This window comes from Actinomycetota bacterium, assembly GCA_041658625.1.
In the GTDB taxonomy this organism is placed as follows: domain Bacteria; phylum Actinomycetota; class JAHEXW01; order JAHEXW01; family JAHEXW01; genus JBAZZW01.
Window position 1 is genome coordinate 1 of the sequence record JBAZZW010000002.1, and the last position, 57,276, is coordinate 57,276.

The window sequence follows — 57,276 nt, forward strand, 5'->3', positions numbered from 1 at the left end:
TTCAATTCGCTCCATGCCAGCCTTTGGCCGGGATGATCTTTTTGGTCCTCTCGTCTAATACCCCGAGCAGGTGAAAGCTGTAGTAGAGCTCCCACTTGTATGTACCAACGGGTCTCAGGCCCACCGGCTCTTTGGCCAGGACCTCCGAGACATATATATGTTCTCCCCGCCACCTGATCTCGCCGTTGTGGCGCACTTGTCTGACTACGATTTCTGAATCATACTCGACCTCCGGGAGACGAGCCGGGTAGGTCCTTGGCGAAGAACAGTAAATACTACCCGGGGTCTTTCTTCCCAGCGCCTCATGGGAGCGCTCCCAGTTGTATTCCTCCCGGAACGGATCGAACCGGCGCTGTTGGGCCAAAAGGCTTGCTTGCGGCGGTACCGCTTCCTTAAGCGTCCTGTGCATGCGCTCGTGGCGGCCGTTCTGCTCCGGTCTGCCCGGACGGATGCGCTCGGGCTTGATTCCGAGTTTGATCCACCACTTAGACAACTGGCTGACGCCTCCTGCCGCAAGAGACGCGAAGGGCGCCCCGTTGTCCGTACGTATGGCCTCGGGTAGCCCGTATTCCCTGAACAACCACTCGAACCATGGTCTTGTCGCCTGGTGGCTCGGCCGCTCTAGTCCCTGACACAGAAGCAGATATCTGGAGAAGTTGTCGCTCACGGTCAAGGGATAGCAGCGACGTCCGTCGCCCAAGTGGAAGTCTCCTTTGAAGTCCGCGCTCCAGATCTTGTTCGAGCCGTCACAGGCTCCGAAGGGTTCTGTGTAGGGAGCCACTCTGTGCTTGCGCACTCTCGGGCGAGTAAGCCCGGCGCGCTTGAGTATCTCGCCTGCTGTGCTGTCGGCAGGCCAGGCGGATCGATCATGCTCGCGGCGCAAGAGATCCATCACTTTCTTAGGTCCCCATCTCTGATGACGGAGCTTGGTCTCGACGATCAGACCCCTGACTTCCTCAGGGGTCTGATTGGGATGGATGTGCGGCGCACGGGAAAGTTCCTCAAGCCCTTGTGGGCCTTGTTCCGCGTAGCGCCCGAGCCATTTGTCAGCCGTCGGTCTACTGATCCCGTAGGCCAGACACAGCTCGCTCTTCGTGTAGTCTCCGCTCAACCAATCTGCGATCAATCTTATCCTTTGGTCCATGGCACTGGTTTCCTTCCACGGCATAGGCTTCTCTCCTCCTTGCCGTAAACTGTAAACCATGTGCCCGGTTTGTTTTGTAAACTATGTTACCGGTTTGTACCATACTACTGCCTCTCCCCTCCGGGGAGAGGATTGAGGTGAGGGGGCCAGGTCAGAGGTCAATGCACCTGCGGACTAGTCCGCGGGACTAAAAACAAAAGCCCACGGGACTGGAGTCCCACCCCACCCTAAAAATAAACTCGCGGAAAAGGCGCTCGACCATATTAGACACTCACAGTCATGAGGACACATTCCCGGGAATGTGTCCATGAAATACACATATAAAGATGTTCGAGTCCTACCCGGGGAGCCACACTATTACTACAGTTCAAGCACTATGACCCATAGCTTCGTATACAAACATCCCTCTCCAACACGGGGAGCCAAAGTCAGCCTAACCCCTGGCTGGAAGCATAATACTGCCTTTCAGAATCACTTTTCTATAGAAATATCCCCGCAGCATTTTGCGACAGCATTTTGGTTGGATGATTATTCGTGGTGATCGGGTTGAATATGGAGATGCCCATGCGCGTGTTCTTGGCCGCTGTGACGGTGGACGTGAAAATGGGCGAGATTCGCTTTCAGCATTAGCTGGCCGTCTTGTAGAACGGTGGACGGAGCGCCTTCGGCGACAATAGAATGATTGTCGCCTAACACATAAACCCGGTCGGCGATTTCCGGTACGATGGCCAGATCATGCGTCGCCGTGATTATGGTCTTACCTTCTTTGTTTAAATCAACAATAGTATCGACGATCCAAGCCTGTGTTTTTGGATCCAAGCCAGCCGTTGGTTCATCTAGAAGCAGAATCTCAGGTCGGCAAGAAAGCACAGACGCTACCGCGACCTTTTTCTTTTCTCCGCCGCTTAGGTTATAGGGATGTCTCTTGATTAATTTGCCTAGATCAAGTGCCTCGACGATCTGATCAACGTACTCCTTGACTTGCTCAGGGGACAAACCCAACTGGGCGGGACCGAAAGCGATTTCATCCCGTACCGTCGAGGAAAAAAGCTGAACGTCAGGGTTTTGAAATACCAAGCCGACGCGGGAACGGAATTCCGCCGTCTCGCCCGGATCCTTTAACCGATCTTCTGTTAGGGGCCGGCCAAATGCCGTTACCAGACCGGAAGCGGGATAAAATAGACCGTCGATAATCTGCAATAGGGTCGATTTGCCGCTGCCGTTCGCCCCCATAATAGCAATCTTTTCGCCTGCGCCGATACGCAAACTGATGCGCACTAGCGCAGGCGTTTTATCCTGATATTCGTAAGATACGTCTGCCAGCTCAAATACCATAGAGTTCACTTGTATAACGGTTAACGCAACAAAAGGTTGGCGCAGATGACCAATCCGACCACGGCTGCTGTGACGATCAGCCACGCCACCTCGATCGAGCCGAATCTAGGCCGGTACACCGTTCGGATCTCTCCGGTAAAGCCGCGGGACTGCATGGCAAGGTAGACGTCTTCGCTTAGACGCTGCGATTTCTGGAACAGATTACCCAGACGCGAGGCGACCCAGCGGCGTTCTTCAGCGCCCGACAAACGTCTGATCATGCGGCTTTTGCGCGCTAGATGCATCCCGTCGGCGGTCTTAAGAAAAAGAAAGATATACCGGTAAGTCATTTCCAGGACCAGAATAGCCGTTTTTGGGATCCGCAGAACCGTCAAGGCGCGCATTAGTTGTTCCCACCGGGTCGTTAACACCAGCAGTGCGGCTAAGGATACCGATACCGCCACGCGCAATAACACCGTTACGGCTGTTTGGACTCCTGGTTGAGTGATCGAGATTCCGCCGATTGTCACCAAAGCCTTGCCCGGGACGACAAACGAAAAAATCGCCGGCAAGACAACAATTCCGGCAAAGATGGGGATGAAGAGCCAGACGCGTTTAATAAAAACACCTAGCGGGATGCCGGAGGCCAGCGCCATCAGCAGAGTCAAAGCATACAACCCGAGAAGAACCTCGATGTTTCTCGTCAGGGCTGCAGCCAACAAAAGTAACAAAGTGGAAATAAGTTTCGCTCCCGGATCGATCTGCTGTAACAGGCCGACCCGGGAGACGAATTCCTCGAGGAAGAGCGATTTCTCAAGGATGTTGGAGGTGCTACGGAGAGTTTTTTCGGCGAAACCTCCGTAAACAGGGCGCAAGCGTTTGATGTTTAATCAACGCCCCCTTCGTTGTGTTTATTGGCTAAGACAAGTTTGGAAATAATAAAAACTAATCCCCCAACCACGGCGATGCCTAAAATTGCCGAGATGATATAGATACCGGCGCTCTTTAGAAACGGCGCATTCTCCCAACCGCTTAGCGAATAATCGGGCAGCGGCGCGCTCCAGAGGCTGGACAGCTTGTCCAAACCGTGTGGTACGTAGCCGACCAGGGTTTTCACCTCTTCGCCGCCCCATTCTCCCCAAGCCGTCCCGGGGGCGAGCAACCCGATCGGAGTCAGGATGGCCATGATGGCGATGCCGATCCACAGCTTAGCGGTCGAACTTATCTTGGCCGCTTTGGTCTTGACGGGTTCCAATGAGCCTGATTTCTCCAAATAGAGTAAGATCCCACCGGTGGTGACGGCTTCAACAATTCCGGCCACAAGAAGATGGGGGATCATCATGGCCGGGATGGCAACGTTCAATGGATAGGGAGCATAAAGAGCGGCGCCGTTGGCGGTATGGAACAAAGCCGGCTGGATACCGAACTCTATTGCCGTACATAAAGCCGCTACATTTAGACCGACGTAACCGGCGATACCCGCGGCCAGCCACTTGAATCGTCCCTCGATGGCTTTGAACCCGATTAACCAGCGATATAAATAGTAGCTGACGAACGGCAGGACGATCGCCATGTTGAAGCAATTTGCGCCGATGGCCAGGATACCGCCGTCACCGAAGAAAATGGCCTGAACAACCAGCGCCACCGAAACTGCGATAACTGCCGCCCAGGGACCGAGGACGATGGCTACCAGCGCGCTGCCGACCGCGTGGCCGGTCGTACCGCCGGGCAGCGGCACGTTGAACATCATGACGATAAACGTAAAGGCGGCCGCAATAGCCAACAAAGGAATGCGCCTCGCCTCAAAGGTCTTTCTGATTTTTCGGAACGCCGTATACCAAAAGGGCGCCGCCGCCGCGAACATAGCCGCGCTTGTCTGGGGGCTGAGATAACCGTCTGGAATGTGCATGATTCTCCTTAATAGGACTTTGACAAAGAACACCGTATTACGAATATCTAAAAAGTAACACGATATCATTTGGGTGTCAATACTTTTTCGTGATATCTTATATTGACGACATATAATGAATAAAGCACTCTGCTTATACGCTGTGCTTGCGCGGAAGACTGGCAAGGAGCAATGTATGGGAAAGACAGTAAGATTCGGGTTGGCGATGGACGAGGATCTATTAACCCGGTTTGATGAACAAATCAAAGAAAAGAGCTACGCCAATCGCAGCGAGGCAGTCCGCGACTTGATGCGGAACCAGTTGGTTGAAGAGGAATGGGCAGTCGGTGATATCGAAACCGTCGGCACCATTACTTTGGTATACGACCACCACGTACACGATTTGCAGGACAACCTAACCGACCTGCAGCATAATCTCCACGAATCAATCGTTTCCACTGTCCACGTTCATCTTGACGCCCATAATTGCCTGGAGGTGCTGATAGTAAAGGGCAAAAGTAGCGAAATCAGAGCGGCGGCTGACCGTTTGATCGGCACAAAGGGTGTTAAACATGGTCGACTGACCATCAGTACACTCGGTCGGGAGATTTTTTGAGAGGGTTTAAATATCTGGCTATAGGCAGGGGGCCAAGTCCTGAGTTTATAGTTTTTTCATGGCGCCGTCGCAAAGCTTTGTCGGAATCTGTCTTTCTATAACTGATAAAAGACATCTTCAAGAGGTTTTATGCAAAACCCTGAATGTTTGAAAAACGTGCAATACGGGGAGCCACACTATTACTGCAGTTCAGACCATTGTTACCACCCTAGGCAACTACCTAGAACCTGTTTGATTTACCCCAAATTTACGAATTGACGATTCTTCAAATATCATATATCATCATATCAGTAGAGGATGATAGGAGGGTATATGTCACTGCTGGAGAAGAAATCCGTCGAAATCAGAGCAAAGCTTTTCCGGGGATTCTCCGACCCGTCGCGACTTAAGATCCTTGACGCGCTCAAGGAGCGTCCGTTAGTTGTCTCTGAGATTGTTGAAATCACGGGTCTTACCCAATCGAATGTCTCCAATCATCTCGCTTGTTTGCGAGAATGCGGGATTGTCGATAGTGAACAAAAAGGCAAGTACGTTACATATCGACTGAGCGACCCGAAAGTCGAACAGTTCTTAAAACTGAGCGAAGAACTTGTGGCCGAAGTCGCCAAAGGCATCTATATGTGCACGCATTACAGTAGAACCGTGGGCAAATAGTAGCGTGACTGACTTGATGTCCAATTCCACCACAAACATAAAGAAGAAAGCGCTGGGATTATCGTATTTCACCGTTGCATATAACATCATCGAGGGCTTAGTGTCGATAGCCGCCGGCTTGATTGCCGGTAGCACTGCTTTAGTGGGATTCGCGCTTGACAGTTTTGTAGAGTCTTTGTCCGCGACCGTTATGGTGTGGCGTTTCAGAAAGCATGAGACGCGGTCCGAAGAGGAAGAAGAGAGGATCGAGGAGTGGGCGGAGAAGCTTGTGGGTTATACCTTTCTGATTCTTGGCGTCTACGTACTTTATGAAGCAGGCAAGAGCATATATCTACACGAGGCTGCCGAGCCGAGTCTGCTCGGCATTGCGATCGCTGTACTATCGGTCATAATCATGCCTCTTCTTTACGGCAGCAAGATGCGTGTCGGCAAAGCCATAAATAGCCGAAGTCTAATTGCAGACGCCAAGGAGACGCTGGCTTGCGTCTTCTTGTCAATCGCGCTTCTACTCGGCCTCGTCACTAATTACCTGTTTAGCATATGGTGGACAGACCCAGCGGCTGGCGTAATAATCGCAGGATTTCTTCTAAAAGAAGGCTACGAGACTCTTACTGAAGAAGAAGATGATGACTAGGGCATATTAGGCAGTCGTACAGGCCTTATGCAAGACCCAACTCCCACTCCATCTACCCCAAATTGACACGAAGTATTTCTATGAATAGACTGTCAGCAGGATTCTGAAGGATCAGAGAGGAATGCTAAAAGGAAAGAATGGTCGTCGTATGCAGTCCTCCAAAGTTACAGAACGTATAAACGCAAAGGCACTTGAGTTGCTCGAACAGCATCCAGAGGGTCTACGTTGGTCAGAACTGCGCCGAGAAATTGAGGCCTCAGATCACAACTTTCATCCGAAAACGGTCAACGGATGCATCTGGAAACTTGTCCAAAGATTTCCTGACAAGATTTACAAACCATCTAGGGGGCTTTTCCGTTTATTGAAATATAAATCCGCCGAAGTGGACACACCCTAACAAGAAAAGGACCCATGCAAATCAAGTTCGACCGTTGACAATATGTACTCCTAAGCGTACACTATGCTTGAGGTGGCAAACATGGACAAGGTCATTGGGATTGTCGACGCAAGAACGCATATGAAAGAGATCATAGAGGGAGCGGCTAGCGGATTGCGGTATATAATCACGTCCAGATCAAAACCGAAAGCGGTGCTGGTAAGCATAGAAGAGCTTGAGACGTTGGAAGTCATGGCGGACGCTGGACTAATAAAAGACCTGGTTGAGGCCAAGGAAGACATCAAGGCCGGCCGCGTGATATCTGCAGACGATTTCTTTAAGGCATAACAGTTTGGCGCGAGTCCTTCTGACCCGGCGATTCGAGAAGAATTTCAAGAAGCTTGACGATAAAACACAAGCGCGAATCAAAGGCGTCGTGCTAAGTCTCAAGGATGACCCGAATCAAGGTAAATGTCTTACTGGTGATCTTGCAGGCGAATACTCGCTAAGGGTCGGAACATACAGGATTATATACATCATCCAAGGCGATGATGTGATTGTCGAGACCGTCCGTCACCGCAAGGATGTCTATAAACGCCGGTAGCAGAATTCTTATCTCACCACGTTTTATGCCATACACGGAATGTTTGAAAATCGTACAACCCGGGGAGCCACACTATTACTGCACTTCAAGCACTATGACCCATTGCTTCGTATACAAACATCTCCAAATCTCTTTACGCGAGCGGGCCGATGTCAATCTGCTGACAAGAAATCGGCAATCGGAGTACCATCGGCGCCGACGAGGACCTTCTTTGCTTGTGGGTATGTCTCGCCAAACAACGCCAGCCCTGCTAGTGATCTGGATTCTTGCCCGCTTTTTACCTCGATTGCGTCTAATATCTTTCCGGCTCGAAAAACAAAGTCAACCTCTTTGTCCCGTTCGCGCCAGTAGAAGAGGTCACCCAATCCGGTGAAAGCCTTATTTATCAAATAGGCGCCGACGGCTGATTCTACCAATCGACCCCAAAATCCGCCATCAGCTTTGGCTTGTCGAAATGTTAAGCCACTGTTCGCTGACATTAGGGCGGTGTTAAACACCTGCAGCTTCGGGCTTGATCCGCGCTGGCGCACCGCTTGGCCGGAGTACTTCTGCAAGCCGGCGACAAATCCTATTTGTCCGAGAAGATCAAGATAGTGCGCCAAGGTGGTTGTGTTGCCCGCGTCCTGGAGCTGTCCGATCAAATGATTATAGGTAACAATCTGGCCGGAGTATTCGCAAGCAAGCAGAAACAAACGGCGCAATAGAGCGGGCTTATCAATCCTGGTTACCAGTAAAACATCACAAGAGATGGTCGTCTCTATCAAGGAGTCCTGGATGTAGTGCAACCACCTTTCATGATCTTGGATAAGTGGCGCCGCTCCCGGATATCCCCCATAGAAAATAAAGGTATCCGCGTCCCACCCAAAGTATTCGCGGCACTCGCGGAATGTCCAATGACCAACGCGGGTCGTCTCAAACCTTCCGGCCAAGCTTTCCGTCAAACCAGATTGCATGAGGAGCGGAGAAGAGCCGAGGATAACTACCTGCAAAGGAACGGAGTTTCGGGTGTCCTCGTCCCAAAGTCCCTTTACCGTATCTGACCAGCGAGTAATCTTTTGGACTTCATCTAATACCAAGACCGTGTTCTTGTTTTGGCCTGCTAGGCTACGGGCCTTTTCCCACTGCAACTCCAGCCACGTTTCATTTTGCGTCGTCGGTAGATCTGCCGAGACATAATGATTAGGCATTCCTAGAGAATCAAGAACTTGCTTTACTGCCGTTGTCTTGCCGACCTGGCGCGGGCCCGACAACACTTGAATGAGACGACGCGGTTCACGTAACCGGTCGGTAAGTGTCGAATTGATATTCCTGACATATAGTTTTTCCACTTCAAGCCCCCTAAATGAGAATTACTCAAAGAGATGAGTTAAATAACTCACCGTATTGAGTAAATTATCACTTTCTTGATTTGCAGTCAATAAGAATTTCCTGGCATCCATATTTTGTAGCGGCAATATCCAAGTAAATTAGGCAAGAAAGTCTTATAAACAGGGATTATGCAAAACGCGGAATGTTTGAAAAACGTACAACCCGGGGAGCCAAGGATTGAAGTGCCGCGGAAATTAATAGGCTAATCCGCGGCTTTTTCCTTTTTCTCCTCTTTCTTAAAGTTGACGACTGTGTTGTCGGCGGGCATTTCGTTGGTATGGGCGCCGGTGAAGTTCGTGGTCATCTCTAGCGGCGCCCCGGTAAAGAACGCTTCCGGTAACTCCGCCGTCGCGGATTGCTTGGTTACATTGAATTTATTGACCACATAAGGCACGCCCTGGGAGGCGATCGGATCAGTACCTTTTATTATGTGGAAGTGGAGGTGAGGACCGGTTGAATTGCCGGAATTCCCCAGTTTTCCGATTACCCGTCCTCGTTTGACCTTGTCACCTTCTTTCACTGTCGCGGTTCCTTTGATAAGGTGCGCGTAGAAAGCGCTGTAGCCCCCGCCGATGTCGATAACAACGAAGTTACCTCCAGCGTTGCTAAGGTTCAGATCGGCGAGCGTCTCGCCGATCTTAAGGTCGTCGAATTCATCAACGACCTTCAGAACCTTTCCGTCGCTGACAGCCAGTAGATCCTGATTATAACCCGGCCAATTATTCAAGTTGTTGACGTCTCCCTCACAGATACGATTCTCGTTATCCAGCTTGAGGTAATCGACGGCCCAACGTTCCGGAATGAGCCAATCACCGTTCAGTGGGAAGACCGCGTTCCTATGGCCGTAGTTGTTGCTAACGTTACCGGCGAACCAATTATCGCCTTTAAGCGGCGGTCCGATGACTACCGGCGCGGTCGCATCCACTTTTGTTCGGGCGATTCGCTCGGTGGTTTCCGCCGGCAGGATGTTCACCGGGTTTCCAGTTTTTATCCTTAATACGTGATCGATGGCTTTGGGGACGCTGTTCTTATCCAGTATCAAACAAAAGGTGATAAGTCCGGTTTCGCGGGCCTTAAGGATGTTGGTCGGGCTATCTGTTTTTGGCAGCCGGAAGTGGTCTTTTATATCATCGACGCCATATTCGGCAACCACTTTATTCTTGTTCAGGGGATCCTCGAGAGTCAACTTCTCAATTGAGTAGTCGGACGGGGTGGCGTTGGTAACCTTGAGTTCGTACATCAGATAGTATTTCCCGTCCGACAGTTTGACCGGCTGCGGCTCGACTACAGCTTCTCCGATAATAGGGGTAAGATTTTGGCCAGGTAGGGGCGGCGGCGACACTTCCTTTTTTGTCACGCAACCCGAGCCCGCCAGAACTAGTAGTGTTAATGTCAGCAGCCCCAAAACCGTAAACACCTTTTTCATAGCTCCCCCTTATGCGAACAACTTGTTGTTTATTTCCATCATTATCGCCTGTTGTCAATGGTATGTAAACGAGGCTACAGTTCCAAGAGAGCTGATGCAGGTCTCAGGGGCAAAATTTATTACGGTAATGTGTATACTTGTAAAGATGCAGGGCAAGGGAATAGAAGGCTTAGAATGTACGAGTTCTTGACGATTGGCGGGGCGACGCGAGACGCGTTTTTTGAGGTTTCGGACGGTCAGGTTGTCGTCAATCCGAGTGATCCGGCAAGTCCAAAACTTCTGGGATTTGAATACGGCTCAAAAATAATCACCGAAAAAGCGTTCTTCGCTTACGGCGGCGGAGCCATCAACACATCGGTTTGCCTATCCAAAATGGATTTCTCGGTCGCCGCCTGTTTAAGAATCGGATTAGAGGGAACCGGCGATATCCTTTTGAGAGACGTAAAAGAGCACGGGATCGATTGGAGATTTGTTGAAAGGGACCCTGACCTGCATACGGCCTTGTCCGTCATTATCGACGTACCCGACGCCGACCGCGTCGTTTTTCAATATCCGGGCGCAAACTCCAACCTGGAGGCCCGTTGTCTGGAGGACATCAATACCGGATGGATCTATCTGACATCGTTAACCGGAAGATCAGTCGACATAATTCCACGGATTGTCAGCAAGACGGCGGCTGAGAATATCAACCTGGTTTTCAATCCAGGGCGGACGCAGATAAAGGCAGGCTATCAATCGATAAAAACAATCGTTGACGCTTCATTCGCCTTAATGTTGAACAGGAAAGAAGCCAGAGATCTTGTTCTGTCTGAAAACAGTCAAGCGCAGGTATCGGACATTAGAGACCTTGTCGCGGCAGCCGTGAAGTGGGGTTCCCGCTATATCGTTATCACAGACGGTATAGACGGCTCTTTCGTTTGCGACGGCTGCCTGGTATATTATCTGCCAAGGTATCCATTTGAAACCAAGGATATGACAGGCGCGGGCGACGCGTATGGCGCTGGTTTCATTGCCGGCCTGATAAAATATAATGGAGATGTCGGCAGGTCGATGAAGCTCGCGACCGCGAACGCCGGCTCTGTAGTCAGCCAAGCCGGCGCCCACAAAGGATCGCTGGACACTAAAGCCGCGGAGGCCATTATCGAGAAGAACGCGGGTATAGAGATCAAAACAATGGAGATGTGAACATGCTAGTTACCTCAAAAGAACTGTACGCCAAAGCTAAGGCCGGCAAATACGCGATCGGCGCTTTCAACACCTCAATGCTGGAGGTTACCTGGGCAATAATAATGGCCGCTCAAGAACTGAAAGCGCCCGTTATCATCGAGACCTCTGAAGGCGAGATCGATTTCCTAACGCCGGAAATATCTTTCGCTGAAGTAAAGATGCTGGCCGACCAGGTAGACATCCCCATCGTATTGCACGTCGATCACGGTAAACGCTTCGAGGTGGTTGAAAAAGCGGTCAAAGCCGGCTACACATCGGTTCACGTTGACGGTTCCTCTCTCCCGTATGAAGAAAACGCCGAGCTCACGAAGAGAGTCGTTAAGCTGGCCCACGAGCATGGTGAAATACTTGTAGAAGGAGAAATCGGACACATAACCGGCGCGTCCGAAGCGCATGACCAGGAAATTAGAATATCGAGAGATACGCTGACCGTGCCTGAAGAGGCAAAAAGATTCGTCGACGAAACCGGCATCGACGTCCTGGCGGTGGCCATAGGAAACATTCACGGGGTTTATAAGAATCCGCCAACTCTTGATTTCGCCAGGCTGGAGGAGTTGGGCAAGGTAGTAGATACATATTTCTCACTTCACGGCGGATCGGGTATCCCCAAAGACCAGATTAAAAGAGCGATATCGCTCGGCGTGACCAAAGTAAACGTAAGCACGGAGCTTCGCCTTGCCTTTCACAACGGACTAGCCAAAGAATTCGCCGAACACCCGGACAACGTGGTCCCATACAAGTACCTGCCGTTGGCCAGAGAAGCGGTTAAGAAAGTCGTCGAAAGTAAGATAAAGATGTTCGGCTGCGCCGGTCAAGCATAACGCAAGGATTCAAAAGCAACCCAAAGGAGACATCTTGAAAAAGGGACTTGTTATCGGAGGCCTTTTAGTTCTGGTACTAATTGCCGGAGCCTTTATCGCCTGGCGTTACGTAACCAAGGTTACCGGCATACCGACTGTTCCGGCTAAAGAAAGCAAGATTGCGGTAAACGAAGACGACCGCATATTGATAATCGCGCCGCATCCCGACGACGAGACACTTGGACCCGGCGGATTAGCCCAGCAAGCCACGGCAGCCGGCGCGGCCGTAAAAGCGATAGTCATCACTACCGGCGATGGATATAAACACGCTGTTCAGGTGAATCTAAAGGTAAATGAGCCTAAGCCTGAAGACTACCGTGCCCTGGCCGAAATGAGGCACAAGGAAAGTGTCGCGGCTATGGCCGCTCTCGGTGTCAAAGACGTGGTCTTTCTGGGTTACGCGGACGGCAGCCTGAATTCACTGTGGCGGGAATCCTGGGATTACGATCAACTTCACACCGGATTGAACGGCGGAAACACCGGCCCTTACGATTTCGCTTATGAGCCCGGCGCACCCTACTGCGGGGAAAACCTGGTCAAGAATCTATCCTCTTTGATGATGGAATATAAACCGACGATTATTGTTTACCCGACCCCCGAAGACCTTCACCATGACCATTGGGCGGCCAACGCTTTTACACAATATGTGATCGCTCGCGACAACGTGACTACGCGTGAATACACGTATCTTGTGCATCGCGGAAAACTCTGGCCGAGCCCGCCGGTTTACGAGCCCGAAAAGGTTATGGACCCGCCTTATCAAATGGGCGAGGAGGATGCGAATTGGCTGAGGCATACGGTAACGGGCGAAGAACGTGTGGCAAAACTTGAAGCGATTGAACAGTACAAAACACAGTTGCCTTTGGCGGACCAGTTTCTAAAGGCGTTTGTCAGACGCAACGAATTGTACGCGATCTACCCCGAGCTTACCTTAAGTGAGGTAGCGTCCCTGTCCGACGGCTCGGAAGGCAGCGCCATTCCCGGCACGATCATTAACGATTATGAGGCTTCGGAATTGTCCAAAAGCCTTGGAGGCGTCGGCGATATTCGCCGGATCGCCGCCGTCACCGACGATAAGAACGTCGACATGATCGTGGAGCTGGAAAAGCCTCTTCAGGCCGGCACCGTTTTGATGATAAACCTAAGGGTCTTTACGCCCGGCGGAGTCGTTCGCCGTTTGGATATTAGAGTCAACCGCGGGCAGGCTGTGGCGATAAAAGCCGCCAAGAACTCCGTTCAGCCGCAGGTAGACCTGACGCTTTCCCAAAAAGACAAGAGAATCCGCGTCCGCGTAAGCGCGTCGATTTTTGACGGAGCCTCCCAAGTAATGTTTAACACGGATACGTTCAGGGATACCGCTACAGAGGACGAGTGGCTTGACCGCACGGCCTGGCGCCGGTTGTCATTGCAATAGCACCGTCATTCCCGGCCCGGTTGAGGTAAGATAGTAGACCGGGAGGACACATGCGCGTTGTAACCGGTACCGAAATGAAAGAGATTGACCGTCAGGCGATTGAGAGCGGAAAGATCGCCGGATTGACGCTTATGGAAAACGCCGGTAAAGCCGTCGCCCAACGGGCGAACGCTGTTCTTGCCGGACTTGGCACCGGATCTGCCCTGGTTGTTGCGGGTTCCGGGAAAAACGGCGGCGACGGATTCGTAGCCGCGCGACATCTATCGGAAATCGGGCACCCCGTTCAGGTTCTGGTTTTCGCCGAAGAGGATGACTTCCAGGATGAGGCCGCCGAAAATCTTACTAAGCTGAAGGGCGTCGTTACGCCCATATTCAATCCGGACGAAGCTGTCCTAAGAGACGCCACGGAACATGCCGAGGTGATTATCGACGCTTTGTTCGGCACCGGGTTCAAAGGCAAGATCCCCGAACCGATGAAGAAAGTCATTGGCGCTATTAATATGTCTGAGGCGTACGTTGTAGCCGTCGACATCCCTTCGGGCGTCGAGGCTGACACCGGCCGGATCGGAGGAGTCGCCATCGAGGCGGAGGAAACCGTTACTTTCGGCTTGCCGAAATTGGGCTGTGTCCTCTATCCGGGAGCCGCGTTTGCGGGGGAATTGACGACCATCGATATCGGATTCCCGCAAGAATTAACCGTGGCTGTAGGGCATATCTCAATACCGTCGCCCAATGAAATGGCGTTGTTGTTACCTCCTCGAGGCCCCGAAGTATTTAAGCAGTCGGTCGGCCGGGTACTCGTGGTCGCCGGCTCGGCTGGGATGTCAGGGGCGGCCGCCATGTGCGCGATGGCCGCTTTGCGCGCCGGCGCGGGTATCGTAACCTTGGCGGCGCCGGGCAGCCTGACCGATATCCTGGCGATCAAACTTACCGAAGTCATGACTGAATCCCTACCTGAGACGCTGGACAGGACGCTGGCCTTTGAGTCGGCGGACACTGTTCTCGAGATGGCCAAGGATTTTGATCTTTTAGTACTAGGGCCTGGGATATCGGGGAACGTCGAAACGTTCGAGGCTGTCAGGCGGATAGCCGGAGATGTTCCGATTCCGCTGGTTGTTGACGCGGACGGCCTGAACGCGCTGGCGGGGATACCCGAGGTACTGGCCGGCCGTAACGCCGAGACCGTTGTTACCCCGCACCCGGGAGAGCTGGCCCGCTTGATAGGCAGCGACGCAAAAACGATTCAGAAGGATCGTTTAAAGGCGGCGGGGCAGGCGGCGGACGTCATGGATGCCGTGGTCGTGCTGAAGGGCGCTCGTACGGTGGTGGCCGCCCATGACAAGATGATTTCCGTTAACACGACCGGAAATCCAGGTATGGCGACAGCAGGTTCGGGCGACGTTCTGGCCGGGATGATCGGCGGCCTGTGGGCCCAGCACATGGACGCGTTCAACGCGGCGGTTCTGGGTGTATACATGCACGGATTGGCGGGGGATCTGGCGGCCGGCGACCTTACGGAATACAATTTGACGGCTACTGATTTGATAGAATATATGCCCGACGCGTTCCGAACGGTAAAGGAAGCGTCGCTTAAGTTTCCGGAGGTATGATGATTGCGAAAGACGTGATGACGAAAAATGTGATAACCGTCAACCCTGAGATGGCGGTAAAAGACTTGGCCGGTTTGTTGTCAGAGAAGAACATCGGCGGCGCGCCCGTGGTAGACGGCAACGGGAAACTCCTTGGCATCGTTACGGAGAGCGACTTAGTAATTAAAGACGCCCGCCTTCATTACCCGACTTACATACATCTACTTGATGGCTTTATATACTGGCCGTCCAGCGTGGCTAAGTTTAACGAGGAATTCAAGAAGGCTTTGGGGGCGACCGTCGGCGAGATTATGACCGTTGACGCCGCAACGGCCCGCGAGGACGCGACGATTGAGGATTTGGCCACCCTGATGATCGAGAAGGACATCGGATTGATTCCGATAATCGACAACACCGGCAAGGTCATGGGCATCGTTACAAAGCACGATGTGGTAACGGCCATCGGCAAGTCATCATAGCCACGAGGCACGAGCCATGAGGCGATTAAGAGAAAGACATAAATGCGCTCGCAGCTCGCAGCTCAAGGCTCACGGCTAACAAGGAATCCTATGCGACCGGTCTGGGCCGAAATCGATTTAACCGCGATAATCCATAACACAAAGATCCTAAAAGGGCTAGTTTCTCCAGACACCCTGTTCATGGCTGTTGTCAAAGCCAATGGCTACGGGCACGGAGCCTACCGGGTGGCGGAAGCCGCCTTGGCGGCGGGGGCGGATCGTTTGGGGGTGGCGACCATAGAGGAAGCCGGGCAACTGATGTCGGCGGGCATCGACACCCCAATCCACATTTTAAGTGAGGCGCCGCCCAATCCGGAGGATAGCGGGGCTATTGCTGAGAACAAGTTTATCGCCACAGTTTGTCGACCGGAAACCGCTGACTCGCTTTCCCGGGCTGCGGAGGACATCGGTCAGGAAGTCGTTGTGCACGTCAAAATCGATACCGGCATGAATCGCCTCGGTTTAAAGGACGACCCGGCGGCTGTCGTCGCCTTTCTCGAACACCTCAATCGCCTTCCGGCTATCATGCCGGAAGGCATCTTTACGCATTTCGCGACCGCCGATGATCCGGCCAGTGATTTTCCTGCCAGGCAACTGGACAGGTTTATGACTGTGGTCGGGGAATTGGACAAACGGGGTTTGTGTCCCCCGATCAAACACGCGGCCAATAGCGCCGCCATAATCGGTTTTCCGGAGTCGCATATGGATATGGTGCGGGCGGGCATCGCCATGTACGGTTTGGATCCAAGCCCCGCGTTCGCAGGACGCGCCGAAATCAAGCCGGCGCTGGCTTTGAAAGCCCGGATTTCCTTTGTTAAAGAAGTGCCGGCTGGCGAGGGCATCAGCTACGGTCTCACCTTTAAGACATCACGGGACAGTCGGATCGCTACGTTGCCGCTTGGTTATGCCGACGGGTATAGCCGTTTACTGTCGAACAAAACGGACGTCCTCGTAAAAGGGCAGCGGGCGGTCAATACCGGGACGATTTGCATGGACCAGTTTATGGTTGACGTGACAGAGATTGCCGGCGTCGAACCCGGAACGGAGGCGGCTTTAATCGGACGCGACGGCGGCGCGTCGATAACGGCCGACGAGATCGCCTCGCGATTGGGGACGATCAACTACGAGGTGGTCTGCATGATAAGCGCCCGCGTCCCTCGGGTGTATTTAACATGAGAAAAATCGCGCCCCTGCTTTTTCTAGGCCTACTGAGTCTTAGCTTGGCCGGTTGCGGGATATTCAATTCCGATAACAATACCGGGAGCAATCGTCAAATCGCACCGACTAATCCGAACTACAGCAAGAGTGTTTTTATCGATGAACTCAGACTGGAAATCGCTACTTTGAAGAGAAGCTTCCCGACCACAGAGATCGTCCCGCTTCGCGTCAGCGTGACGAATACCGGTGATAAGCAGACCAACCTTACTTATCCGAGCGGACAGAAATATGATTTTACGGTCACAGACGCGTCGGGTGCTGAGGTTTGGCGCTGGTCGGCTGGCCGCTCATTCACTCAGGAAGTTATTGTTGTTAAAATCAAACCGGCCGAAAACTATAATTTCTTCGGCCGCGTCGACGCGGGGTTTTTAAAGCCCGGCGAGTATACGGCGACCGCGTGGATAACGGCTGAGGAGCTTGCAGGGGAGAAGATGTCGTTAAAATTCAAAGTTTTTGGCGCATCCTAATATGCGAATATTTGCAACTCGTACAAGATTTCACAAAATTCCCTTGCAATAACGCCAAGAGGAAATTAGGATAGACTAAGAAATTGTCTAAGAAAGCCACGTAACACTAGTTACAAGAGGCGGGAGCAGTGGAAATGGCGAAAACAGAACAGCAAGAACCAGTCGTCGTAGGAACAAGGCCGCCCGAAACATCACCCCTACTTATTATCCAGCAAAAGGAAGTGGAGATTAATTCGGGCGTTCTTCAAGCCAAACGCCACGCCGAGGAAACAGTTGCCAAAGCAAGAATGAAAGCTGTGGAAATCAGGGATCAGGCGGAGAAGAAAGGCGCTGAGGAAGCGTTGGCCCTTAATAAGAAAGAGGCGGCCAAAGCTAAGAAAGAGGCGGAAAGAAAGAAAGCCTCGGCCTCCGCCGAGAGCGATAAAGTCCGGGAAACAGGACGCAAGAACGGCGATAAAGCGGTGTCGTTAATTGTGAACGTCGTTACCGGGCGATCAAGCTAGCAAGACCAACCAGGCGGTGAGAACATGATATTGCCAATGATGAAGGTTCGTATTGTCGGACCGAAACGATATTTTTACCAAACGCTCAACATAATCCATTACATCGGCGTACTGCAGATGGAAGACTTCTCGAAGAGAATAGAACCCACCGAAACCCTTCTCAGGAACATGGATATCGACGAACCGTCGAAGCTAAACCGGATTAGGCTGGAAAAACTCCTGGGGCGTGCGACAGCCATCGTTACCGCCATCGAACCTGATGTGATGAGCCAAAAGGAAGCGCAACGCGAGGTTGAGAACGCGTATAACCGGGTCTGGAAGAACACCAGTGAAGATCTGGCCGCCGACGGGATGCAGATCGTCAAGCGCCTGGAGCTGGTTACCAAGGATCTGGCAACGCGAAAGAGCGATCTGGAAAATGAGCTTGGCACGCTCTCTAAATACGAGAATATCGTGGAGAAGCTTCATCCCTTATCCAGCCAGCTATATAGGCTCCAAGGCTTTGAGGCGGTCGCGCTCCTTATTAACAAGAAATACGGCTCTGTGCTGCCGCTGATCAGAGAACAGATCGGCAAGATCACCAAACAGCAATTCGAGCTGGTGGCGGCGGAAGTGGACCCGGAAACCATTGCGGCGATCGTGGTCTTCAACAAGAATTATTCCGAACAGGTGCACGGATTCTTATGGTCGGAAAAGGTCAACCAACTGCGGCTGCCGGAAAGCCTGGCCGACAAGCCTTTCGACCAGATTCTAGAACATATCGACGCCCGCAAACAGGAGATTCCTGTTGAAATCGGCAAGATTAACGAGAAACTGGCGGCCTTAGGCGATAAATGGTACATAAAGCTCATGGCTTTAAAGTTGGCTATCCAGGACCGTATTGAGGAGTTGACCGTCCCGAATACGCTGGCGCAAACCGATCTCACCTTTGTTATCAGCGGCTGGTTGCCAAAGAAGTATTATGACGACCTAGCCAAGAGCATCGGTAAAGAATTCCGCGACGCGGTTTTCATTGAGGAGCTGGTGCTTTCACCGGAAGAGATGGAGGAAGCGCCTGTCGTCTATGAAAATCCCAGGTGGGCCAAACCGTACGAGCTGGTTATGGGGATCTTCCAGAAGCCGATGTACGGGACCATCGATCCGACGCCGTACATGGCGATCGCCTTTCCGATATTCTTCGGACTGATTGTCGGCGACATGGGAATCGGCGCGTTCTTTCTCGTCCTGTCATTGTTCTTCCGCTGGCGTTATAAGAACGTCATCTGGGTAAAGCCGGTCACGACTATCGCCATCATGGCCTCTCTGTCAACGATTCTGTTCGGAATCGTCTACGGTGAGTTTTTCGGCAACATTCTGGAACTGAATCACCTTGTCAAAGAGATACACATTATGGGGATAAAGTTCCCCATCAACAGGATTGAAGCGATGATGCCGATGCTGTATCTGTCGATCGGTATCGGAGCGGTCCAAGTCACGTTGGGTTTGGTTTTGGGCGTCATTAATTCCGTCAAACGGAAGGCTAAGAAGCATTTGGCCGAAAAGGTGGGCATGCTGATAGTTCTCTTTGCCATATTCACTATAACCGGAGCCGTCGTTCTCGAGGTCCAAGCGCTTATGACGCCCTCATATGTGGCGATTCTGATCGGCGTCGTCTTGTTGATCTACGGCGCTGGTCTGATGGGCGTCATCGAAATCTTCGGCACGCTAGGGAATATCTTCTCCTACACTCGTATCCTGGCTATCGGGCTGGCCGGCATGATCCTGGCTATGGTCGCCAACGAGATGGTCGGCGCGATGGGCAGCATATCTATCGGAATCATCGTAGCCCTTCTGCTCCACGCCCTAAACATCGTCATCGCGGCCTTCTCGCCGACAATACACGCTTTCCGACTTAATGTCGTTGAATTCCATAAGCAATTCGTTGAATACGGGGGACAACCTTACAAGCCATTTAAGCGAACAGGAGGGGGATAAGTATGCTAGTTATCGGGAAAGCAATAGGGGCGGCACTGGCCATTGGCATTTCAGCCATCGCCGTCGGTTGGGCCCAGGGTAAGATCGGTGCGGCGGGCGCCGGCGCAATCGCGGAGAAACCTGAAACAGCCGGCCAGATCATCGTTCTTGAGGCTTTGCCTGAGGTCGTGGCCGTTTTGGGCTTCGTTACGGCAGCTATGATCATCACGCAAATCAAGTAATCACGGAGGCATTCAGTGGCACTTGACGATATGCTGAAAGCTCTGGAGGAAGACGGGAAGCAGCAGCAGTCGGACATCATGGAAACAGCTAGGATTCAGGCGCGAGATATTATTAAAGCCGCCGAATCCCAAGCGGGAGACATCAAGTCGGCGCACGTCGACAAGATGAATAAAGTCATCCGGGAAGAAACCACTAAACTTTTGGCTGAGGCCAAGACCTCGGTTGATCGTGAAGTAAACCGGACGAAAGATGACGTAATCGAGGATTTGTTCGATAAAGCGCACGAACGGCTTCGCGCCGTGCGCGCGTCCAAGGACTATCCAGAGATCTTCCGCGAACTGGCCGAAGAGGCGCTGTCCCAAGCGGACGGAACCTTAGTTATCCACGTGGACCCGCGCGACAAGAAGCTTGCCGAAGAGGTCTTAGCCAAATCAAAGGCCGACTACACGCTGGAGACCGATCTGACAAGCCAGGGCGGAGTGGAAATTACCGCGGAGCACGGCCGCATTACCATCTCCAATACACTTGAATCTCGGGCGGATCGGGCGCGGCGGTTTTTGAAATCCGAGGTCGCGGCGTCTGTTTTCGGTTAGAGCCGGATGAGTATGGATTACGGCTACGCGAACGCCCGTATTCGGGCCATGAAAAGCGGGCTCTTCAACGAGTCCTTTTATAACCAGCTCTTACGCTCTAGGTCGCTGCATGAAGTTATTGCGGCCTTAGCGCAAACTCCGTATGGGCATGATCTTGATGAATCCATGATAAAAACGGAAGGTTTGAAGGGGTTTGACGAAGCGCTGCGACGCAATATCATGAAAGCCTTCAGCAAGGTCTCGATGATTGTCGGCGAACAAGACGAGAACCTTGTTAACGTGCTTTTTGGCCGATGGGACGTGATGAACGTCAAGACCATCCTCAGGGGAAAGAACCTGGGCGCAAGTTCCGACGCGATCTTGGAAAGCCTTATTCCGGCAGGCGAGTTGGACGAAGCGACACTGTTGGAAATGGTCAGATCGCGAGATGTGCGCGATTGCATAGACGTTATGGCGACCATGAACGTGTCTTACGCCGTTCCTTTGACCGGCGCTTTTCCGGAATACGCGCACAAGCGCAGTCTAGCCGTCCTGGAGCTGGTTTTGGATAAGGAGTTTTATGAAATGTCGTTCGCGAAGCTGCGCGCCAAGGATATGAACACAAGGCTTGTGGCTGAAATGCTTCACCGGGAAATCGACAATATCAACATCATGACACTGCTGCGTATCGTTAAGGAGGAAGTCGAATACTCGGAGGCGGCCAATCTGTTCATTTCCGGGGGCAAAGAAGTCTCTTACCGGACACTCGTGGAGGCAGTCGGCTTTCACTCCGTTGAGGACGCGGTAGAGGCGCTGAAGAGGACCTCTTACTACACGCTCCTCCAGGAAAAAATGCCGGCGTATTTTGAGACCAATTCACTCGCCAGCGTCGAACGCGGGCTGGAAGAGGCGCTAGTCCGAAAGCGGGTCAAGCTGTTTATGGCGGATCCATTAAGCATCGCCTCAACAATCGCGTTCATTTGGGCCAAGTACAACGAAATTGTAAATTTGCGGATTATTGCCCGCGGAAAAGAAGTCGGGATGCCGGAAGCAAAAATCCGGGAGGCCTTGATCATTGCGTAAACTGGTCATATTTACCGATGTTGAGAGCGCTGACGGCTTCCGTCTGGCGGGCGTGGAGACCGTGGAAGGCACGGAAGAAGCCGCGGAGAATAAACGAACGCTTTTAAAGTTGGTACACGACGACGATATCGGAATCGTCGGTATCAGCGAGGACATAATAAATAACATTGACGAAAACACGAGAGCCAAGGTCGAGCGGATGGATAGGCCGATAATAGTAACGTTGCCGACCACTAAACAACTGGAAGTCAGTGAGGCAAGGCATGCCTACCTTGCGAAGATGATACGAAGGGCCATCGGATTCGACATAAAGATAGGCGGGGAGTAGAGGATATGCTACACGGACAAATCTCAAAGATTTCCGGACCGGTCGTTCTGGCCAGGGGCTTGAGCGGCACCAAGATGTATGACGTTGTTAATGTGGGCGAACTGGGCTTAATCGGTGAGGTTATCCGGCTGGAGGCCGACATTGCGACGATCCAGGTCTACGAAGACACAGAAGGCTTGCGGGTCGGGGAACAAGTCGTCAGCACCTTAGATCCTCTGATGGTTGAGCTGGGACCGGGTCTGCTATCGTCGATCTACGACGGTACGCAGCGGCCGCTGCCAGAGATTCTCGCCAAATACGGCGCTTTCATCTCGAAAGGCGTCGTTGTAAGCCCACTGGACCGCAAGAAGAAATGGAAATTCAAACCGTCTGTAAAAGTCGGACAGGAACTTGCGGCCGGTGATTATGTCGGGACGGTCGACGAGACTAAAAACCTGGTCCACAAGATTATGGTTCCGCCCGGCAAATACGGCAGCGTAATTAAAGTCAGTCCGGCCGGCGAATACACCGTCGACCAGACCGTTGCGGTCATCACCGACGGCATCTCTGAGCTTGAGATAAAACTGATGCAAACCTGGCCGGCGCGTCTCGGGCGTCCTTATGCTAAAAAACTCGACCCGGAAGTACCCTTGCTTACCGGCCAGCGTGTGTTCGACACGTTCTTCCCGATTCCAAAGGGCGGCACGGCGATTATCCCCGGCGGCTTCGGAACAGGCAAGACGGTAACGGAACAAACCTTGGCGCGTTGGGCCGACGCCGACATCATCGTTTACGTCGGCTGCGGCGAGCGCGGCAACGAGATGTGCGAGGTGCTGACGGAATTCCCGACGTTGATCGATCCCAAAACCGGAGCGCCGCTCCTGGATAGGACGGTCCTTATAGCCAACACTTCAAACATGCCGGTCGCGGCGCGGGAAGCCTCTATATACACGGGTATCACGATTGCCGAATACTACCGGGACATGGGATACGACGTCGCGATGATGGCCGACTCGACATCCCGCTGGGGCGAAGCTTTGCGCGAGGTATCCGGCCGGTTGGAAGAGATGCCCGGAGAGGAAGGCTACCCCGCTTATCTGGCCACCAGGCTGGCCGGTTTTTATGAAAGAGCCGGGCGAACGGTTTGCCACGGCAGCGACGCCCGAGTCGGTTCGGTAACGGTTATCGGAGCCGTCTCACCTGCAGGCGGGGACTTTTCCGAGCCGATGACGCAGCACAGCCTCAGAATCTCCGGCGCGTTCTGGGCACTCGATACGGACCTGGCCCACCGCCGCCACTTCCCGGCCATTAACTGGATCAAGAGCTATACGCTGTTCATGGACCAGGTCAAAGGCTGGTTTAACGAGAACACTGCGCCGGATTTCGGAGAGACCAGGGACAGGGCTATGTATCTGCTGCAGCGCGAGACGGAGCTGCAAGAGATTGTGCAATTGGTCGGTCCGGACGCCTTACCGGAATCTGAACGGGTTATTTTGGAAGCGACGCGGATGTTGCGCGAGGATTTTCTTCAGCAATTCGCGTTCGATGAAATCGACGCGTTCTGTCCACCGGAAAAACAGTACTGGATGCTAAAAGCGATAATCGCTTTCTATAGCGAAGCCGCCGAAGCGGTCAACCGGGGCGTAACGCTGGCGCAGATCATGCAGCTCCCGGCCAAGAACCAGATCGCCAGGATGAAAAGCTTGCCGGTTGACAGCGCGGTCGCTTCCATTAAGAAACTGATAGAAACAATAGACCAGGACATTACTAGTATCGAGGCGCTATGATGGCAGACAAAATCGAGAAAGATCAAATATCGCTTCTTAAGAAGACCTACCGGACGCTTAATTACGTTTCGGGTCCGCTGGTGTTCGTCGAGAAGACGAAGGACATCCGCTACGGCGAGATGGTTGACATCGCGATGGCTGACGGCACGCAACGGTCGGGCCAGGTTCTGGAAACATCGGAAGAGATGGCGGTCGTCCAGGTATTCGAGGGTACGCAAGGCATCGACGTGGAGCATACGATGGTCACCTTCCGCGGCGAGGTCGCCAAGATCGATGTTTCCGCCAACCTGCTGGGCCGTGTCCTAAACGGCCGCGGCGATCCCATTGACGAAGGGCCGCCGATCCTTCCTGAGGCCAGGCGGTCGATTACGGGTTCACCGATTAATCCGGCCGCGCGAGAAGAGCCGGGCGATTTCATCCAGACCGGGATATCGGCAATCGACGGGTTAAACACACTGGTACGCGGGCAGAAGCTGCCGGTGTTCTCCGGTTCGGGCTTGCCGGCCAACCAGCTGGTTGCCCAGATTATCCGCCAGGCGACTGTTAAGAGCGGTGAGAGTTTCGCCATTGTTTTCGGCGCGATGGGCATCACCCACCGTGAAATGTCCTTCTTCATTAACGATTTCGAGAAGAGCGGCGCGCTGGAACGCGTGGTCATGTTCGCCAACTTGGCTGACGACCCGACAATCGAGCGGATTATTACCCCGCGCTGCGCGTTGACGGTCGCCGAATACTTGGCTTACGAGAAGGAAATGCACGTGCTGGTTATTCTTAGCGATATGACCAATTACTGCGAAGCTTTGCGCGAGATTTCTACAGCGCGCGAAGAAGTCCCAGGGCGCCGCGGATATCCGGGTTATATGTATACCGACCTGGCAACGATATACGAAAGGGCCGGTCGGATTCATGGCCGGAACGGATCTGTAACCCAGCTGATGATTCTGACTATGCCCGACGACGACATTACCCACCCGATTCCAGACCTAACCGGGTATATAACAGAAGGCCAGATCGTATTATCGAGGAATTTGCACCGCCGCGGAATCTATCCGCCGATCGACACCTTGCCGTGCCTCTCGCGCCTTATGAATCTGGGTATCGGCCCGGGAAAAACGCGTGAAGACCATCGAAACGTTGCCGACCAGCTCTACGCATCTTACGCACAGGGCCGTGACCTGCGACGTTTGGTCGCCATCATCGGTGAAGAAGCTTTCTCTGAAACCGACAGGAAATATCTCAAATTCGCCGACGATTTCGAGGACAAGTTCGTGTCTCAGGGCTCGGAGAACAGGTCTATTGAGGACACTATGGCCGTGGCCTGGGATCTTTTGGGCAATTTGCCGCGCGAGGAGCTCAAACGCATTAAAGACGATTATATCGACAAGTATATGCCGGAGACCAAGGAAGAAGAGGGCGTCGAGCAAGAGGTATCGCTCGAGGAGGCCATGGAGGCCGAACTTAGCGATCTGACGGAGGCGCAGGATGGAGACATCGACGAGGGTGTGCTGGAACCGGTTGAAGCCGACGGCGGATACGGCGAAGACGAGGAATGGGATTTCCGTAAGTCGGAGGAGCTGAAATAGGTGGAGCAAGCCAGTCCCACCAGAACTGAACTTCTCGCCAAGAAAGCGCAGATAGAGCTGGCCGAACAGGGCCGGGACCTACTGAAGGAGAAGAGAGACGCCCTGATCGTCGAGTTCATGTCGGTTATGGACACGGTTGTCAGGTCAAGCTCCAGGCTTGGGAAGGTCGCCAGCGAGGCCTATTATACACTTACGCTCGCTAAAGCCGTCGACGGCACCGTGGCCGTCAGAAGCGCCTCGTTCGCGACGAGCGGCGAGGTCCGCATAGAAGTCACCGGAACGCATATCATGGGCGTCTACGTGCCCGAAATCACCAAGAAAAGCGTACGACGGACGCTCCTGACGCGCGGCTATAGCCCGACCGCGGTTAGCAGCCGTATCGATGAAATGGCGGAGAAATACGAGGAAGAGTTGGATATCATTCTTGATATCGCGGCGATTGAAACCAGGCTTAAGAGATTGGGCGAGGAGATACAAAAGACGCGCCGCAGAGTTAACGCGCTGGACAACAACGTGATCCCTAACCTAAAAGAACAAGTCAAGTATATCCAAACGACCTTGGAAGAGCGGGCCAGGGAAGACCTGTTCCGCTTGAAGAAAGTTAAGAAAGCAATCGAGAAGAAAAAAGCCTTACTTCAGGCTGGCTAATACATTCGAGACTTCCTCGAACCCGAGCTTTCCTTCCTTTTCTCTATGCATTACTTGATCCCCAACCTGGATAATCTTTATGAGGGCCGGCAAAGTCATTCCGGAGAATGAGATATCGTCCCATTGCCGCCTTCCAGAGAACGACCAGGTTTCGCCAAGGATCCAGTTCAGAACCTCAAGATCATGTTCAGAGAGCTGTTTCCAGGTGTCGGGGATTGATCGCCGGGCTTTTTCCATGGCCCGCTCAACGGCCTGCTGTCGTTTGATGTGGTAGGATTCTATGCCGAGTTCTTCGTCGTCGATCTTTTGCTTCACCATACGCATCACCTGCTTGATCGTGAACCCCGGTCAATGTAATAGAATGTGGTTTTATTTTATCCCTGTCGGGCTGCGGAGTAAACGCATTTTGATTGCTTTATTAGGGCGTTTTAGTCTATTATCTATGTGATTTATTCTCTTCCCTGGCGAAACGGAGGATGGCGCATGTGCGCGGATAAAACACCTGAGGAAACACCGGGAGAAATGAACAAGGAAGAGGCTGCGAACGAGCCCGCCGAGGCGGACGCGGCAGCTGAAGCCGTCCCGGCGGCCGAAGAACCTAAGGCGGACAAGAAGGCTAAGAAAGAAAAGCCACCGAAGGAAGACAAACCTAAGAAGAAACACGGTTGGATAAAATGGGTCGCCCTGGTCATATTCGTGTTTATCATCATGTTCATCCCGTTCTGGTATACCCGTAATTCAGCGGCCTGCGGGCAGTGTCACTCCATGGATAAGTACTACTCAAGCTATCTGAAATCCTGGCACGGCAAGAACGAAACGCCTTGCATGGATTGCCACGTCAAGCCTGGTGTTATTGGAGAGAATCTGTATCGATTCTTGTTTTATCGCGAGCTGTTCGCTGAAATCCTGGGCATGGACCTTAAACCTTGGGGCGCGACGGCTCCCGGTGAGGCTTCTTGCGCCAGGGACGGTTGCCATTCGCTGAACAGGCTGAGTTCCAGCGCGGGCGATATCAAAATCAATCACGCGGAACATATTAAAGTGGTGGAGAAGAAATACAATAAGGCCTGCAGTTATTGTCATGCCGGCGCCAGCCATGCGGGCATCAAGGGCCTGGGCTTGCAGGTGCCGCCCCGGCAGCAATGTTTCATGTCCGGTTGCCACAAGGGACAAGGCAAACAGTGCGATAAGTGCCACACCATCAAATATAAAGCCGGCTCCGTTACGAAAATACCGCACGAATAAGACTGAAGGCAATGCCGGACGATCTGGAGAGCCTGAAACAAGCGATAGATGACTGCCTGAAGTGCTCTCTGGGTGAGAGCAGGACGAACCTGGTCTTCGGGTATGGAAATCCGCACGCGGACATTGTCTTCGTCGGCGAAGCCCCCGGTTTTCACGAGGACAAGCAGGGCATTCCTTTTGTCGGCGCGGCCGGTAAACTTCTGACGGAGCTTCTGTCATCTATCGGGATAAGCCGCGACGACGTCTACATTACGAATATCCTGAAGTGCCGGCCCCCGGGCAATCGTGATCCACTGCCGGATGAAATCAACGTCTGCCGGCCGGTACTGTTCAAACAGCTGGATATCATCAAGCCGAAAGTCGTCGTTACCCTGGGCGCTTTCGCGATGCGTACAATACTTGACAGTACAGCCGGGATATCCAAGGTACACGGCCGGATTTTCGAGGTCTCAGGATTTAAGGTTTTCCCGATGTATCATCCGGCGGCGGCACTTTACGCCAGGGCGACACGGGAGCTTCTTGAGGAAGACTTCAGGAACCTCAAGTCCTTCTTGACCAGCCAGGGCCCGGTTGAGTCCGAGGAAAAAACGGAGTCTGCCAGCCAAGACAGCCTTTTCTAGATCGGATGCAAGCGAATGCTTATAAGCGCGGAGACTCACTCGCCGGAAGAAACCGGCAACCTGGGAGCGGCTTTCGCCTCTTTCTTACGTCCGGGCGACATCATTAGCCTGACCGGCGATTTAGGCGCCGGGAAAACAAAGTTCGTTCAAGGCCTAGCGGCCGGGCTCGGTGTAACGGAGCACGTCACCAGCCCCACTTTCGCGATCATCAAGGAATACACATCCGGACGGCTACCCTTTTACCATTTCGACGTGTACCGTTTGGACGATCAACGTGATATGGACGGATTGGGGTATGAGGATTACTTTTTCGGCGAGGGCGTGACCGTTATCGAATGGGGCAATAAAATATCCGGGTTGCTTCCCGCTAACGCCTTGACTATCGACATAAAACGGGTCGAACCGAGGGAGTTCTCTTTTACTTTCAAGGACATTCGCTGGCAAGGGATTGTCGAGGCGGCGATGCGATGAACATCCTGGCCTTTGACACGGCGACCCCGGTAACCTCTGTTGCCGTCGCTTCTGACGGAATCACCCTGTCGGAAATATCGATTACAGGAGATAAAGCCCAGATGGAGAGGCTGATGCCTATGGTCGATGCGGCTTTGGGCGAGGCGGGGATAAAAATTGGAGACATTAGCGGCATCGCCGTCGGGACCGGCCCCGGTCTGTTCACTTCGTTAAGGATCGGTGTAGTTACGGCTAATACGCTATCGCAGGTGCTGCGTGTGCCCGTGGCCGGCGTATCAAGCCTCGACGCTTTGGCGCGGGGCGTCGACGGAAGCGAAGGCGTGATTGCCGCCGTTATTGACGCCAGGCGGGGCGAGGTTTTCGCCGCGATATATGCGTCGCGCGACCATGTGCACGAAATAACCGTCCCGACTCGTGTCATAAAACCGGACAGACTGGCCGCGGAACTGGCCGAGTCCGGTGAGTCCTTAACAATCGTCGGCGACGGATATGCCGCTTATCGCGATCTGTTCCGTGACGTCTTGGCCGGGCGCGCCAGTCCGGCATCTCCGGAGTGCATGTTTCCCAGAGCGTCGAGCATCGCGGCCTTGGCGCGTGATGAGCTGGCAACGGCGGACGCCGGCTCGCCCGGTTTGGTGGCGCCGGTTTATATCAGACAACCCGACGCCGACAAGCTGATCAAGAAGATGAAGAAATGAGCCCGGTAAGAATATACATGATGAGCGAGACTGACCTGGATGCCGTGCATGAGATCGAGTCAAGCATATTTCCCCAACCCTGGAGCGTAAACCTGTTCCGCGGGGAACTGCTTAAACCTGATAAGCGGGTCTATTTGGCGGCTAAGATCGACGACAAACTGGTGGGATACGCGGGACTTATGCTAGTGGACGGGGAAGCGCACATTACGACGATGGCGGTCGACACTCCTTACAGGGGCAAGCGCATCGGCTCGTTGCTAGCTTTGCGAATTATAGAAATCGCGATCCTAAAGCGCGTCCACTGGCTAACGCTTGAGGTTAGAGAGTCTAATAAAGCTGCCCAGGAGCTGTATAAGAAGTTTGGCTTCAAACAAATCGGGATTAGACAGAAATACTACTCGGACAGTGAGAATGCCGTCATTATGTGGACAAATGACATTCAGTCCGATGAATTCAAGTTAAGAATAGCCGCTATCAAAAAGGAACTGTCATGAAGATTCTGGGGATTGAGACAAGCTGCGATGATACCTCGGCTGCCGTTGTTGAAGATGGCCTGAGAGTCTTGTCAAATGTTGTCTCCAGCCAGACGGAATTCCACCGTCCTTACGGCGGGGTCGTGCCCGAAGTCGCCTCGCGTCATCATTTGCTGCTCATCAATCCAGTCATTGACGAGGCTCTAGAGCGCGCCGGCGCAGGGTTCGAAGACATCGACGCGATCGCGGTGACCATAGGCCCCGGCCTAATCGGGGCGCTGCTAATCGGCTTGGCGGCCGCCAAAGCCTTATCTTACGCGCTTAAGGTTCCCTTAATCGGCGTGAACCATCTGGCCGCTCATATCCACGGCAATTTTCTGGAGTCGCCCGATTTGGAGCTGCCGTTAGTTGCTTTGCTGGTTTCGGGTGGGCATACCCTGCTTGCCTACATGGGCGCTGACGGCGTGGCCAAAGTACTTGGACAGACGTTGGATGACGCGGCTGGCGAGGCCTTCGACAAAATCGCCCGTTTTCTGGGGCTTGGCTACCCGGGCGGGCCGGCCATTGATGAGCTGGCGGCTAAAGGCGACGCTTCGCGAGTCGTCCTCCCGAGAGCCATGATGGACCGGAGCGATTACGATTTTAGCTTGTCGGGCCTGAAAACCGCCGTTCTTAACTACGTCTCCAAACTTCAGAAGGAAGGCAAGGAAGTGCCGCTGAATGACCTGGCGGCGGGTTTCCAAGCAGCGATTATTGACGTGCAAGTGGACAAGACGATCCGGGCGGCCAAGGAATACGGAGTAGAGAATATTGTCTTGGCCGGCGGCGTCGCCGCGAACAAGGGATTGCGCGCCGCCTTAAACAAAGCGGCCATAGAAAACGACCTTGTATTGTACACTCCAGCAATGGAACTCTGTACCGACAACGCCGCGATGATCGCGGCCCTAGGGTATGAGTTGCTGAAAAAAGGACAGACGATAGACATGTCCGCCAACGCTTTCGCCAACCTCCCGCTCGCCTAGCGAAAATAGACTCGCATGCCGCCTGCCTGCCGCAGGCAGGCTCGCGGCCTACCATCGTTAGTGCTTTGGGGTCAGGCCCTTTCTTCATATGCGATAGGGCCTGACCCCGTGTTTCAAGTCGCTTAGCCGAGCGAACAATGCTCTCCGCTCGTCAGTGTTTTGTCCGCATGCTCGATCTTATTTCCGTATTTGCGCAAATACGGAACTTGCGCAAAACGGTATCTGTACAGGTACGGAAATAAAAGTTATGTCACTCCCGTTCTTTGGAGAATGGGAGTGTTCGCTGTTTGGTGTCTTGACAGCAAAAGTGTCTATGGTTATATTTATTTAGCACTCACGTGTCGTGAGTGCTAATTCAATTTGACAGCAATACTATCAACTTTTTTGGAAAAGGAGGGGAACATATGAAACTACAGCCTTTGGGAGACCACATCATCGTTAAGACGCTGGAGTCGGAAGAGAAGACAGCCAGCGGTATCGTCATCCCGGAAAGCGCCCAGGAGAAACCGACGCAAGGCAAGGTCATCGCCGTCGGTTCCGGCCGCTACGAGGACGGCAAGCGGATACCGCTGGAAGTCAAAGCCGGCAACAAGGTCATCTACAGCCAGTATGGAGGCACCAACGTCAAGATCGACGGGGAAGAACTGTTGATCCTGAGCGAGCGCGACGTGCTGGCCATAGTTAAATAATTATTGTTCTATAAGGAGGCACCAAGATATGCCGAAAATCATTGAATTTGACGAAGCGGCGCGGCACGCCCTCGCAGCGGGAGCGGACAAGCTGGCCAATACCGTCAAAGTAACGCTCGGCCCGAAGGGCCGCAACGTCGTGCTGGATAAGAAATACGGCACGCCGACCATCACCCACGACGGTGTCACGGTCGCTAAAGAGATCGAGTTGGAAGACGCGTACGAGAACATAGGCGCCCAGCTGATCAAGGAAGTCGCGACCAAAACAAATGACGTCGCGGGCGACGGCACCACCACCGCGACTGTCCTGGCCCAGGAGATGATCCACGAGGGTATGAAGAACGTCGCCGCCGGAGCCAATGCCATGGTTCTCAAGAAAGGAATGGATAAGGGCGCCGAGGTGGCCGTCAACGAAATCAAGAAACTGGCCAAGCCGATTAAAACGCGCGACGAGATCGCCCAGGTCGCGGCCATTTCAGCGGGCGACGAGGAAATCGGCGAGCTGATTGCCGACGCGATGGGGAAAGTCGGGAAAGATGGCGTCATCACCGTCGAAGAATCCCAGACTCTGGGCACTACGCTGGAAGTGGTTGAAGGCATGCAGTTCGACAAGGGCTATCTGTCGGGCTATATGGTAACAGACGCCGAGCGTATGGAAGCCGTGATGGATGACCCGTATATCCTGATCGTTAACAAAAAGCTGGCGGCCGTGGCTGAGATTCTTCCCATTTTGGAGAAGGTCATGCAGGCCGGCAGGCCTATGTTGATTGTCGCCGAGGACGTAGAAGGCGAAGCACTGGCGACACTTATAGTAAACAAGATCCGCGGCACGTTCACCGCTGTCGCGGTCAAAGCGCCCGGATTCGGCGATCGCCGCAAAGCCATGTTGGAAGACATTGCCACCGTTACCGGTGGTCAGGCCATTACCGATGAGCTCGGCCTAAAGTTCGAGAACGTGACCCTGGAGATGCTGGGCAGCGCCCGCCAGGTCAAGGTGACGAAGGACAACACGACCATTGTCGAGGGCAAGGGCAAACCGGCCGGCATTAGTGGCCGTATCAAGCAGATCAAGCGCGAAATCGATGACAGCGACTCCGAGTTCGATAAGGAGAAGCTGCAGGAACGTTTGGCTAAACTGGCCGGCGGCGTTGCCGTAATCAAAGTCGGCGCAGCCTCGGAGACCGAACTCAAAGAGCGCAAGCACCGCATCGAGGACGCCCTATCGGCGACCAAAGCGGCCGTCGAGGAAGGCATCGTCCCGGGCGGTGGCGTCGTTCTAGTAGCCGTTATTCCGAACGTCACCAAAGAGATTTCCGGCTTGACCGGCGACTTCAAGACCGGCGCCGAGATCGTTATCAGCGCGCTGGCCGAGCCGATGAAGCAGCTGGCATTCAATGCGGGCATGGAAGGTTCGGTTATCGTCGAGAAAATCAAGGAACTTCCAAAAGGCCAGGGCATGAATGTTATGACCGGCGAATATGTTGACATGGTCAAGGCTGGTATCGTAGATCCGGTAAAGGTAACCAGATCCGCGCTACAAAACGCGGTGTCGGTTTCCTCGATGCTGTTGACGACCGACGCGATCGTTGCCGACAAGCCGGAAGAAAAACCGGAAATGCCCATGCCTGGCGGCGGAATGCCGGGAGGCATGTACTAGAGCATATAGCTAAGAGCATATAGCACTGGATTAGTAAGACTGGGACCGGCAGCGACATTGTGGCTGCCGGTCCTTTGTTGTCTGCGCTAAAGGCTATTTGCTCTCCGCTATCTGCAGACTTTTGCCTATTTGCCCTTGAATCACATACCGCTCGGTGCTAAAGTCTTAACAAAGCATCTGTTGAACGCGGCTTTGGCTCACCCATCAACCGCGTTTCTTTAGTATTTCTCTATCCTTAAGGGGGACGCACATGGAAGTAGAAATCGGCAAAGGAAAAATGGGCCGACGCGCGTATGGATTCGACGATATTGCCATCGTGCCCAGCAGACGGACCCGGGATCCCGAAGACATCGACATCAGCTGGGAAATCGCCAGCCACCGTTTCCACCTGCCCTGTCTGGCCTCAGCGATGGATAGCGCCGTCGACCCCAACCTGTCTATTTTGATGGGCAAGCTCGGCGGCCTGGGCGTTCTAAATCTGGAAGGCTTGCAGACAAGGTACGAAAACGCCAATGAGATTCTTGAAAAGATCGCTTCTTTGCCCAAAGAAACCGCGACCAGGACCATGCAGGAGCTATATCAAGAGCCGATAAAACCCGAGCTGATTAAGAAACGCATCCAGGAGATCAAGGACGGCGGCGTTGTCTGCGCCGCGTCTTTCACACCTCAGAAAGTCGACCAGTATTACGAGCAAGCGCTTGAGGCCGGCTTGGACATTCTGGTGATCCAAGGAACCGTCGTCAGCGCGGAACACGTTAGCAATACCCGCAAACCCCTTAATCTTAAAGAGTTCATTGCCAGCATGCCGGTACCGGTTATTGTCGGCGCCTGTTCCTCTTACGCTACGGCTTTGCATCTGATGCGTACCGGAGCGGTCGGCGTCCTGGTCGGCGTAGGCCCGGGACAAGCCTGCACGACACGCGGCGTTTTAGGGATCGGCGTCCCTCAAGCCACGGCGATTTCCGACGCGGCGGCGGCGCGCGCGACTCATTTAGACGAAACCGGCCGTTACGTGCATGTCATTGCCGATGGCGGCATGAGCAAAGGTGGCGACGTGGCCAAGGCTATCGCCTGCGGCGGGGACGCGGTTATGATCGGCAGCCCCATCGCGCGAGCGGCTGAGGCGCCCGGACGCGGCTGGCACTGGGGGATGGCAACCTTCCACCCGGAACTGCCTCGAGGAACCAGGGTTCACGTCGGCAACGAGAACACGCTCGAGGATATCCTGGTCGGACCGGCGCACGAGAACGACGGTACGTTAAACCTGTTCGGAGCGCTCCGGACATCCATGGCAACCTGCGGATATCCGGATATCAAAGCCTTTCAGAAGGCGGAGGTCATGGTCGCCCCGTCGCTTCAGACTGAGGGCAAGTCCATGCAGCGGGCGCAAGGCGTCGGCATGGCAGCCGACAATAAATAGCAGTTAGTAGTTAGTAGTTAGTCCACGTTTTTCTAACAACTAACATCCAACTACTAATAACTTACGAAAGGCGGTTTAGTGCAGACCATTCTAGTTCTTGATTTCGGCGGGCAGTATGCGCGATTGATCGCGCGGCGCGTCCGCGAGTGTAAAGTCTATTCGGAGATTGTTCCCTATAACATTACAGCCGCCGATATTAAAGCCAAGAATCCGGCCGGCCTGATTCTCTCGGGCGGCCCGGCCAGCGTCTACGTTGCCAATGCGCCTACCTGTGACCCGGAGATATTTAAGATCGGCGTGCCGGCTTTGGGAATCTGTTACGGCATGCAGCTAATGGCCAAGGTTCTGGGCGGCAGCGTGGCTCAGACCGGCATATCCGAATACGGCGGCGCCGACCTGTGCGTCGAGAAGCCATCGACCCTGTTCAAAGATGTACCCCTAAAACAAACGGTTTGGATGAGCCATCAGGATTCGGTTGACAAGCTCCCGGGCGGCTATGAAGTTTTGGCCTCGTCGCTGAATACGAAGATCGCGGCTATGGGCAACATTGAGGCCAAGCAGTACGCGACGCAGTTTCACCCGGAAGTCGGTCACACGCCGCATGGCATGGAGATACTCAAGAACTTTCTCTACGATATTTGCGGCTGCGCGTCCAGTTGGACGCGAGTATCCATCATAGAAAGGGAAATAGACAATATCCGCACGGCTGTCGGCGACAACAAGGTTATTTGCGGGTTGAGCGGCGGAGTGGATTCGGCGACCGCGGCCGTTTTGGTACACAAAGCCATCGGCGACAAACTGACCTGCATATTTGTCGATCACGGCCTCTTAAGAAAAGGCGAAGCTGAACAGGTCGAGGAAACCTTCAGACGGCATTTCAAAATCAACTTAATCGCGGTAAACGCGAAGGTTCGGTTCTTGGACAAACTTAAGGGGGTAACCGACCCTGAACAGAAGAGAATGATTATCGGCACCGAGTTCATCAGGGTTTTCGAAGCCGAAGCGGTAAAACTCAAGGATACGAACTGGCTTGTTCAGGGCACTCTGTATCCGGACGTTATCGAAAGCGGCGCCAACGAGCAGGCCGCGACCATCAAAAGCCATCACAATGTCGGCGCCTTGCCATTGGACATGAAGTTCGGCCTGATCGAGCCCTTGCGGCTGCTTTTTAAGGACGAGGTGCGGCAGGTGGCCGACGAGCTCGGTCTGCCCGAAGAGATCGTCTGGCGGCATCCGTTCCCGGGCCCTGGTCTGGCCATCCGCATAATCGGAGACGTGACCGAGGAGAGGCTGGATATTTTAAAAGAAGCCGACGCGATTTTTGAGGAAGAAATCCGGAGGGTCGGCCTATACCGCGAAATCTGGCAGTCATTCGCCGTTTTACCGGCGATTAAGAGCGTCGGGGTGATGGGGGACCAAAGGACTTATTCGTATCCGGTCGTGCTTCGCGCCGTTACCAGCCAGGACGCGATGACGGCGGATTGGGCTAAACTTCCCTACGAACTTTTAGAAAGATGCAGCAACCGGATCGTAAACGAGGTGCCGGGCGTTAACCGGGTGGTCTATGACGTGACTTCAAAGCCACCCGGAACTATAGAGTGGGAGTAACGCGGGCAAATAGTCTTCGAGTGAGACCGCGGTAGCGAGCGAATCGAGAAGGGGGGTTCTCGACCAACCTTAAGGTTGGCTCGAACAATATTTAGGAGGGTGGATCACCAATGCCAGACTTAATTGAAGACTTAAGAACACAGGTTGACGATATCGACGCCGAAATCGTGCGTCAGCTCAACGAGCGGGCTAAAATCGTGCTGAAGATTCGCGACGCCAAGAAAGCGGAGGGACAGCCGTACCATGATCCGGAAAGGGAGCTAAAGGTTCTGAACAAGGTTATGGCGGCCAGCGAGGGTCCTCTGGACACCGAGACGATCAAACACCTATACCGTCACATTCTGCAGCATATGCGTGAGTTCCAGGAAGGTGAATAACCTCTCCGAAGCCAACAATGTGTTCTTTGTGCTTCTCCCGATCATTGTTGTCCAGGTCGCCTTACAAATTGCCGCGCTTGTTAATCTTATTAAGCGCGATATCTCGCAAATCCGCTGGAACAATAAACTGGTCTGGGTTCTCATAATTCTTTTAGGGGAGATAATCGGGCCGATTGTTTACTTCGTGTTCGGCCGGATTGAGGGAGAGCCGGATGCTGGAAGCGGCGATTGAAACACTTGGGCTAACAAAGGTTTTCAACGGAACAGCCGCGGTCGACAACATAGAGCTGTCCGTACCCAAAGGTTCGGTCTTCGGATTCCTCGGACCGAATGGCGCCGGCAAGACCACGACTCAAAGGATGCTCGTCGGACTAGCCAAACCAACCTCCGGAACCGCGCGAATCCTCGGTTACGATGTTGTGAACGACATAAGAGAAGTTCGCAAGCGCATCGGTTTCTTGCCCGATGTCCCGGCTTTCTACCCCTGGATGAACGGCCCGGAATATCTAATGTTCGTCGCCGATGTATTTGGTATTAAAGCAGGCAAGGGGCGAAATAAAACAGACGCGGCTTTGGAGCGCGCTGGCTTAAAAGGTGTCAAGACAAAGATCGGCGGGTATTCACGTGGCATGAAGCAGCGGCTGGGCATCGCCCAAGCGCTTATCAACGATCCGGAGGTCATCCTGATGGACGAACCGACCTCGGCGCTCGATCCTATTGGCCGCAAGGAAGTCCTGGAAACGATCGAGGCGCTAGGCCGGGAAATCACCGTTTTCTTTTCCACGCATATTCTGAACGACGTCGAACGCGTCTGCGACAATGTCGCGATCTTGAATAAAGGCCGGGTTCTGGCAGACCAAAGCCTGGACAGTCTGAAAGGCAAATACGCGGCCAAACCGGCTTTTAACCTGGAGTTAGAGGAAACCCAAAAGACGCTTATGGAAGAGATTAAGAGGCAACTATGGGCCGCCGGAGTAGAGGAGACGGAGCCTCGTTCGTTGAAGATAACCGTATCTGACCTTGATACCGGGCGTCGAGCCCTTCTTAAGATGCTGAGCGAAGAAGATATCTCTTTTCGTTCACTCAGTGTCGTCGAACCGACGCTGGAAGAGATTTTCATGACAATGGTCGAGGAGGCGTAGGGTGGCCTTTTTGAAAAAGGAATTCACGGCCATTTTTAAAACGTACAGGTGGTGGGTCATCCCGCTGGTTTTTCTCATATTCGCATTGATGAGCCCGCCGACGGCGAAACTTACGCCCGAGCTGCTGAAGTCGGTTATGCCGAAGGGCATGAATATTAAACTTCCCGAGCCGACGCTTATTGACGCTTTCGCCCAATGGTTTAAGAACCTCTCACAGATGGGCCTACTGGCAGTTATCTTATTGACGATGGGCATCGTGGCCGAGGAAAAATCAAGCGGCACGATACTCCTGATCGTAACCAAGCCGATATCCCGCGCTAACGTTGTACTGTCTAAGTTTGCCGCGCAGGTGACTTGGATGTCCGCGTCGTTTATGCTCGCCGCGGCCGTTTGTTACGGATATGCCATTATGATCTTCAAATTCGACAGGATTGCCGAGTTCGTTCAGGCCAACGTCCTTTTCGTTCTTTATTTTGTCGTGATCATCGCGGTGACCATATTCTTCAGCACAGTGTTGAAGAACCAAATAGCAGCCGGCGGACTTTCCTTAGTCACGGCCTTGCTCCTTTCTTTGGTCTCGTCCTTAAGCCAGACTTTCGACAAATACGCCCCAACAGGCCTGACGACGGTTGGCTCAAAAATCGCCCTGGGACAAACAGGAACCGAGCTTACTCAAGCCATTTGGCCTGTCTTGACCTCATTGGTTTTGATCGCCGGCCTGCTCTTGGCCGCGATAGTGGTCTTCAACAGGGAAGAACTGTAGTATGACCGATGTGATTATTATCGGGGCCGGTCTGGCCGGATTGACGGCCGGTGTCTACGCTCGTCTTAACGGGTATTCCGCCAAGATATTCGAACACGGGAGACATCCCGGCGGCGTGGTCGCGACCTGGAAGCGTGGCGAATATACGTTTGAGGGCGGCATGCATTTCCTCATGGGCTACCGTCCCGGTACGCCGATCTACGACCTCTACGAAGAGGTCGGTCTGTATCCGGGTTTAGAGGTCGCCCCCCTGGATAAGTACCTTCGTTTTGTTGACGAAGCCAGCGGCCGTTCCGTTTTGCTGTCGGGCGACCTTGACAGGGTTCGCCAGGAGTTGTCGGAAATCTCTCCCGAAGACGTGCCGCTGATAAACGGGATCGTCGACGGGGCCAAAGCGATGGCCGGGTCGGATTTCGGCCTGGACGCGCTGGCCAAAGCGCCCGCTCTGCTGACCCCGGTAGATAGGGCCAAAATGTTATGGGGCATGAGATCGTATGCCAAGTACTTGCTTGGACGATATAACCAAGAGGTCAAGGAATATACGGCGGCGGCAAAGAGTCCTTTGGTCAAGAAGATTATCGATAATATGTTTCTGCCAGAGGTCCCGGTCTGGTTTGTAATGATGATTCTAGCCATGGCGTCCGAAGGACAGTTGGGAGTGATCAAAAACGGATCGCGGGATTTTGCCGAGAGAATCGCAGCCAAATTCAAAGCCCTGGGCGGGGAGATCGCCTATCGCTCGACCGTTATGGAGATCATCGTCGAGAATGATACGGCGGTCGGAGTTCGGCTGGCGGACGGGACGGAGCATCGCGCGGGGACCGTTATATCCGCCGGCGACGGCCATAGTACTGTTTATGAACTACTAAAAGGTAAGTATATAAACAAGGCAACAAAGGCCAGGTATGAAACATGGCCGCTGATGAAGCCCTTCAGCACGGTTGATTTCGGGGTAAACAGAACGTTCGACGGCGAACCCCCGCTTAGCCTGTATTCGCTTGAGAAACCGATAGAAGCGGCGGGTGACCTTCACAATACGCTCGTCGTCCGGATTTTCAACTACACAAATGCCTTCGCGCCGCCAGGTAAGGCTGTTATTCAGGTCTTGCTGGAAACCGACTGGGATAGCTGGGAGACGGACAGGCAAGATTTAGCGGCCTACAAGGCGCGAAAAGAAGAGCTAGCCGCGGCGGCCCAAGAATTTCTTGAAACCAGGTATCCGGGCATATCCGGCCAGGTCGAGGTGGCGGACGTGGCGACGCCCTATACGCTTTACCGCTATACCTTGAACTGGAAAGGCGCTTACGAAGGTTGGGCGCCGACGCCTAAGAATATAACTAAGACAATCAAACGTACACTGCCTGGTCTTGACAGATTCTACCTGGCGGGACAGTGGGTAACGCCGGGCGGCGGGGTGCCGGTAAGCATGTATACGGGGAAACACGCTATCCAGATGATGTGCCGGCGCGACAAAAAGCAATGGATGGCAGTCAGTTAGACAAAGATAGTGGCAAGACTAATGGCTAATATATTGCATAACGCCTAATAATATGCCTATAATAATGGCAGGCTTATTGGCAAAGCAGGTGGCAAAGAAATGGCCAAACGATGGAAAGTAATCTTCGAACCCAAGCTTGACCCCCGTTTTCTTTCCTTTCTCCTAAATCGCATTGACGCTTTTGCCCACTTCTTAAGGGAGATGCCGATGGCCCCGGGCGAGCGCGAGGAATTGGACAGGCTGAACATAATCAGGGCTATCCGGGGTACGACCGGTATAGAGGGCAACCGTCTGGACGAGGAACTGATCGAGGAAGTGCTGATCCGGCACGACGATACTCCGCTGTCTTTGGAAGAGCAGGAAGTCCTGAACGCGGAAGCGGTTATGAAGTACATCCGGTCGCGCAAACCGATGCCGTATATGAAACTCACGGAAACGATTATCAAGGAAATCCACGCGCAGATAACGTTGGACTGCAACTACAAGGGTAACGTCATAGGAGAATACCGGACGACGAATGTACGCGCCGGCGCTTATATCTGTCCTTCGGCCGGTGACGTCGGCCGTCTTATGCGAGAATTTACCGAGTTTATCAATTCTTCTGAGAGCCTGACCATGCACCCGGTTGTCCGGGCCGTCATATCGCATTTTTACCTGGTGGCGATTCATCCGTTCACGGACGGTAACGGCCGGACCGCGCGGGCCGCGGAAGCGTACCTCCTTTATCACGGCGGCTACAGCCGGGCCGGCTTCTATTCACTGGCGAATTACTACTACAAGCATCGCGGTGAGTATGTCGACGAAATGGACAAAGCGATGTTCGAACACAACGGAAGCTTGCGCAATTTCGTCCTATTCGCCTTAGAGGGTTTTGAGAGCGAAATGGAGGACCGTTACCGGGAGACAAACATCTACATAAGGAAACTCGCCTATCGGCAGTATCTTGATGAGCTGGTGCGAAAGGAAATGATTACGCCGCGGCTAGCCGGCGTTCTGACACGGATGTCCGACGACGGTATTAAACTACGGACAGACCACTTCAAACAACGAGTCTTGCCGTGGTTGGCCGAGACCTACCGCGGTTTGAGTGAGCGCTCCGTTCGCCACGACCTGACGATTATGCGCAAGTTGAATCTGGTTTACGACACGAAAGGCATTATTCGCGTCGATTACCACGCTGTCGAACCCCGCTAATCTCACACAGGCTGTTATACTCAAATGATGGATATTTTAAAAGGCCTTAACGATCCCCAGAAGGAAGCGGTTACCCACGGCGAAGGACCGTTGCTGATTCTCGCGGGCGCCGGCAGCGGCAAAACGCGGGCGCTGACCTCGCGGCTGGCCTATCTCGTCAAACAACGGAAGATAAAGCCGAACCAGATCTTGGCCATTACCTTTACCAACAAGGCGGCCAAAGAGATGCGCGACCGCGTTGAGACGATGCTCGGGCCGGAAGCGACCAAGGGCATGTGGATTATGACCTTCCACGCCGCTTGCGTCCGGATTCTTAGGATGGAGATTGAGAATCTGACTAACAACCAGGGGCGCGGCTATAACGGGCGTTTCGTTATCTATGATGAAAACGATTCGGAACGTTTGATAAAGGACTGCCTGTTGGAGTTGAACCTGGACACTAAAAGGTACGCGCCGCGGGCGGTCAAGTATGTCATCTCGGCGGCCAAGAACGAATTGATCGACGCGGACACCTTCGCCAGCCGCACGTCAACGTACTTCGAGGAGATTACGGGCGAGGTATATAAGCTCTACCAGGAAAAGTTGGCGCAAAACAACGCCCTGGACTTTGACGATATCATCATGCTTGCCGTCAACATCTTCGAACTCTTCCCGCAGGTTCTGCTTAAGTGGCAAGAGAAATTCAAATATTTTTTAATCGACGAATACCAGGACACCAATCATGCCCAGTTTCGGTTGGTAAGCCTGCTCGCCAAGCGTTACCAGAATCTGGCCGTTGTCGGCGATCCGGACCAGAGCATTTATAAATTCCGCGGAGCTGACATCCGCAACATCCTGGAGTTTGAAAGGGATTTCCCGGACGCCAAGATCGTCAGTCTGGAGCAGAACTACCGGTCGACTTCTACGATCCTGGAAGCCGCCAACGAGGTCATTAAGCATAACCGCGGGCGGAAGAAGAAGAACCTGTGGAGCGAAATCGAAAGCGGTGAGCCGATTTATCTATACCAGGCGGAGAACGAACGGGACGAAGCCATATTTATCGCCTCCGAGGTAAAACGAGTGGTCGAAGAGACAGGCCGCAACAACCGGGACATTGCCGTTTTTTACCGGACCAACGCTCAGTCACGAATTTTTGAGGAAGTTTTCATGAACTTCGATATTCCTTACATGCTGGTCGGCGGGGTGCGTTTCTACGAGCGGATGGAAATCAAAGACATGCTGGCCTACCTGCGAGTCATCCAGAACCCGAGCGACAACATATCGGCCAAACGTATTGTTAATACGCCGCGGCGGGGCATCGGCAAGACCAGCATCGACCGCATCAGTGCCTACGCCAACATGATGGGCGTCAGTTTCTACGAAGCGTTGAAGAACGCCAAGGATATCCCGGGCGGCGGCGGTTTCTCCCTGGAGCGGATCGCTTCCTTCGTTGACCTCATTGAATCTTTGCGGTCAATGGCCCAGGGTGACTTGCTGGAACTTACGCAGGCGGTCATCGACCGCTCAGGGTATGTGAGGATGCTGGAGAAAGAGGGAACCTACGAGGCCGAGGGCCGGATCGAGAACATCGGCGAGCTTCTTAGCGCCGTAAACGATTTTAAGACCGCTTATCCGGACGGTACATTGGATGATTTCCTGGAGAAAGTCGCTTTGATCGCCGACATCGACAGCCTGGAAGTAAGCGAAAACTCGGTGACGCTGATGACCGTGCACAACGCCAAAGGGTTGGAGTTCCCCGTTGTTTTCATCGCCGGCTTAGAAGAAGGATTGTTCCCGCATAATCGCAGTATGAGCGACGCTTCCGAAATCGAGGAGGAGCGCCGCCTGTGTTATGTCGGTTTGACGAGGGCAAAGGAACAGTTATACTTGACGTGTGCCTGGGTCCGTTCGACCTACGGGGCGCCTAATTACATGATGCAGTCAAGGTTTCTCAAAGAGATTCCTAGCGATTTCATCGAGCCGGTTCATCCGGGGAGCTAAAGATGTTCAAGCGTTTGCGAAGCGACATCAAAGCAGTCTTTAACAACGATCCGGCGGCCAGAAGCACCCTTGAGGTGCTATTGGCCTATCCCGGCCTGCACGCTATCATTATGCACCGGCAGTCGAACTGGCTTTACCGCCATCATTTGATACTCTGCGCCCGTTTGCTGGCTGAATGGAGCCGCTTTATTACGGGAATCGAAATTCATCCCGCGGCCGTCATTGGCGACAGGTTCTTTATCGATCACGGCATGCAGGTAGTCATCGGGGAAACGGCGGTCATCGGCAACGACGTCTTGATGTATCAAGGCAGCACGTTGGGCGGTGTCGGTACCGGCAAAGGTAAGCGTCATCCGACCATCGGTAACAACGTCGTTATCGGGGCCGGCGCCAAGGTCTTGGGTGACGTGCATATCGGCGACAATGTTCGTGTCGGGGCCAACTCAGTCGTTGTCAAGGATGTGCCGGCCGACACGACCGTCGTAGGCGTGCCGGCCAGGGCGGTCAGGGAGCAAGGGAAGGCGGTCACCCCGTTGGACGTTCTGGACCACGGAGAGCTGCCGGATCCGGAAACGGAAATCGTAAAAGTTCTGGTTGCCAGGATCGAGAGACTGCAGGAGCGGCTGAATAAGATCGCCCCGCAGAAAAAGACTTCCGCTAAACAAAAGAAATTTGAAGATGAAATGTTAGACTGGTTTATCGGCGGAGGAGGAATTTAGATGAAAACCATATACATGGATCACGCGGCGACCACGCCGGTCGATCCGCGGGTGTTTGAGGCGATGACGCCTTACCTGACCGAGAAATACGGCAACCCTTCAAGCTTGTATAAAGTCGGACAAGCAGCCAAGCGCGCTGTAGAGGATGCCCGCGCGATTGTCGCCCGCGCGATCGGCGCTCAGACGGAAGAGATTATTTTCACCAGCGGCGGAACGGAGTCCGACAATACAGCCGTCAAGGGTCTGGCCTATTCGATGCTGGGCAAGAAGGACCACGTGATTACCAGCGCGATCGAGCATCACGCGGTTTTGGAGCCGGTTGAGTTCCTGGAAAAAACGCTTGGTTTCAAGGCGACCATCGTTCCGGTCGACAAGAACGGGTTAGTGAACCCGTCCGACGTGGAAGCGGCGATTACCGATAAGACACTGTTGATTTCGGTCATGCACGCCAACAACGAAATCGGCACTATCCAGCCCATCCGGGAGATAGGCCAATTAGCCTGGGACCGTAAAGTCCGTTTTCATTGCGACGCGGTTCAAACGTTCGGGCACGTGCCTGTCAACGTCGACGACCTGAACGTCGATATGCTGTCTATTTCAGGCCATAAGCTTCACGGCCCCAAGGGGGTAGGCGTTCTATATGTCCGCAAGGGGACGCGGTTCACGCCCTTTATGCAGGGCGGGGGACAGGAACGTGGCCGGCGGGCCAGCACGGAAAACGTCGCCGGAATAGTCGGTTTGGCCAAAGCCGTAGAATTGGCGTTGGCCGATCGGGAACAGGAAGCGGCGCGCTTAACGGGACTTCGCGACTACCTGATAAAAGGCATAGAGGAAAAAATAGAGTCGGTGCGAGTTAACGGCGACAGGATAAAAAGACTGCCCAATAACGTTAACGTTTGCTTCGAGGCGATCGAGGGCGAGTCGCTGCTCTTGACCTTAGACGCTAAGGGCGTCTGCGCTTCCAGCGGTTCCGCCTGCACCTCGGGTTCTCTTGAACCGTCGCACGTTTTACTGGGTATCGGGTTGCCTCCCGAAATCGCTCACGGATCGCTTAGGCTGACGCTGGGGCGGGATACCACGAAAGACGAATGCGACTACGTCCTGGAGGTTTTACCGAGTATCGTGGCCAACCTGCGTGCCATGAGCCCGATGTGGAACAGGTAGAACCGAAAAAGATTCAAGAATAATTCCTACCATACCGATATAATAATTAGCGTTGACAAACTACACTGTGTAGTATATTCTTTTAACGTAAACGTTTAAGGAGCGGCGCAAGATGGAGTATCCAAAAGTCTTCCGACCTCGAGAAGAAGGTCTATCAAAGATCTTCGGCGAGCTGGAAGCGGACATCATGGAAATCATGTGGGACCGGGAAGAGGCGACCGTTAAGGACGTCTACCAAATCCTACTCCAAGACAGGGATATCGCCTATACGACGGTCATGACCGTTGTCGGGCGACTGTCCGACAAGGGTGTTCTAAACAAGCGCCATAGCGCTAATAAATTCATCTATTGCCCGGCTTGCAGCCGTGACGAGATTCTCGAACAAGTATCCAAGGAAGTCATCGACGGATTGATGGACGTCGGCCGCAAGCCGGTGCTGTCGCACCTTACCGGCATGATGGGTGAGCTAAAACCTGAAGAACTTGAGCGCCTGCGGGAAGAACTGAACAAAGCGATCGCAAATAAGAACAAGGATACGGGAGTCTAGCGGATGAAGCGATTTAAGGAAACAGCTAAAAGGATCAGCGAACATCCGGGTTGGGTTCTATCGGCGATCTTTCTTGTCGGCGGATCGGCCGTCAGTTACTGGCTGTTTTTCGCCTGGCAATGGAGAACCGCAGGGATTGCGACGTTAACAGCCATCCTGCAAGGTTGCCTTGATGTCCTGGCGCCGCTTCAAGGTTATCCAGCTCTCACCATTGCCATATTGCTGGGAGGATTATTGATCGTGGGAGCCGGGGTCGCCGGCGTTCGCACGGCACAGCGCCTCAATGTCGACCATCTTTTCGGTCCTCGCGGTTACGCGATCCTTGATTGTCTAACCGTTTCCGATAAAACGTTGGATAGAGTAACAGCCCATATTGAAAAAAAACTGGGCCGTACCTTACCGGTCAGTCTTGTTAAATCAGACAAGCCGGTTTGTCTTGTTTACGGCCTGATAAAACCGAGAATCGTTATCTCAACGCATGTTTTACGTGAGCTTAATGAAGAAGAGCTGGAAGCGGCCTTATTACATGAAGCCGATCATCTTGTTCGACGCGATCCGCTGCGCCGCGTGACGGCTGAAACAGTGGCCGACCTCCTATTCTTTATCCCGTTGGTTAGGAATCTGACCAGGCATCTGTCCTACGCGCAGGAACTGGAGGCGGACAGGTTCGCCAGCCGGCAGACCGGAAAGCCGGAGATTTTGGCTTCCGCGGTGCTGAAGCTGGCCACTCAGTCCGACATCGGTCTGGCATCGGCGCTTAGCCGCGCCTGGCTGCCTGACAGAGTCAGACGGCTTCTTGACCTGCCGGCGGAAAAACCGCGGCGCCGCTTTAGCTTAGCCGCCGCGGCAATCAGTGTCGTCATGTTGGCCGGTCTGTTTGCTGCGCCGTACGCGTTGGCGAGCGACCGTGTTGTTAAAGGTCACTCAAACGCTTGTTTCAAGGAATGCGTTGCCAAGGGTACCCATAGCACGATACAAGAGTGTCTCAAAGACTGCGGGCACGAAAAGCGGGCTAGGTAAGTAAAAAAATTTGGATATTAACTACTACAATGCATAGTAGTATTTGGAGAGCACATGGGACTTTGGGTGATATTTCTAACAGGTATGGTTACCAGCTTACATTGCGTGGCGATGTGCGGTAATTTCGTGCTGACTTTCGCCATTACCGGCGAGCAGAAAGCGAGATCCAGACTCTCGGCCATGCTGCCGCACCTGTATTATAACGGGACCAAACTCCTCTCTTACACTTTGGTCGGGATCGGCGCCGGATTCTTAGGTTCGGCCGTCGATTTGGGCGGTTTTAAGGGCACCGTCAATATCGTCGCAGGCGTTCTAATGATTCTGATGGCGCTTAACATGTTGAACGTACATCCGGCACTGCGTGTCTTCAGCTTCCGGATGCCGCGGAAACTGTCGGCCAGGCTTTTCAAATCGGCCGCGCAAGCCGACACGTTCGCCCCGGCCGTCTTCGGTCTTTTTAACGGCCTGATGCCTTGCGGGCCGCTGCAGGCGATGCTTATTCTTGCCGCGAGCACCGGCAGTCCTGCCCAAGGCGGTTTAACCATGCTGGCCTTCGGTTTGGGGACGGTGCCGCTGATGCTCGTCTATGGCACTTTCGCCTCGACTTTGGCCAAGAGGTTCAAAGGCCAAGTCACCCTGGCGGGAGCCGTAATTATCATCATTCTAGGTTTGGTCGTCATGAACCGCGGTTTGGTGTTGACAGGTTTTAAATATAACTTCAAGTATGTTTCCGATAAGGCGATCGCCATGGTTATCCCGCCGGAGACCACCGAAGCCGGACAATCGGCCGACGGCAAGGTTCAGAACCTTAAGATCGACATCCAGGGCGGTTACGTCCCTAGTTCTTTAACGGTCAAACCGAACGTGCCGGTCAGGCTGACCATTAACCGTCCGGGCAACGATTTCTGTTCGGAAAGGTTCGTCTTCCCAAAGTTCGGCATCGACAAACAACTGAAGCCGAACGGGACGACGGTAATAGAGTTTACGCCGACTGAGACAGGTCAGTTCACGTTCACCTGCGGTATGGGGATGTATCAAGGCTCGTTGAATGTGGCCGGCGCCGGCGCGGCCGATCGAACTGTAAACTACGGCTTTAACCGGTTTGTCGTGGGGGCAACGTTGATATCGCTCTTACTGACGCTGGGACTAAAACCGCCTGACCCGGAACGGATAAAAGACATCATTAAAACAGGAAGCTTAAGAAGAGTAACAGCCTAAAATGGCTGGGAGGAGGAATCAAGCATGAGTAAGAAGAAGACGAACACGGCCGCGAAAAATGTTGGTAATGTGGCGACCTTCGTGGAAACGATACGACGGAGCAACACCAGCAGGAAAGCGTTGTTTGTTGCCATCTTAACAGGGTTATTTGTGCTGTACGGCGTTTACGCGGCTTTTGCCACGCTGATCAGTCCGACGGGTTCAATAGCCGACGGGACGGCGATCGCTGCCTCTCAGGTTAGCGATGCCATAAGTTCTGGCGGCGGCGGATGCTGTGGCGGAGGCGGCGGAGCCGGTGGTGAAGCCGGCGGCACGGCTGTTCCAAGCGGCGGCGGCGGCGGATGCTGCGGCGGTGGCAACCAGACCGAGGTCAAAGGGGCGGCGACTGTTAACGGGAACATCCAAGAGATTACCGTACAGGTCGCTGGTGGGTATAACCCGAATGTGATTGAGGTCAAGAAGGGTATTCCGCTCAAACTCACCTTCGAGCGAAATACATCCGGCGGTTGCGATTCCCAAATATCTATTCCGGCAATAGACGTATTTGAGAATCTGCCGACTAATGGCAAGGTTACCTATAATATCCCAGTACCGAACGAAGTCGGCCAGGTTATCGATTTTACCTGCGGTATGAACATGTTAAGCGGTCAGATTAGGGTAATCGACTAATAATTGGACTACACTAAAGGAGGAAGAATGAGCACCAACACAACGCAACTGCAGTCAACGGGCATGACTTGTCCCAGCTGCAGTATGCTGATCGAGATGACGTTGAAAAGAGAAAAAGGCGTGATTGACGCAATCTCCGATTATGCGACTCAAAAAACCGACGTCACCTACGACCCAGCCGAGACTGACATCCCGACAATCATTGAGAAGGTTAACGGAGCCGGGTACGAAACCACCGAAGTGAAATAACGGACTAGGAGCGTCAAGCGCGACTTTAGCGGTTGGTTTTTAAGTATCGCTGGATGACCTCTACAAGCTCGTTGACAGAGTCCTCTCCGTGTCCCCTGGCAAGCGCGTTCTTCACGCAGCCCTTGACATGGTTCTCGAGGATGATGAGGCCGACTTTCTGCATAGCAGCTTGTACGGAAGAGATCTGCACGAACACGTCGACGCAGTATTTCTCTTCTTCCAGCATCCGTTGGATGCCGCGGATCTGTCCTTCGATTCGCTTGAGGCGCGATAACAATTGCTTTTTGTCTTGCGGATATCCGACCATGATTTCACCTCACAATTCGTATACCCCTATTATCAATGAATATGGGTCTTGTGTCAATCTTGAAAAAGCTTGAAGATATAGCAGGCAAGCGCTATTGCGAAGACGAACAAGATAATGTATTATAGTGATACCGGGTAGGGGAATAGGGTACATAGGAAAATATGACGAAAGCTCGCTTGACCCCTCCAACAACAAAGCGGCGGCAGATGTCCCGCTGCAGATACACACGAGAGGAGATGACATGGTAACGCGGCTAGATGAGAAGAAGAAGGAAGCTGTGCTCCCCGTAGAGGGTATGTCCTGCGCAGCCTGCGTAACCAAGGTTGAGACTGCACTGCGCAATATGAAGGGGGTTTACGACGCAAAGGTAAACCTCGTGGCGCGCAAAGCCTACATTGATTACGACCCCGATCAGATGAACGTTTTGGCGTTAGTAAAAACTATTGAAAGCTTAGGATATGAAGTGCCTCAAGAGGAGGTGCTGCTCCACATAGGGGGCATGAGTTGTGCCGCCTGTGTCAAGAAAGTCGAAATGGTCGTCGGGGACATCTCCGGCGTAACCTATGTCGTCGTCAACCTCCCGGCCGAAAGCGGCAAAATCCGATTTTATCCCGGTTCGGTAACCAAGGCCGAAATAAAAAAGGTCATTAAGGAGCTGGGCTATGAGGTAGGCGAGAAGCTCCAAGGCCACGAGGCTCTGGATCGCGAAAGGGACGCGCGTGAGCGCGAACTGGCTCGCCAACGACGCAACATGTGGATTGCCTGGCCGCTTGCGACGATGGTCATGATCGGCATGTTTCAGCCGATGTTGATGGGGATTCTGCCGGCGTGGATGAACAATAAGTTGTTCCTGTGGGCGCTGACCACCCCGGTAGTCTTTATACCGGGCTTCCAGTTCTTCGCCAACAGCTTCCGAGGCCTACGACGCGGGGCGACCGACATGAACTTGCTTTATGCCACTGGTATCGGCGCGGCGTATATGATCGCCACGATCAACACCGTCTTTCCTAACGCTGGTTTCGGCGGACCGGGCGCGACGTTTTTCGAGTCGGCGGCATTGCTGACGGCGTTTATTGTTGCCGGTCGGTACATGGAAGCACTGACGCGCGGCCGGGCATCCGAAGCTATCCGTAAACTGATGAGCCTCCAGGCGAAGACCGCGCGGGTTATACGCGACGGCCAGGAAATCGAGGTCGCGGCCGATGATGTCGAGATCGGTGACGTGATCCTGGTGAAGCCGGGCGAAAGCATCCCGGTTGACGGCGAGGTCATCGAGGGATACTCGGCGGTTGACGAGTCCATGATCACAGGCGAGAGTATTCCTGTTGAGAAAAAGGGTGGCGACCAGGTAATCGGAGCGACCATCAACAAGACCGGCGCCTTCAAATTCACGGCGACCAAAGTCGGCAGCGATACGGCTCTGTCCCAGATTATCAAGCTGGTCGAGGACGCTCAGGCATCGAAGGCGCCGATCCAAAAGCTGGCCGATTTCGTGGCCGGCCATTTCATTGCCGGTGTGCACGTGCTTTCCCTGCTGGTCTTCCTTTTCTGGTTCTTCTACGGGTACGAAGCCTTCTTCACTCCCGGGAGCAGTTTCATTCTGTCCATGGAGACCCTTAGCACCATCGGCGTATTCGGCTTCTCCCTGCTTCTGAGCGTCACGACGCTGATCATCTCATGTCCGTGCGCGTTGGGTTTGGCGACGCCGAGCGCGATGATGGCGGGCACGGGTAAGGGCGCCGAGCACGGCATACTCTTCAAGGGTGCCGACGCTGTGGAGGCAACATCGAAGCTACAGGCCATTGTGTTCGACAAGACCGGAACGCTAACAAAGGGCGAGCCGTCACTGACGGACGTGGTGATGGCGCCAGACTTTGAGCGGAGTGAGGTGCTGCAGCTCGCGGCGATTGCGGAGAAGAACTCTGAGCACCCCCTTGGCGAAGCAATCGTCAACGGAGCTGAGTCGGAGGGTCTGGCCCTCGAGGGATGTGAGAAGTTCAACGCCATCATCGGCCACGGCATAGAAGCGCGTGCCAATGGCCGCGACGTGTTACTGGGTAATCGTCGTCTTATGAAGCAGCGGGGTATCGACTTTGAGGCCCTCATGGCCGAGACCGAGCGCCTGGAGACCGAAGGCAAGACAGCGATGCTGGTTGCCATCGATTCTAAGGCAGCCGGAATTGTCGCTGTGGCGGACACGCTTAAGGAGAACTCAGCGGTTGCGGTATCAAGGCTAAAAGGTCTGGGAATCAAGATCGCGATGATCACTGGCGACAACCAGCGGACCGCGGCGGCTATTGCCCGTCAGGTCGGCATCGATACTGTACTGGCCGAGGTCCTGCCGCAGGACAAGGCAAATGAAGTCAAGAACCTGCAAAGTGAGGGTCTGCTAGTAGGAATGGTCGGCGACGGCATTAACGACGCGCCTGCGCTCGCCCAAGCCAATGTGGGCATTGCCATCGGCAGCGGGACCGACGTTGCCAAGGAAACCGGCGACATTGTGCTTATCAAAGACGATATCCGCGATGTCGTCTCGGCAATTGAAGTCGGCAGGGCGACCATGCGGAAGGTTAAGCAGAACTTGTTCTGGTCCTTCATTTACAACACGCTGGGCATCCCGATCGGTGCGGGCATTCTGTACCCCGTAGTCGGAATCCTGGTCAGTCCGGAACTGGCTGCTTTCTTTATGGCGATGAGCTCAATATCGGTAACGATGAACACATTGCTTCTTAAGAAGTTTGTTCCGACTATGAGGCGCGAGGAGGTGCACGCGTAATGAAACAACAGAACACTGCGCGGATTAGCGCACTGATATATTCATCGATCTCGTTTGGGCTGGCGGGGCTATTTGTCGCCGCTACGTACTTGAATGGTAAGGGTTATCCGCCGGTTGCCCGATGGGGCGGTTTTGTCTGGGTGACCATTTTAAGTTTGATCATCACAATGCCGCTCGTAATCCCGAGGGTCAAGAAGTATTACGAGGCGGCGGCTTGATCATACCCCCGCCGGCGGGGGGCTGAAATAACATCATGAAGCGGTATTTACAGCCTGAAACCGTTTATTATACGTTTCTAATGCTTAGCGGATTATTTGCCGGATCTATATTCATCGCCCCCTTGATGATTGATTCAGGCAATGGGGTCTTAACGGGAGCTGGGGCAGTTTTATACAAAATCAGCACGTTCTTCTGCGCGCAAGTCCCGGAACGTTCATTCCACTTCGGGACAACCCAGCTTCCCGTTGACGCCCGCATGACCGGAGTCTTTGTCGCAGGATTTATCGGGTTGCTCGCGCCGGCGCTTAGACGCCCAAAACGCGTCCCCTGGATATACCTTATCGCAGGTCTGCTAATGACGTTACCTCTGGCGATCGACGGAACGACGCAGACAATACTGGTCTGGCGTGAAAGCAACAACATATTAAGGCTGGTCACAGGTTTAATAGCGGGGGTCGGTGTCATGTATGCTCTCGGCGCTATCCTGTTGGACGGCACGGAGATGATAGGATTCCGGCGCGTCCGATCTTCGCCCCCCGTAAGAGCAGCTACGGCCTTTTGCTTGGTTGTCGTGCTTATCTTCCTTGCAACCGGGGCTTTTTACGGACGCAATATGATAACGCGTAATGAAGCAGTCGCGAAAGCTGGGTTGTCATCTGAGGCAGGAAAGATCCGTATGGTTTACTGGCTGCCTTCCAACTCCGGGATATCCGTGGTCTTTAATCCTTTCGCAGGAACATATAATGACGCCGTATTAAACGATTTGCTTGAAGCCCGCGGCCTGCGCTCGACGCTCGGAGCCTGGATTGTCGCAGACGTCGATAAAATCCCGACATCTTCGCGGACGCCTTTCCTGCCTGAAACACCAGGCGATTTCAACTACATTGACGCCATCACCGGCCGGATTATACTGAGCACCGTTCAGTAGCATTTCAGGTATTCATCCCCGCATCCTTGACAAAGGAACATCTGTCTGATATATATACTATTATCCGATAGGAATACTAGGGTTATTAGGAGGGGAATGGCATGAATGTATATCAGAGCGTGTTGGAGACCATAGGGCACACCCCGCTTATCAGGCTTGGCAAGCTGTCAGATAGGACCGGTAAGGAAATTCTGGCGAAAGTTGAATATTTTAATCCCGGCGGCAGCGTCAAGGACAGGATAGCCGTTCGTATGCTTGAGCGCGCCGAGAGCGACGGGTTAATCAATCCCGATACGACGATTATCGAAGCGACGGCTGGAAACACGGGCGTTGGGTTGGCCATAGTCGCCGCCATCAAAGGCTGGAAGACGATTTTCGTTCTGCCTGACAAAATGAGTTCTGAAAAAATCGCGCTTCTTAAGGCTTATGGCGCGGCCATCGTGATTACCCCGACCAACGTTCCCCCGAACGATCCTCGGAGCTATAACAGTGTGGCTGACCGTCTTAGCCTGGAGATTGAAAATTCGTGGCGCCCCGGCCAGTTCTCGAATATGGCGAATCCGGAAGCTCATTACCTGACCACAGGTCCGGAAATCTGGAATGACACGGACGGGGCGGTAGATGTTTTCGTGGCCGGCGTCGGTACCGGCGGTACGGTCACTGGCGTTGGACGGGCATTGCGCGAGAAAAAGAAAGACATAAAGATAGTTGTCGCCGACCCCGAAGGCTCGATTCTTTCGGGCGGCGAGCCTGGCTCCTGGAAGGTTGAAGGGATCGGCGAGGATTTCTTTCCCGAGACGTTTGATTCGACTTTAGTTAATGAATATGTCCGCGTCAGCGACGCGGAATCATTTGCGGCCGCGCGAATGCTAGCCCGACAAGAAGGGCTACTGGTCGGAGGGTCTGCCGGGACGGCGCTGGCAGCCGTCGTGAAATACGCGGCTGGCTCGACGACCAGGGAAACGATCGTGGTTCTTCTGCCCGACACCGGGCGCAATTATTTAAGCAAGTTTTTCTCGGACGAGTGGCTGGAAGATAACGGATTCATGGCGGAGGTGACCCGTCTTGCGGTTTAGGACGCTGGCGGTCCACGCGGGTCAGGATCCTGATCCATCGACCGGCGCGACGATTCCGCCCATTCATCTTTCATCAACATTCACCCAGGACAGGGTGGGCAGGCACAAAGGTTATGAATACGCCCGCGTTGCCAACCCGACACGGACGGACTTGGAGACGATGATCGCCGCCCTGGAAAACGCGCGATACGGCGCAGCCTATGCTTCTGGAATGGCGGCCATCCACGCCATATTCTCAATCCTTGAGCCGGGCGCGCACACCGTTTTATCATCCGACGTATACGGAGGGACTTATCGCCTGGTCGATAAGCTATTGGCGTCGAGAGGGATTACCTACGCAATGGTTGATACCTCGGATCCGGGGGCGGTTGCGGCCGCGGTTACGCCTGAGACGCGCCTTGTTTTTACGGAAACGATTACCAACCCCCTGCTAAAGCTGCCTGACATAAAGGCGCTGAAGAAAGCGGCCGGGAGAAACGTGATCCTGGCCGTAGACAACACCTTCGCGTCGCCTTATCTTCGACGTCCTCTCGAGGAGGGGGCGGACATCGTCGTCCACAGTTCAACCAAGTATCTGGCCGGTCACAGCGATGTAATAGGCGGTTTGGTTATCACACGGGACCGGAAGACAGCAGAGGGTCTGCGGTTTGTCCAAAAGACGGTCGGCGCCGTACCGTCTCCGCTTGATTGCTACCTGACCATTCGAGGCATCAAAACGCTGGCCGTTCGGATGGATGCCCACGAGAGAAACGCGCGTGCTGTGGCTGAATTGCTAAGACACCACCCGCGCGTCAAGGAAACGCTTTACCCCGGCCTTTCGGGAATTGTGTCTTTCAGGATTGACGGCGGGGAAACAGAAGCGCGCCGTTTTGCTGAATCATTGCGCGTGTTCGCCTTGGCTGAAAGCCTGGGCGGGGTCGAATCGCTTGTCTCCTTACCGGCGTTTATGACACACGCGGCCTTTGACACCGGTCTGCGTGCGAAACTTGGGATTACCGACGATTTAGTCAGGCTATCGGTCGGGATAGAAGATCAGGACGACCTTTTGGAGGACATCTCCGCTGCTCTGCGCTAGCCGTCTTTGCCTTGTGGTAAAATAATAAACCACAAGGTGAAAGGCGGTTACAGCATGGACATAAAACAAGAATTCCCATATGTCGAATATACCCGCGATTCCGAGGAAGCCAAGACGGACCAGGTTATCAGGGAAATGCCCCTTACGGTGTACGTCAACGACGAGGAGTTGGTAACGCTTCTCTGCAGTCCGGACAAAATGGATGAGTTGGCTGTCGGATTCCTTTGGAGCGAAGGCGTCATCGACTCTAAAGATGAGATATCAAAGGTGGTCGTCGACGAGGCCAAAGGCGCGGTCTGGGTGACGGCGGACAGGGACAGTGAGTTCATCAAAGCCCTTCTTTTCAAACGGATGATTACTTCAGGTTGCGGCAAGGGAACGACTTTCTATAGCGTCGTCGATTCGGTTTCCGCCCAGCCGGTCGTTTCAGACTTAAGAGCGACGCCTGAACAGATTCTTGCGCTAATGCACGAGTTTCAGGAAGGCTCCGCTTTGTATAAAGCGACGCACGGCGTGCATAGCTCCGCGCTATGTTCCCCGGAGGCGATCGAAGTATTCCGTGAGGACATAGGACGGCATAACGCCGTTGATAAAATCTTAGGGTATTGTCTGATGAACGGGATCGATCCGGTCGGGAAGATACTTATCACATCTGGCCGTATTTCTTCCGAGGTCTTGCTTAAGGCGGCCAAGAAAGAGATGCCCGTCATTGTCTCCCGCACATCAGGAACGGATCTTTCGTTGCGTCTGGCGGACAAACTGGGCATAACCCTGATCGGTTTCGTTCGCGGCGGGAAGATGAACGTATATACACACGGGGAAAGGATAGCCAGGTAGGCATGTCGATCGTTGACGATATTTTAGGTCTTAAGAGCGAGCTGAACGCGGTTATTCTGTCGCATAATTACCAGCGGGGCGAGGTTCAGGATATCGCCGATTTTGTCGGAGACTCGCTGGACTTATCCCGCAAGGCGGCCGTAACGGACGCCGACGTCATCGTTTTCTGCGGCGTTCATTTCATGGCGGAAACAGCGGCCATTCTCTCGCCTGATAAAACCGTTATCATGCCCGATCCGGGAGCCGGTTGCCCGATGGCCGATATGATTAATGACGAGCAGCTCAGGGGGCAGAAGGCACTTTATCCCGACGCGGCAGTCGTGACCTACGTTAATTCTTCGGCCGCCGTTAAGGCGGAAAGCGACTGGTGCTGTACCTCCGCCAATGCTGTTCGCGTTGTCGAGGCCGTCGACAGCGATAAGATTCTTTTTGTGCCGGATAAATATCTGGGCGCATATGTCGCCGCTCAATCGAAGAAAGAATTTATTTTGTGGAACGGCTTCTGCCCGACGCATGCCCGCATCATCGCGGAGGACGTCTCCGCCCGCCGACAGGAGCATCCTGACGCGGTGGTCATTGTCCATCCTGAGTGCCGGCCGGAGGTCATAGCCGGCGCCGACAAAGTTCTGTCTACCGGGGGCATGATCACCTTTGCCAAGGAGACGACCGCTAAGGAGATAATCGTTGGCACCGAGGTCGGGATAATATACCGCCTGAAAAAAGAAAACCCCGATAAAGACTTCTATCCAGTCAGTGACCTGGCAGTTTGCCCGAACATGAAGAAGACCGACCTGCACGTAATGCTGACCGCGATGCAAGAGATGACCAACGTCATTACCGTCCCCGAAGACATCGCCACTCGCGCCAGACGGGCCATCGACAGGATGCTGTCTGTTTGAAGCGCCACCTGATCCCAAAATAGACTCGCATGCTGCTCGCGGCCTAACATCGTTAGTGCTTTGGGGTCAGGCCCTTTCTTCTTATGCGATAGAGCCTGACCCCGTGTTTCAAGTCGCCACGGCGAGCAAACAATGCTCTCCGCTCGTGCGTGGTTTGTCCGCATGCTCGACCTTAAAAGCCATCCCTCTCGCTGCGGGGAGAGGTTAGGTGAGGGGGCTATTGTTAATAACCACCCCAGCACTCCAAAGCGCTGGGGTGGTTTTCCACAGGGTGCCGCTTGCAGGAGCTAAAGTAAAAAGCCCCCGGGACTGGCGTCTCACCCCGCTCGACTATCGACTCGGGGTAAAACAGTGCTCGATGACCTGTAGGTGTATAATCTTCTTGCTTTTAACCTGATTCTAGGAGGAGTTTATGGCTGCGAGGGGAATATCCAAAGGCTTCAAAATCACGCTGGCGATTTTGGTCTGTGCCGTATTCATTCTAACGGGGGCTGCAGCTGGGTTTGTTTATTGGCAAAACGCTAGGTCGCGAGAGAGCGATAGGGTGATCAGTGCGCGTATATCAGAGCTGGCAAACGATAACAAGGAAAAGAAAAAGACAGGCGCCGGAACAACGGACGCAAAGCCGGTGACTTCGGTGGAGGACAAGTATTCTGGCTGGCAAACATATAAGAACAAGACCTATGCTTTATCTATTAAAATCCCGAGCGGTTGGACATA

61 protein-coding genes (1 of these 61 only partly in view) are annotated in these 57,276 nt (G+C 53.6%); 53 read left to right on the plus strand and 8 right to left on the minus strand.

What is annotated here, in order from left to right; translation table 11 throughout:
- Position 1 precedes the first annotated feature (1 nt).
- The 4 genes from WC891_04845 to cbiM all read right to left on the minus strand — a co-directional run bounded on the left by WC891_04845 (position 2) and on the right by cbiM (position 4,367).
- Positions 2–1,204: an IS481 family transposase gene (locus WC891_04845; GenBank protein MFA5867272.1), complete on the minus strand. Its 1,203-nt coding sequence runs from the start codon at positions 1,202–1,204 to the stop codon at positions 2–4.
- 468 nt (positions 1,205–1,672) lie between these two features.
- A complete protein-coding gene (locus WC891_04850) occupies positions 1,673–2,479 on the minus strand; it encodes an ABC transporter ATP-binding protein (GenBank protein MFA5867273.1) in 807 nt (268 codons plus the stop codon).
- 20 nt (positions 2,480–2,499) lie between these two features.
- Positions 2,500–3,333 (minus strand): cobalt ECF transporter T component CbiQ, encoded by an 834-nt coding sequence (gene cbiQ, locus WC891_04855; GenBank protein MFA5867274.1) that lies wholly within the window; start codon positions 3,331–3,333, stop codon positions 2,500–2,502.
- A gap of 11 nt (positions 3,334–3,344) precedes the next feature.
- Positions 3,345–4,367, minus strand: coding sequence for a cobalt transporter CbiM (gene cbiM, locus WC891_04860; GenBank protein ID MFA5867275.1), 1,023 nt, complete (start codon positions 4,365–4,367; stop codon positions 3,345–3,347).
- Between the two features lie 175 nt (positions 4,368–4,542).
- On the opposite strand from cbiM, the gene nikR reads away from it, so the two are divergent.
- From nikR to WC891_04885, 5 genes are all read left to right on the plus strand, one after another.
- Positions 4,543–4,962: a nickel-responsive transcriptional regulator NikR gene (gene nikR, locus WC891_04865; GenBank protein ID MFA5867276.1), complete on the plus strand. Its 420-nt coding sequence runs from the start codon at positions 4,543–4,545 to the stop codon at positions 4,960–4,962.
- Between the two features lie 312 nt (positions 4,963–5,274).
- Positions 5,275–5,616, plus strand: a complete 342-nt coding sequence (locus WC891_04870; protein ID MFA5867277.1) for a metalloregulator ArsR/SmtB family transcription factor — start codon at positions 5,275–5,277, stop codon at positions 5,614–5,616.
- 4 nt (positions 5,617–5,620) lie between these two features.
- Positions 5,621–6,250 (plus strand): cation transporter, encoded by a 630-nt coding sequence (locus WC891_04875; protein ID MFA5867278.1) that lies wholly within the window; start codon positions 5,621–5,623, stop codon positions 6,248–6,250.
- A 478-nt stretch (positions 6,251–6,728) separates the two neighbouring features.
- Positions 6,729–6,974, plus strand: a complete 246-nt coding sequence (locus WC891_04880; GenBank protein MFA5867279.1) for a type II toxin-antitoxin system prevent-host-death family antitoxin — start codon at positions 6,729–6,731, stop codon at positions 6,972–6,974.
- A 4-nt stretch (positions 6,975–6,978) separates the two neighbouring features.
- Positions 6,979–7,230 carry a type II toxin-antitoxin system RelE/ParE family toxin gene (locus WC891_04885; GenBank protein ID MFA5867280.1) on the plus strand — a complete coding sequence of 84 codons (252 nt, stop codon included), beginning with the start codon at positions 6,979–6,981 and terminating at the stop codon, positions 7,228–7,230.
- A gap of 152 nt (positions 7,231–7,382) precedes the next feature.
- On the opposite strand, the gene WC891_04890 is transcribed toward WC891_04885, so the two are convergent.
- Positions 7,383–8,558 carry an AAA family ATPase gene (locus WC891_04890; GenBank protein MFA5867281.1) on the minus strand — a complete coding sequence of 392 codons (1,176 nt, stop codon included), beginning with the start codon at positions 8,556–8,558 and terminating at the stop codon, positions 7,383–7,385.
- A 242-nt stretch (positions 8,559–8,800) separates the two neighbouring features.
- A complete protein-coding gene (locus WC891_04895; GenBank protein MFA5867282.1) occupies positions 8,801–10,024 on the minus strand; it encodes a M23 family metallopeptidase in 1,224 nt (407 codons plus the stop codon).
- Positions 10,025–10,198: 174 nt separating this feature from the next.
- On the opposite strand from WC891_04895, the gene WC891_04900 reads away from it, so the two are divergent.
- From WC891_04900 to WC891_04975, 16 genes are all read left to right on the plus strand, one after another.
- Positions 10,199–11,209, plus strand: coding sequence for a PfkB family carbohydrate kinase (locus tag WC891_04900; GenBank protein ID MFA5867283.1), 1,011 nt, complete (start codon positions 10,199–10,201; stop codon positions 11,207–11,209).
- A gap of 2 nt (positions 11,210–11,211) precedes the next feature.
- Positions 11,212–12,072 carry a class II fructose-bisphosphate aldolase gene (locus tag WC891_04905; GenBank protein ID MFA5867284.1) on the plus strand — a complete coding sequence of 287 codons (861 nt, stop codon included), beginning with the start codon at positions 11,212–11,214 and terminating at the stop codon, positions 12,070–12,072.
- 34 nt (positions 12,073–12,106) lie between these two features.
- Positions 12,107–13,525, plus strand: a complete 1,419-nt coding sequence (locus WC891_04910) for a PIG-L family deacetylase (protein ID MFA5867285.1) — start codon at positions 12,107–12,109, stop codon at positions 13,523–13,525.
- 50 nt (positions 13,526–13,575) lie between these two features.
- Complete coding sequence (locus tag WC891_04915) at positions 13,576–15,135, plus strand: NAD(P)H-hydrate dehydratase (GenBank protein MFA5867286.1); 1,560 nt, start codon at positions 13,576–13,578, stop codon at positions 15,133–15,135.
- Positions 15,135–15,593, plus strand: a complete 459-nt coding sequence (locus WC891_04920) for a CBS domain-containing protein (protein MFA5867287.1) — start codon at positions 15,135–15,137, stop codon at positions 15,591–15,593. The genes WC891_04915 and WC891_04920 overlap by 1 nt, the downstream gene beginning before the upstream one ends.
- Before the next feature lie 90 nt (positions 15,594–15,683).
- Complete coding sequence (gene alr, locus WC891_04925; GenBank protein ID MFA5867288.1) at positions 15,684–16,808, plus strand: alanine racemase; 1,125 nt, start codon at positions 15,684–15,686, stop codon at positions 16,806–16,808.
- Positions 16,805–17,317 (plus strand): BsuPI-related putative proteinase inhibitor, encoded by a 513-nt coding sequence (locus WC891_04930; protein ID MFA5867289.1) that lies wholly within the window; start codon positions 16,805–16,807, stop codon positions 17,315–17,317. Before alr ends, WC891_04930 begins: the two co-directional genes overlap by 4 nt.
- Before the next feature lie 134 nt (positions 17,318–17,451).
- Positions 17,452–17,820 carry a V-type ATPase subunit subunit G family protein gene (locus WC891_04935; protein MFA5867290.1) on the plus strand — a complete coding sequence of 123 codons (369 nt, stop codon included), beginning with the start codon at positions 17,452–17,454 and terminating at the stop codon, positions 17,818–17,820.
- Positions 17,821–17,844: 24 nt separating this feature from the next.
- A complete protein-coding gene (locus WC891_04940; protein MFA5867291.1) occupies positions 17,845–19,794 on the plus strand; it encodes a V-type ATPase 116kDa subunit family protein in 1,950 nt (649 codons plus the stop codon).
- A 2-nt stretch (positions 19,795–19,796) separates the two neighbouring features.
- The gene (locus WC891_04945) at positions 19,797–20,015 is read left to right on the plus strand and encodes an ATPase (protein ID MFA5867292.1); all 219 of its coding nucleotides are present in this window, start codon (positions 19,797–19,799) and stop codon (positions 20,013–20,015) included.
- Positions 20,016–20,030: 15 nt separating this feature from the next.
- Complete coding sequence (locus WC891_04950) at positions 20,031–20,609, plus strand: V-type ATP synthase subunit E (protein MFA5867293.1); 579 nt, start codon at positions 20,031–20,033, stop codon at positions 20,607–20,609.
- Positions 20,610–20,621: 12 nt separating this feature from the next.
- A complete protein-coding gene (gene ahaC, locus WC891_04955) occupies positions 20,622–21,671 on the plus strand; it encodes an ATP synthase A1 subunit C (protein ID MFA5867294.1) in 1,050 nt (349 codons plus the stop codon).
- Positions 21,664–21,999, plus strand: coding sequence for a V-type ATP synthase subunit F (locus WC891_04960; protein MFA5867295.1), 336 nt, complete (start codon positions 21,664–21,666; stop codon positions 21,997–21,999). The genes ahaC and WC891_04960 overlap by 8 nt, the downstream gene beginning before the upstream one ends.
- Positions 22,000–22,004: 5 nt before the next feature.
- The gene (locus tag WC891_04965) at positions 22,005–23,765 is read left to right on the plus strand and encodes a V-type ATP synthase subunit A (protein MFA5867296.1); all 1,761 of its coding nucleotides are present in this window, start codon (positions 22,005–22,007) and stop codon (positions 23,763–23,765) included.
- The gene (locus WC891_04970; GenBank protein ID MFA5867297.1) at positions 23,762–25,348 is read left to right on the plus strand and encodes a V-type ATP synthase subunit B; all 1,587 of its coding nucleotides are present in this window, start codon (positions 23,762–23,764) and stop codon (positions 25,346–25,348) included. Before WC891_04965 ends, WC891_04970 begins: the two co-directional genes overlap by 4 nt.
- The gene (locus tag WC891_04975; protein ID MFA5867298.1) at positions 25,349–25,996 is read left to right on the plus strand and encodes a V-type ATP synthase subunit D; all 648 of its coding nucleotides are present in this window, start codon (positions 25,349–25,351) and stop codon (positions 25,994–25,996) included.
- Here the strand turns inward: WC891_04975 and WC891_04980 are convergent.
- On the minus strand, positions 25,979–26,314 hold the full coding sequence (locus WC891_04980; GenBank protein ID MFA5867299.1) for a hypothetical protein: 336 nt from the start codon (positions 26,312–26,314) through the stop codon (positions 25,979–25,981). The genes WC891_04975 and WC891_04980 overlap by 18 nt on opposite strands.
- Before the next feature lie 165 nt (positions 26,315–26,479).
- On the opposite strand from WC891_04980, the gene WC891_04985 reads away from it, so the two are divergent.
- The 24 genes from WC891_04985 (at position 26,480) to WC891_05100 (ending at position 48,439) form a co-directional block, all read left to right on the plus strand.
- Entirely contained in the window at positions 26,480–27,241 is a 762-nt protein-coding gene (locus WC891_04985; GenBank protein ID MFA5867300.1) for a NapC/NirT family cytochrome c, read from the plus strand.
- 11 nt (positions 27,242–27,252) lie between these two features.
- On the plus strand, positions 27,253–27,861 hold the full coding sequence (locus WC891_04990; GenBank protein MFA5867301.1) for a uracil-DNA glycosylase: 609 nt from the start codon (positions 27,253–27,255) through the stop codon (positions 27,859–27,861).
- Between the two features lie 15 nt (positions 27,862–27,876).
- Positions 27,877–28,332: a tRNA (adenosine(37)-N6)-threonylcarbamoyltransferase complex ATPase subunit type 1 TsaE gene (gene tsaE, locus WC891_04995; GenBank protein MFA5867302.1), complete on the plus strand. Its 456-nt coding sequence runs from the start codon at positions 27,877–27,879 to the stop codon at positions 28,330–28,332.
- The gene (gene tsaB, locus WC891_05000; protein ID MFA5867303.1) at positions 28,329–29,030 is read left to right on the plus strand and encodes a tRNA (adenosine(37)-N6)-threonylcarbamoyltransferase complex dimerization subunit type 1 TsaB; all 702 of its coding nucleotides are present in this window, start codon (positions 28,329–28,331) and stop codon (positions 29,028–29,030) included. Before tsaE ends, tsaB begins: the two co-directional genes overlap by 4 nt.
- The gene (rimI, locus tag WC891_05005; protein MFA5867304.1) at positions 29,027–29,524 is read left to right on the plus strand and encodes a ribosomal protein S18-alanine N-acetyltransferase; all 498 of its coding nucleotides are present in this window, start codon (positions 29,027–29,029) and stop codon (positions 29,522–29,524) included. Before tsaB ends, rimI begins: the two co-directional genes overlap by 4 nt.
- Positions 29,521–30,525 (plus strand): tRNA (adenosine(37)-N6)-threonylcarbamoyltransferase complex transferase subunit TsaD, encoded by a 1,005-nt coding sequence (gene tsaD, locus WC891_05010; protein MFA5867305.1) that lies wholly within the window; start codon positions 29,521–29,523, stop codon positions 30,523–30,525. The genes rimI and tsaD overlap by 4 nt, the downstream gene beginning before the upstream one ends.
- 404 nt (positions 30,526–30,929) lie before the next feature.
- Entirely contained in the window at positions 30,930–31,214 is a 285-nt protein-coding gene (groES, locus tag WC891_05015) for a co-chaperone GroES (GenBank protein MFA5867306.1), read from the plus strand.
- A gap of 28 nt (positions 31,215–31,242) precedes the next feature.
- Positions 31,243–32,871: a chaperonin GroEL gene (gene groL, locus WC891_05020; protein ID MFA5867307.1), complete on the plus strand. Its 1,629-nt coding sequence runs from the start codon at positions 31,243–31,245 to the stop codon at positions 32,869–32,871.
- Between the two features lie 250 nt (positions 32,872–33,121).
- Positions 33,122–34,291, plus strand: coding sequence for a GuaB3 family IMP dehydrogenase-related protein (locus WC891_05025; GenBank protein MFA5867308.1), 1,170 nt, complete (start codon positions 33,122–33,124; stop codon positions 34,289–34,291).
- Between the two features lie 78 nt (positions 34,292–34,369).
- On the plus strand, positions 34,370–35,899 hold the full coding sequence (gene guaA, locus WC891_05030; protein ID MFA5867309.1) for a glutamine-hydrolyzing GMP synthase: 1,530 nt from the start codon (positions 34,370–34,372) through the stop codon (positions 35,897–35,899).
- A 110-nt stretch (positions 35,900–36,009) separates the two neighbouring features.
- The gene (locus tag WC891_05035) at positions 36,010–36,276 is read left to right on the plus strand and encodes a chorismate mutase (protein ID MFA5867310.1); all 267 of its coding nucleotides are present in this window, start codon (positions 36,010–36,012) and stop codon (positions 36,274–36,276) included.
- The gene (locus WC891_05040; protein MFA5867311.1) at positions 36,269–36,508 is read left to right on the plus strand and encodes a PLD nuclease N-terminal domain-containing protein; all 240 of its coding nucleotides are present in this window, start codon (positions 36,269–36,271) and stop codon (positions 36,506–36,508) included. Before WC891_05035 ends, WC891_05040 begins: the two co-directional genes overlap by 8 nt.
- A complete protein-coding gene (locus WC891_05045; protein MFA5867312.1) occupies positions 36,489–37,418 on the plus strand; it encodes an ABC transporter ATP-binding protein in 930 nt (309 codons plus the stop codon). The genes WC891_05040 and WC891_05045 overlap by 20 nt, the downstream gene beginning before the upstream one ends.
- Before the next feature lies 1 nt (position 37,419).
- A complete protein-coding gene (locus WC891_05050; protein ID MFA5867313.1) occupies positions 37,420–38,181 on the plus strand; it encodes an ABC transporter permease in 762 nt (253 codons plus the stop codon).
- Position 38,182: 1 nt separating this feature from the next.
- Positions 38,183–39,679 carry an NAD(P)/FAD-dependent oxidoreductase gene (locus tag WC891_05055; GenBank protein ID MFA5867314.1) on the plus strand — a complete coding sequence of 499 codons (1,497 nt, stop codon included), beginning with the start codon at positions 38,183–38,185 and terminating at the stop codon, positions 39,677–39,679.
- A gap of 99 nt (positions 39,680–39,778) precedes the next feature.
- The gene (locus tag WC891_05060; GenBank protein MFA5867315.1) at positions 39,779–40,873 is read left to right on the plus strand and encodes a Fic family protein; all 1,095 of its coding nucleotides are present in this window, start codon (positions 39,779–39,781) and stop codon (positions 40,871–40,873) included.
- Positions 40,874–40,897: 24 nt separating this feature from the next.
- Entirely contained in the window at positions 40,898–42,853 is a 1,956-nt protein-coding gene (pcrA, locus tag WC891_05065) for a DNA helicase PcrA (protein ID MFA5867316.1), read from the plus strand.
- 2 nt (positions 42,854–42,855) lie between these two features.
- On the plus strand, positions 42,856–43,572 hold the full coding sequence (cysE, locus tag WC891_05070) for a serine O-acetyltransferase (protein ID MFA5867317.1): 717 nt from the start codon (positions 42,856–42,858) through the stop codon (positions 43,570–43,572).
- Positions 43,573–44,736, plus strand: coding sequence for a cysteine desulfurase NifS (gene nifS, locus WC891_05075; GenBank protein MFA5867318.1), 1,164 nt, complete (start codon positions 43,573–43,575; stop codon positions 44,734–44,736).
- A gap of 112 nt (positions 44,737–44,848) precedes the next feature.
- On the plus strand, positions 44,849–45,283 hold the full coding sequence (locus WC891_05080) for a BlaI/MecI/CopY family transcriptional regulator (GenBank protein ID MFA5867319.1): 435 nt from the start codon (positions 44,849–44,851) through the stop codon (positions 45,281–45,283).
- A gap of 3 nt (positions 45,284–45,286) precedes the next feature.
- The gene (locus WC891_05085; GenBank protein ID MFA5867320.1) at positions 45,287–46,303 is read left to right on the plus strand and encodes a M56 family metallopeptidase; all 1,017 of its coding nucleotides are present in this window, start codon (positions 45,287–45,289) and stop codon (positions 46,301–46,303) included.
- Positions 46,304–46,357: 54 nt separating this feature from the next.
- The gene (locus WC891_05090; GenBank protein MFA5867321.1) at positions 46,358–47,521 is read left to right on the plus strand and encodes a sulfite exporter TauE/SafE family protein; all 1,164 of its coding nucleotides are present in this window, start codon (positions 46,358–46,360) and stop codon (positions 47,519–47,521) included.
- Between the two features lie 24 nt (positions 47,522–47,545).
- Positions 47,546–48,190 carry a cupredoxin domain-containing protein gene (locus WC891_05095; GenBank protein MFA5867322.1) on the plus strand — a complete coding sequence of 215 codons (645 nt, stop codon included), beginning with the start codon at positions 47,546–47,548 and terminating at the stop codon, positions 48,188–48,190.
- Positions 48,191–48,217: 27 nt separating this feature from the next.
- Positions 48,218–48,439, plus strand: a complete 222-nt coding sequence (locus WC891_05100; protein ID MFA5867323.1) for a cation transporter — start codon at positions 48,218–48,220, stop codon at positions 48,437–48,439.
- Between the two features lie 25 nt (positions 48,440–48,464).
- On the opposite strand, the gene WC891_05105 is transcribed toward WC891_05100, so the two are convergent.
- Positions 48,465–48,746: a metal-sensitive transcriptional regulator gene (locus tag WC891_05105; GenBank protein ID MFA5867324.1), complete on the minus strand. Its 282-nt coding sequence runs from the start codon at positions 48,744–48,746 to the stop codon at positions 48,465–48,467.
- A gap of 241 nt (positions 48,747–48,987) precedes the next feature.
- Here WC891_05105 and WC891_05110 point away from each other — a divergent pair, with 241 nt between their 5' ends.
- The 8 genes from WC891_05110 to WC891_05145 form a co-directional block, all read left to right on the plus strand.
- Positions 48,988–51,522, plus strand: a complete 2,535-nt coding sequence (locus WC891_05110) for a copper-translocating P-type ATPase (GenBank protein MFA5867325.1) — start codon at positions 48,988–48,990, stop codon at positions 51,520–51,522.
- Entirely contained in the window at positions 51,522–51,740 is a 219-nt protein-coding gene (locus tag WC891_05115) for a hypothetical protein (protein ID MFA5867326.1), read from the plus strand. The genes WC891_05110 and WC891_05115 overlap by 1 nt, the downstream gene beginning before the upstream one ends.
- A gap of 35 nt (positions 51,741–51,775) precedes the next feature.
- Positions 51,776–52,669 (plus strand): DUF2085 domain-containing protein, encoded by an 894-nt coding sequence (locus WC891_05120; protein MFA5867327.1) that lies wholly within the window; start codon positions 51,776–51,778, stop codon positions 52,667–52,669.
- A 101-nt stretch (positions 52,670–52,770) separates the two neighbouring features.
- The gene (locus WC891_05125) at positions 52,771–53,745 is read left to right on the plus strand and encodes a pyridoxal-phosphate dependent enzyme (protein ID MFA5867328.1); all 975 of its coding nucleotides are present in this window, start codon (positions 52,771–52,773) and stop codon (positions 53,743–53,745) included.
- Positions 53,735–54,820: a PLP-dependent aspartate aminotransferase family protein gene (locus WC891_05130; GenBank protein ID MFA5867329.1), complete on the plus strand. Its 1,086-nt coding sequence runs from the start codon at positions 53,735–53,737 to the stop codon at positions 54,818–54,820. The genes WC891_05125 and WC891_05130 overlap by 11 nt, the downstream gene beginning before the upstream one ends.
- Before the next feature lie 54 nt (positions 54,821–54,874).
- The gene (gene fdhD / locus WC891_05135) at positions 54,875–55,657 is read left to right on the plus strand and encodes a formate dehydrogenase accessory sulfurtransferase FdhD (GenBank protein MFA5867330.1); all 783 of its coding nucleotides are present in this window, start codon (positions 54,875–54,877) and stop codon (positions 55,655–55,657) included.
- 2 nt (positions 55,658–55,659) lie between these two features.
- Positions 55,660–56,556, plus strand: coding sequence for a quinolinate synthase NadA (nadA, locus tag WC891_05140; protein MFA5867331.1), 897 nt, complete (start codon positions 55,660–55,662; stop codon positions 56,554–56,556).
- Between the two features lie 412 nt (positions 56,557–56,968).
- Positions 56,969–57,276, plus strand: partial view of a hypothetical protein gene (locus tag WC891_05145; protein ID MFA5867332.1) — the 5' end (the start) only. 397 nt of this gene lie beyond the right edge of the window; only the first 308 of its 705 coding nucleotides appear in the window; it begins with the start codon at positions 56,969–56,971; its stop codon lies beyond the right edge, outside the window.

Excerpts from the sequence above, each read along its gene's own strand:
- WC891_04845 (MFA5867272.1), bottom strand. The coding sequence starts at position 1,204 with ATGGTTTACAGTTTACGGCAAGGAGGAGAGAAGCCTATGCCGTGGAAG.
- WC891_04850 (MFA5867273.1), bottom strand. The coding sequence starts at position 2,479 with ATGGTATTTGAGCTGGCAGACGTATCTTACGAATATCAGGATAAAACG.
- cbiM (MFA5867275.1), bottom strand. The coding sequence starts at position 4,367 with ATGCACATTCCAGACGGTTATCTCAGCCCCCAGACAAGCGCGGCTATG.
- nikR (MFA5867276.1), top strand. The coding sequence starts at position 4,543 with ATGGGAAAGACAGTAAGATTCGGGTTGGCGATGGACGAGGATCTATTA.
- WC891_04870 (MFA5867277.1), top strand. The coding sequence starts at position 5,275 with ATGTCACTGCTGGAGAAGAAATCCGTCGAAATCAGAGCAAAGCTTTTC.
- WC891_04880 (MFA5867279.1), top strand. The coding sequence starts at position 6,729 with ATGGACAAGGTCATTGGGATTGTCGACGCAAGAACGCATATGAAAGAG.
- WC891_04895 (MFA5867282.1), bottom strand. The coding sequence starts at position 10,024 with ATGAAAAAGGTGTTTACGGTTTTGGGGCTGCTGACATTAACACTACTA.
- WC891_04900 (MFA5867283.1), top strand. The coding sequence starts at position 10,199 with ATGTACGAGTTCTTGACGATTGGCGGGGCGACGCGAGACGCGTTTTTT.
- WC891_04905 (MFA5867284.1), top strand. The coding sequence starts at position 11,212 with ATGCTAGTTACCTCAAAAGAACTGTACGCCAAAGCTAAGGCCGGCAAA.
- WC891_04915 (MFA5867286.1), top strand. The coding sequence starts at position 13,576 with ATGCGCGTTGTAACCGGTACCGAAATGAAAGAGATTGACCGTCAGGCG.
- WC891_04920 (MFA5867287.1), top strand. The coding sequence starts at position 15,135 with ATGATTGCGAAAGACGTGATGACGAAAAATGTGATAACCGTCAACCCT.
- alr (MFA5867288.1), top strand. The coding sequence starts at position 15,684 with ATGCGACCGGTCTGGGCCGAAATCGATTTAACCGCGATAATCCATAAC.
- WC891_04930 (MFA5867289.1), top strand. The coding sequence starts at position 16,805 with ATGAGAAAAATCGCGCCCCTGCTTTTTCTAGGCCTACTGAGTCTTAGC.
- WC891_04935 (MFA5867290.1), top strand. The coding sequence starts at position 17,452 with ATGGCGAAAACAGAACAGCAAGAACCAGTCGTCGTAGGAACAAGGCCG.
- WC891_04940 (MFA5867291.1), top strand. The coding sequence starts at position 17,845 with ATGATATTGCCAATGATGAAGGTTCGTATTGTCGGACCGAAACGATAT.
- WC891_04945 (MFA5867292.1), top strand. The coding sequence starts at position 19,797 with ATGCTAGTTATCGGGAAAGCAATAGGGGCGGCACTGGCCATTGGCATT.
- ahaC (MFA5867294.1), top strand. The coding sequence starts at position 20,622 with ATGGATTACGGCTACGCGAACGCCCGTATTCGGGCCATGAAAAGCGGG.
- WC891_04965 (MFA5867296.1), top strand. The coding sequence starts at position 22,005 with ATGCTACACGGACAAATCTCAAAGATTTCCGGACCGGTCGTTCTGGCC.
- WC891_04970 (MFA5867297.1), top strand. The coding sequence starts at position 23,762 with ATGATGGCAGACAAAATCGAGAAAGATCAAATATCGCTTCTTAAGAAG.
- WC891_04980 (MFA5867299.1), bottom strand. The coding sequence starts at position 26,314 with ATGGTGAAGCAAAAGATCGACGACGAAGAACTCGGCATAGAATCCTAC.
- WC891_04985 (MFA5867300.1), top strand. The coding sequence starts at position 26,480 with ATGTGCGCGGATAAAACACCTGAGGAAACACCGGGAGAAATGAACAAG.
- WC891_04990 (MFA5867301.1), top strand. The coding sequence starts at position 27,253 with ATGCCGGACGATCTGGAGAGCCTGAAACAAGCGATAGATGACTGCCTG.
- tsaE (MFA5867302.1), top strand. The coding sequence starts at position 27,877 with ATGCTTATAAGCGCGGAGACTCACTCGCCGGAAGAAACCGGCAACCTG.
- tsaB (MFA5867303.1), top strand. The coding sequence starts at position 28,329 with ATGAACATCCTGGCCTTTGACACGGCGACCCCGGTAACCTCTGTTGCC.
- rimI (MFA5867304.1), top strand. The coding sequence starts at position 29,027 with ATGAGCCCGGTAAGAATATACATGATGAGCGAGACTGACCTGGATGCC.
- tsaD (MFA5867305.1), top strand. The coding sequence starts at position 29,521 with ATGAAGATTCTGGGGATTGAGACAAGCTGCGATGATACCTCGGCTGCC.
- groES (MFA5867306.1), top strand. The coding sequence starts at position 30,930 with ATGAAACTACAGCCTTTGGGAGACCACATCATCGTTAAGACGCTGGAG.
- groL (MFA5867307.1), top strand. The coding sequence starts at position 31,243 with ATGCCGAAAATCATTGAATTTGACGAAGCGGCGCGGCACGCCCTCGCA.
- WC891_05025 (MFA5867308.1), top strand. The coding sequence starts at position 33,122 with ATGGAAGTAGAAATCGGCAAAGGAAAAATGGGCCGACGCGCGTATGGA.
- WC891_05035 (MFA5867310.1), top strand. The coding sequence starts at position 36,010 with ATGCCAGACTTAATTGAAGACTTAAGAACACAGGTTGACGATATCGAC.
- WC891_05045 (MFA5867312.1), top strand. The coding sequence starts at position 36,489 with ATGCTGGAAGCGGCGATTGAAACACTTGGGCTAACAAAGGTTTTCAAC.
- WC891_05055 (MFA5867314.1), top strand. The coding sequence starts at position 38,183 with ATGACCGATGTGATTATTATCGGGGCCGGTCTGGCCGGATTGACGGCC.
- WC891_05060 (MFA5867315.1), top strand. The coding sequence starts at position 39,779 with ATGGCCAAACGATGGAAAGTAATCTTCGAACCCAAGCTTGACCCCCGT.
- pcrA (MFA5867316.1), top strand. The coding sequence starts at position 40,898 with ATGATGGATATTTTAAAAGGCCTTAACGATCCCCAGAAGGAAGCGGTT.
- cysE (MFA5867317.1), top strand. The coding sequence starts at position 42,856 with ATGTTCAAGCGTTTGCGAAGCGACATCAAAGCAGTCTTTAACAACGAT.
- nifS (MFA5867318.1), top strand. The coding sequence starts at position 43,573 with ATGAAAACCATATACATGGATCACGCGGCGACCACGCCGGTCGATCCG.
- WC891_05080 (MFA5867319.1), top strand. The coding sequence starts at position 44,849 with ATGGAGTATCCAAAAGTCTTCCGACCTCGAGAAGAAGGTCTATCAAAG.
- WC891_05085 (MFA5867320.1), top strand. The coding sequence starts at position 45,287 with ATGAAGCGATTTAAGGAAACAGCTAAAAGGATCAGCGAACATCCGGGT.
- WC891_05090 (MFA5867321.1), top strand. The coding sequence starts at position 46,358 with ATGGGACTTTGGGTGATATTTCTAACAGGTATGGTTACCAGCTTACAT.
- WC891_05095 (MFA5867322.1), top strand. The coding sequence starts at position 47,546 with ATGAGTAAGAAGAAGACGAACACGGCCGCGAAAAATGTTGGTAATGTG.
- WC891_05100 (MFA5867323.1), top strand. The coding sequence starts at position 48,218 with ATGAGCACCAACACAACGCAACTGCAGTCAACGGGCATGACTTGTCCC.
- WC891_05105 (MFA5867324.1), bottom strand. The coding sequence starts at position 48,746 with ATGGTCGGATATCCGCAAGACAAAAAGCAATTGTTATCGCGCCTCAAG.
- WC891_05110 (MFA5867325.1), top strand. The coding sequence starts at position 48,988 with ATGGTAACGCGGCTAGATGAGAAGAAGAAGGAAGCTGTGCTCCCCGTA.
- WC891_05115 (MFA5867326.1), top strand. The coding sequence starts at position 51,522 with ATGAAACAACAGAACACTGCGCGGATTAGCGCACTGATATATTCATCG.
- WC891_05120 (MFA5867327.1), top strand. The coding sequence starts at position 51,776 with ATGAAGCGGTATTTACAGCCTGAAACCGTTTATTATACGTTTCTAATG.
- WC891_05125 (MFA5867328.1), top strand. The coding sequence starts at position 52,771 with ATGAATGTATATCAGAGCGTGTTGGAGACCATAGGGCACACCCCGCTT.
- fdhD (MFA5867330.1), top strand. The coding sequence starts at position 54,875 with ATGGACATAAAACAAGAATTCCCATATGTCGAATATACCCGCGATTCC.
- nadA (MFA5867331.1), top strand. The coding sequence starts at position 55,660 with ATGTCGATCGTTGACGATATTTTAGGTCTTAAGAGCGAGCTGAACGCG.